At 70.6% G+C, this 57671-nt stretch carries 47 protein-coding genes and 2 pseudogenes (1 of these 49 running past the window's edge); 24 read left to right on the forward strand and 25 right to left on the reverse strand.

The window, feature by feature from the left end; all coding sequences use genetic code 11:
• The 4 genes and pseudogenes from DY245_RS02655 to DY245_RS02670 form a co-directional block, all read right to left on the reverse strand.
• Nucleotides 1-606: pseudogene (locus DY245_RS02655) on the reverse strand (FUSC family protein); the annotation flags it as partial.
• A 308-nt stretch (nt 607-914) separates the two neighbouring features.
• Nucleotides 915-2603, reverse strand: coding sequence for a BCCT family transporter (locus DY245_RS02660; RefSeq protein ID WP_128503035.1), 1689 nt, complete (start codon nt 2601-2603; stop codon nt 915-917).
• Nucleotides 2604-2681: 78 nt separating this feature from the next.
• Complete coding sequence (locus tag DY245_RS02665) at nt 2682-4064, reverse strand: M14 family metallopeptidase (RefSeq protein ID WP_128503037.1); 1383 nt, start codon at nt 4062-4064, stop codon at nt 2682-2684.
• Between the two features lie 88 nt (nt 4065-4152).
• On the reverse strand, nt 4153-6117 hold the full coding sequence (locus DY245_RS02670; protein ID WP_244942793.1) for a Xaa-Pro dipeptidyl-peptidase: 1965 nt from the start codon (nt 6115-6117) through the stop codon (nt 4153-4155).
• Between the two features lie 217 nt (nt 6118-6334).
• Here DY245_RS02670 and DY245_RS02675 point away from each other — a divergent pair, with 217 nt between their 5' ends.
• Entirely contained in the window at nt 6335-7822 is a 1488-nt protein-coding gene (locus DY245_RS02675; RefSeq protein WP_128503039.1) for a M1 family metallopeptidase, read from the forward strand.
• A 156-nt stretch (nt 7823-7978) separates the two neighbouring features.
• Here DY245_RS02675 and DY245_RS02680 read toward each other — a convergent pair whose 3' ends face one another.
• Nucleotides 7979-8842 (reverse strand): oxygenase MpaB family protein, encoded by an 864-nt coding sequence (locus DY245_RS02680; protein WP_425329337.1) that lies wholly within the window; start codon nt 8840-8842, stop codon nt 7979-7981.
• A 604-nt stretch (nt 8843-9446) separates the two neighbouring features.
• Here DY245_RS02680 and sph point away from each other — a divergent pair.
• Nucleotides 9447-10382: a sphingomyelin phosphodiesterase gene (sph, locus tag DY245_RS02690; RefSeq protein ID WP_128503149.1), complete on the forward strand. Its 936-nt coding sequence runs from the start codon at nt 9447-9449 to the stop codon at nt 10380-10382.
• A gap of 23 nt (nt 10383-10405) precedes the next feature.
• On the opposite strand, the gene DY245_RS02695 is transcribed toward sph, so the two are convergent.
• From DY245_RS02695 to DY245_RS02705, 3 genes are all read right to left on the reverse strand, one after another.
• Nucleotides 10406-10888 carry a macro domain-containing protein gene (locus tag DY245_RS02695; protein WP_128503043.1) on the reverse strand — a complete coding sequence of 161 codons (483 nt, stop codon included), beginning with the start codon at nt 10886-10888 and terminating at the stop codon, nt 10406-10408.
• A 207-nt stretch (nt 10889-11095) separates the two neighbouring features.
• A complete protein-coding gene (locus tag DY245_RS02700; protein ID WP_128503046.1) occupies nt 11096-12556 on the reverse strand; it encodes an amino acid permease in 1461 nt (486 codons plus the stop codon).
• A gap of 114 nt (nt 12557-12670) precedes the next feature.
• Nucleotides 12671-14500, reverse strand: a complete 1830-nt coding sequence (locus tag DY245_RS02705) for an AMP-dependent synthetase/ligase (RefSeq protein WP_128503048.1) — start codon at nt 14498-14500, stop codon at nt 12671-12673.
• 128 nt (nt 14501-14628) lie between these two features.
• Here DY245_RS02705 and DY245_RS02710 point away from each other — a divergent pair, with 128 nt between their 5' ends.
• Nucleotides 14629-15378 (forward strand): MerR family transcriptional regulator, encoded by a 750-nt coding sequence (locus tag DY245_RS02710; RefSeq protein WP_128503050.1) that lies wholly within the window; start codon nt 14629-14631, stop codon nt 15376-15378.
• A gap of 36 nt (nt 15379-15414) precedes the next feature.
• Here DY245_RS02710 and DY245_RS02715 read toward each other — a convergent pair whose 3' ends face one another.
• The 8 genes from DY245_RS02715 to DY245_RS02755 all read right to left on the reverse strand — a co-directional run bounded on the left by DY245_RS02715 (nt 15415) and on the right by DY245_RS02755 (nt 25657).
• On the reverse strand, nt 15415-17595 hold the full coding sequence (locus DY245_RS02715) for a 3-hydroxyacyl-CoA dehydrogenase NAD-binding domain-containing protein (RefSeq protein WP_128503052.1): 2181 nt from the start codon (nt 17593-17595) through the stop codon (nt 15415-15417).
• 34 nt (nt 17596-17629) lie between these two features.
• The gene (locus tag DY245_RS02720) at nt 17630-18844 is read right to left on the reverse strand and encodes an acetyl-CoA C-acetyltransferase (protein WP_128503055.1); all 1215 of its coding nucleotides are present in this window, start codon (nt 18842-18844) and stop codon (nt 17630-17632) included.
• Nucleotides 18845-18909: 65 nt separating this feature from the next.
• The gene (locus DY245_RS02725) at nt 18910-20052 is read right to left on the reverse strand and encodes an acyl-CoA dehydrogenase family protein (RefSeq protein ID WP_128503152.1); all 1143 of its coding nucleotides are present in this window, start codon (nt 20050-20052) and stop codon (nt 18910-18912) included.
• A 27-nt stretch (nt 20053-20079) separates the two neighbouring features.
• Nucleotides 20080-21105, reverse strand: coding sequence for an LLM class F420-dependent oxidoreductase (locus DY245_RS02730; RefSeq protein ID WP_128503057.1), 1026 nt, complete (start codon nt 21103-21105; stop codon nt 20080-20082).
• A complete protein-coding gene (locus tag DY245_RS02735; protein ID WP_181923486.1) occupies nt 21105-22298 on the reverse strand; it encodes a CaiB/BaiF CoA transferase family protein in 1194 nt (397 codons plus the stop codon). Before DY245_RS02735 ends, DY245_RS02730 begins: the two co-directional genes overlap by 1 nt.
• 178 nt (nt 22299-22476) lie before the next feature.
• The gene (locus DY245_RS02740; RefSeq protein WP_128503059.1) at nt 22477-22857 is read right to left on the reverse strand and encodes an MmcQ/YjbR family DNA-binding protein; all 381 of its coding nucleotides are present in this window, start codon (nt 22855-22857) and stop codon (nt 22477-22479) included.
• Nucleotides 22858-23432: 575 nt separating this feature from the next.
• On the reverse strand, nt 23433-24956 hold the full coding sequence (locus DY245_RS02750; RefSeq protein ID WP_128503061.1) for a sialate:H+ symport family MFS transporter: 1524 nt from the start codon (nt 24954-24956) through the stop codon (nt 23433-23435).
• On the reverse strand, nt 24953-25657 hold the full coding sequence (locus DY245_RS02755; RefSeq protein WP_128503063.1) for a dihydrodipicolinate synthase family protein: 705 nt from the start codon (nt 25655-25657) through the stop codon (nt 24953-24955). Before DY245_RS02755 ends, DY245_RS02750 begins: the two co-directional genes overlap by 4 nt.
• Nucleotides 25658-25929: 272 nt before the next feature.
• Between DY245_RS02755 and DY245_RS02760 the strand changes: the two genes are divergently transcribed.
• Nucleotides 25930-27120 (forward strand): saccharopine dehydrogenase family protein, encoded by a 1191-nt coding sequence (locus DY245_RS02760; RefSeq protein ID WP_128503065.1) that lies wholly within the window; start codon nt 25930-25932, stop codon nt 27118-27120.
• Nucleotides 27121-27144: 24 nt separating this feature from the next.
• On the opposite strand, the gene DY245_RS02765 is transcribed toward DY245_RS02760, so the two are convergent.
• Nucleotides 27145-27849: an endonuclease V gene (locus DY245_RS02765; protein WP_181923487.1), complete on the reverse strand. Its 705-nt coding sequence runs from the start codon at nt 27847-27849 to the stop codon at nt 27145-27147.
• Between the two features lie 463 nt (nt 27850-28312).
• Here DY245_RS02765 and DY245_RS02770 point away from each other — a divergent pair, with 463 nt between their 5' ends.
• Together DY245_RS02770 and DY245_RS02775 are read left to right on the forward strand one after the other, a co-directional pair.
• Nucleotides 28313-29734: an amidase gene (locus DY245_RS02770; RefSeq protein WP_128503067.1), complete on the forward strand. Its 1422-nt coding sequence runs from the start codon at nt 28313-28315 to the stop codon at nt 29732-29734.
• Nucleotides 29735-29944: 210 nt separating this feature from the next.
• On the forward strand, nt 29945-30244 hold the full coding sequence (locus DY245_RS02775; protein WP_128503069.1) for a YciI family protein: 300 nt from the start codon (nt 29945-29947) through the stop codon (nt 30242-30244).
• Nucleotides 30245-30319: 75 nt separating this feature from the next.
• Here DY245_RS02775 and DY245_RS45725 read toward each other — a convergent pair.
• Nucleotides 30320-30571, reverse strand: a pseudogene (locus tag DY245_RS45725) (nucleotidyltransferase domain-containing protein); the annotation flags it as partial.
• A gap of 186 nt (nt 30572-30757) precedes the next feature.
• Entirely contained in the window at nt 30758-32224 is a 1467-nt protein-coding gene (locus DY245_RS02785) for a sugar porter family MFS transporter (protein ID WP_128503071.1), read from the reverse strand.
• 356 nt (nt 32225-32580) lie between these two features.
• Here DY245_RS02785 and DY245_RS02790 point away from each other — a divergent pair, with 356 nt between their 5' ends.
• From DY245_RS02790 to DY245_RS02800, 3 genes are all read left to right on the forward strand, one after another.
• Complete coding sequence (locus DY245_RS02790) at nt 32581-33486, forward strand: SIS domain-containing protein (RefSeq protein ID WP_128503073.1); 906 nt, start codon at nt 32581-32583, stop codon at nt 33484-33486.
• A gap of 58 nt (nt 33487-33544) precedes the next feature.
• Nucleotides 33545-34426, forward strand: a complete 882-nt coding sequence (locus DY245_RS02795) for a class II fructose-bisphosphate aldolase (RefSeq protein WP_128503075.1) — start codon at nt 33545-33547, stop codon at nt 34424-34426.
• Nucleotides 34427-35073: 647 nt separating this feature from the next.
• Complete coding sequence (locus tag DY245_RS02800) at nt 35074-35877, forward strand: DeoR/GlpR family DNA-binding transcription regulator (RefSeq protein ID WP_128503077.1); 804 nt, start codon at nt 35074-35076, stop codon at nt 35875-35877.
• A 462-nt stretch (nt 35878-36339) separates the two neighbouring features.
• On the opposite strand, the gene DY245_RS02810 is transcribed toward DY245_RS02800, so the two are convergent.
• A complete protein-coding gene (locus DY245_RS02810; RefSeq protein ID WP_128503079.1) occupies nt 36340-37122 on the reverse strand; it encodes an SDR family oxidoreductase in 783 nt (260 codons plus the stop codon).
• 451 nt (nt 37123-37573) lie between these two features.
• Between DY245_RS02810 and DY245_RS02815 the strand changes: the two genes are divergently transcribed.
• Both DY245_RS02815 and DY245_RS02820 read left to right on the forward strand, forming a co-directional pair.
• The gene (locus DY245_RS02815) at nt 37574-38176 is read left to right on the forward strand and encodes a TetR/AcrR family transcriptional regulator (protein ID WP_128503081.1); all 603 of its coding nucleotides are present in this window, start codon (nt 37574-37576) and stop codon (nt 38174-38176) included.
• A 384-nt stretch (nt 38177-38560) separates the two neighbouring features.
• Entirely contained in the window at nt 38561-38872 is a 312-nt protein-coding gene (locus DY245_RS02820; protein WP_128503083.1) for a hypothetical protein, read from the forward strand.
• Nucleotides 38873-39019: 147 nt separating this feature from the next.
• On the opposite strand, the gene DY245_RS02825 is transcribed toward DY245_RS02820, so the two are convergent.
• Nucleotides 39020-39637 carry a TetR/AcrR family transcriptional regulator gene (locus DY245_RS02825; protein WP_128503085.1) on the reverse strand — a complete coding sequence of 206 codons (618 nt, stop codon included), beginning with the start codon at nt 39635-39637 and terminating at the stop codon, nt 39020-39022.
• 291 nt (nt 39638-39928) lie between these two features.
• On the opposite strand from DY245_RS02825, the gene DY245_RS02830 reads away from it, so the two are divergent.
• Nucleotides 39929-41833, forward strand: a complete 1905-nt coding sequence (locus DY245_RS02830) for an FUSC family protein (protein WP_244942794.1) — start codon at nt 39929-39931, stop codon at nt 41831-41833.
• An 86-nt stretch (nt 41834-41919) separates the two neighbouring features.
• Complete coding sequence (locus DY245_RS02835) at nt 41920-42426, forward strand: MarR family winged helix-turn-helix transcriptional regulator (protein ID WP_128503089.1); 507 nt, start codon at nt 41920-41922, stop codon at nt 42424-42426.
• 188 nt (nt 42427-42614) lie between these two features.
• Here DY245_RS02835 and DY245_RS02840 read toward each other — a convergent pair whose 3' ends face one another.
• Nucleotides 42615-43673 carry a beta propeller repeat protein gene (locus DY245_RS02840; RefSeq protein WP_128503091.1) on the reverse strand — a complete coding sequence of 353 codons (1059 nt, stop codon included), beginning with the start codon at nt 43671-43673 and terminating at the stop codon, nt 42615-42617.
• 504 nt (nt 43674-44177) lie between these two features.
• Between DY245_RS02840 and ssgD (DY245_RS02850) the strand changes: the two genes are divergently transcribed.
• Both ssgD (DY245_RS02850) and DY245_RS02855 read left to right on the forward strand, forming a co-directional pair.
• Nucleotides 44178-44591 carry a spore wall synthesis regulator SsgD gene (gene ssgD, locus DY245_RS02850; RefSeq protein ID WP_128503095.1) on the forward strand — a complete coding sequence of 138 codons (414 nt, stop codon included), beginning with the start codon at nt 44178-44180 and terminating at the stop codon, nt 44589-44591.
• Between the two features lie 47 nt (nt 44592-44638).
• Nucleotides 44639-45082, forward strand: a complete 444-nt coding sequence (locus tag DY245_RS02855) for a response regulator (RefSeq protein ID WP_244942798.1) — start codon at nt 44639-44641, stop codon at nt 45080-45082.
• Here the strand turns inward: DY245_RS02855 and DY245_RS02860 are convergent.
• On the reverse strand, nt 45009-45839 hold the full coding sequence (locus DY245_RS02860; RefSeq protein ID WP_244942795.1) for a TetR/AcrR family transcriptional regulator: 831 nt from the start codon (nt 45837-45839) through the stop codon (nt 45009-45011). The two genes, DY245_RS02855 and DY245_RS02860, sit on opposite strands and share 74 nt — an antisense overlap.
• Nucleotides 45840-45973: 134 nt before the next feature.
• On the opposite strand from DY245_RS02860, the gene DY245_RS02865 reads away from it, so the two are divergent.
• From DY245_RS02865 to ssgD (DY245_RS02875), 3 genes are all read left to right on the forward strand, one after another.
• Nucleotides 45974-46492, forward strand: coding sequence for a PH domain-containing protein (locus tag DY245_RS02865; protein ID WP_128503097.1), 519 nt, complete (start codon nt 45974-45976; stop codon nt 46490-46492).
• Nucleotides 46489-48132 carry a PH domain-containing protein gene (locus tag DY245_RS02870; protein ID WP_128503099.1) on the forward strand — a complete coding sequence of 548 codons (1644 nt, stop codon included), beginning with the start codon at nt 46489-46491 and terminating at the stop codon, nt 48130-48132. The genes DY245_RS02865 and DY245_RS02870 overlap by 4 nt, the downstream gene beginning before the upstream one ends.
• A gap of 141 nt (nt 48133-48273) precedes the next feature.
• On the forward strand, nt 48274-48687 hold the full coding sequence (ssgD, locus tag DY245_RS02875; protein ID WP_128503101.1) for a spore wall synthesis regulator SsgD: 414 nt from the start codon (nt 48274-48276) through the stop codon (nt 48685-48687).
• A 196-nt stretch (nt 48688-48883) separates the two neighbouring features.
• Here ssgD (DY245_RS02875) and DY245_RS02880 read toward each other — a convergent pair whose 3' ends face one another.
• On the reverse strand, nt 48884-49663 hold the full coding sequence (locus tag DY245_RS02880) for a polysaccharide deacetylase family protein (RefSeq protein WP_128503103.1): 780 nt from the start codon (nt 49661-49663) through the stop codon (nt 48884-48886).
• Nucleotides 49664-49813: 150 nt separating this feature from the next.
• Between DY245_RS02880 and DY245_RS02885 the strand changes: the two genes are divergently transcribed.
• From DY245_RS02885 to DY245_RS02900, 4 genes are all read left to right on the forward strand, one after another.
• Nucleotides 49814-50521 carry a response regulator transcription factor gene (locus DY245_RS02885; RefSeq protein ID WP_128503105.1) on the forward strand — a complete coding sequence of 236 codons (708 nt, stop codon included), beginning with the start codon at nt 49814-49816 and terminating at the stop codon, nt 50519-50521.
• Entirely contained in the window at nt 50518-52050 is a 1533-nt protein-coding gene (locus tag DY245_RS02890; protein WP_128503107.1) for an ATP-binding protein, read from the forward strand. The genes DY245_RS02885 and DY245_RS02890 overlap by 4 nt, the downstream gene beginning before the upstream one ends.
• Nucleotides 52047-52694, forward strand: a complete 648-nt coding sequence (locus DY245_RS02895; protein ID WP_128503109.1) for a GerMN domain-containing protein — start codon at nt 52047-52049, stop codon at nt 52692-52694. The genes DY245_RS02890 and DY245_RS02895 overlap by 4 nt, the downstream gene beginning before the upstream one ends.
• Before the next feature lie 129 nt (nt 52695-52823).
• Nucleotides 52824-53225 carry a DnaJ family domain-containing protein gene (locus tag DY245_RS02900; RefSeq protein WP_128503111.1) on the forward strand — a complete coding sequence of 134 codons (402 nt, stop codon included), beginning with the start codon at nt 52824-52826 and terminating at the stop codon, nt 53223-53225.
• Between the two features lie 9 nt (nt 53226-53234).
• Here the strand turns inward: DY245_RS02900 and DY245_RS02905 are convergent, their stop codons facing one another.
• Nucleotides 53235-54512, reverse strand: a complete 1278-nt coding sequence (locus tag DY245_RS02905; RefSeq protein ID WP_128503113.1) for a DUF4185 domain-containing protein — start codon at nt 54510-54512, stop codon at nt 53235-53237.
• A 268-nt stretch (nt 54513-54780) separates the two neighbouring features.
• Between DY245_RS02905 and mutA the strand changes: the two genes are divergently transcribed.
• Nucleotides 54781-56664, forward strand: coding sequence for a methylmalonyl-CoA mutase small subunit (gene mutA / locus DY245_RS02910; protein WP_128503115.1), 1884 nt, complete (start codon nt 54781-54783; stop codon nt 56662-56664).
• Nucleotides 56664-57671 carry the beginning of a methylmalonyl-CoA mutase gene (gene scpA, locus DY245_RS02915; RefSeq protein ID WP_128503117.1) on the forward strand. 1248 nt of this gene lie beyond the right edge of the window, so only the first 1008 of its 2256 coding nucleotides appear in the window; the start codon lies at nt 56664-56666; its stop codon lies beyond the right edge, outside the window. The genes mutA and scpA overlap by 1 nt, the downstream gene beginning before the upstream one ends.

The following is a 57671-nucleotide window of genomic DNA, read 5'->3' on the forward strand; positions in this document are numbered from 1 at the left end:
CGCGCCGCCGGCCGCGCCCAGGGCGTCGGCGAGCGCGTCGAAGACCGTGGCGACCGCCGCCCGCTCGCCGCTGAGCGCGCCGCCCGCGGGACGGGGCGAGCGCAGTACGAGGCGCAGCAGAAGCAGCCACAGGCAGCCGGCGAGGACGTACAGCGCCTTCGCCCAGGGCGCCCCGGGCAGCGGCATCCCGGCGCCCAGGATGGTGGTGGCCAGCATCTGCATCCCGGCGTTGGAGCGCACCGGCCCGGCCACGCTGCCCGCGCCGGAGACGAAGCCGACGGCGAAAAGCGCCGGCACCAGCCACCAGCCCGCGCCGGCCGCCTGCAACGAGGCACCGATCAGCATGCCGAGCGCCGAGGCGAGGGCGGGCAGGCCGATGTGCACGATGCCGGTGCGGCGGGTGCCCGGGCGGTCGTTGACGCCGGCCAGCATCGAGCCGAGACCGGCCAGCACTCCGGGCGCCGGGTGGCCGGTCGCGATGCCCGCGCCGAGCAGCGGCCCCGCGCACAGCGCACCGCGGGCGACGGCGGCCCAGGGCACGGGCAGCCGCTGCCAGCGGAAGGGGTGCGCCAGCCAGGCGGGCACGGCGCGCTGCGCGCGGAGCATGGGTCTCCTCAGACGACGGCGTACGGACGGCGGCAAGCGAATCCGAGGGGCGACATCGGCCGACGGTGCTGGTACCAGCCTAAGGTCCGGGTTTGTCCGCACCACTGCCGGAGGGTTACCGCAAGATCTCGAACGGGCGGCGGGGAGCACTGCCGTCACCCCCGTCCCCGCGGTCAGCGGCCGGGCATGACGAACAACACAGGTGACGTATTGCGTGGTCGGCGGTGGCGTGATCGGTCCGACGTCGGCGATCGCGCTGACGAAGCCCCGTGGAGGGCCGCTGACTTCGGCCCTCCACGGAGGTCCCGCTAGCTGTCGCCCTCGCCACCGGCAGTGCCGCTGCCGCCGCCGTTGCCGTTACCGACGGGCCCGATCCGGAACTCGAAATCACCGTCGTACTGCTCATGACCGGCGATCACCGCCAGCTCGACGGCTTGCTCGCCCTTCTGGCCGCGCACGATCAGCGGATCGCTGCGCAGATCCCGCATCAGCGCCCAGCACATGGCGATCATCACGAGCAGGAAGGGCACCGCGACCAGGATCGTCAGATTCTGCAGTCCGGTCAGGGCATCGCCCGAGCCGCCGCCGATCAGCAGCATGATCGCGGCGACCGCGCCGGTCACCACGCCCCAGAAGATCACCACGAGCCGGCTCGGCTCGAAGGTGCCCTTCTGCGACAGGGTGCCCATGACGATGGACGCGGCATCGGCTCCGGAGACGAAGAAGATGCCGACCAGGATCATGACGAGGATGCTCATGACCGTGGCGAGCGGATACTGGTGCAGTACGTCGAAGAGCTGGCCCTCGGGGGTACTCGACCCGCTGAGCTGCTTGGAGTCCTGCAGCTTCATCGCCGAGCCGCCGAACACGGCGAACCACAGCAGGCTGACCACGCTCGGCACGAGAATGACGCCGCCGATGAACTGCCGGATCGTCCGCCCGCGGCTGATCCGGGCGATGAACATCCCCACGAAGGGCGTCCAGGAGATCCACCACGCCCAGTAGAAGACCGTCCAGCTGCGCAGCCAACTGTCCACATCGGCGCCGCTGCTGGCCTCCGTACGGCCGGCCAGCTGCGGCAGTTCGCCGATGAACGAGCCGAGGGAGGTCGGCAGCAGGTTGAGGATGAGGATGGTCGGGCCGACCACGAACACAAAGACCGCCAGGATCAGCGCCAGCACCATATTGATGTTGGACAGCATCTGGACGCCCTTGGCGATCCCGGAGACCGCGGACAGGATGAACGCGACGGTCAGCACGGTGATGATGACGACCAGCAGGCTGGTGCTGACGCTGTCCATCCAGCCGAGCACCTTGATGCCGCTGCCGATCTGCAGCGCGCCGAGCCCCAGCGAGGCCGCGGAGCCGAAGAGGGTGGCGAAGATGGCCAGGATGTCGATGACCTGACCGCCCCAGCCGTTCGCCCGCCGGGTGCCGATCAGTGGGGTGAACACCGCGCTAATCGTCTGCCGCCTCCCCCGCCGGAAGCAGCTGTACGCGATGGCCAGGCCCACGACGGCGTAGATGGCCCATGGGTGCAGCGTCCAGTGGAACAGCGTGGTGGCCATCGCCGTGTCCATCGCCTGGGCGGCGTCCTTGGGATCGGTGCCCGGCGGCGGGTTGGTGAAGTGTCCCAGTGGCTCGCTGACGCCGTAGAACATCAGGCCGATGCCCATGCCCGCGCTGAACATCATCGCGATCCAGGACACGGTGCGGAATTCGGGCTCCTCGCCCTCCTTGCCGAGCGTGATCCGGCCGTACTTGCTGATGGCCAGCCAGATCGCGAAGATCACAAATCCGGAGGCGGAGAGCACAAAGGCCCAACCGCCGTTGTCGATCACCCAGTTCAGCATCGAGGTCGATACGTTCTTGAGCGATTCGGTGGAGGTGGCTCCCCAGGCGATGAAGGCGAGGGTGAGCAGCGCGGTCACTCCGAAGACCACGCGGTCGGTCTGTGGTGGTCCGGTCCGCTGCGGGTCATCGGGGAGATCCGTCATGGATGACGTGCCACCCCCGTCTCCGGCCGCTTTGACTGTGTCCGGCACGCGTCAACCTTTCGATGGGCCATATTTTCCCTACCCGTTACCCCCTACCACGCGAGGGCAGACGTCCATGGGCGTCGCGACCGTAAGGTGATATCCGGCCCGTTGGTCCAGCAGCAGCGGGACGAGCCGGCGCAGCGGCTGGCGCAGCGGTACGACCGCGCCGCCCTCCGCCCGCTTCCAGCGCACGCCGTGCAGCGCCAGTTGGTCCTTGACCTCGGCGAACTGCGCCGCGTCCAGGCGGTAGGCGCAGGGCGGGTCGGACAGGATCTGTGCGTCGGTGGGAGGTTCGTTGTCCGCGCCGCCGAGGTAGACCGGGCCGTGGTCGGCGTATCCGGCGAGCCGGGCGGCTGTGGTGGCCGCCTCGATGCGCGGGCGGTGCCGGTCGAAGAAGGTGAACGCACCCTTCAGCGCGGCCAGTTGGGAGTCCACCCGGCGCCGGTTGTTGAGCGCGGGATCCGCCTTCTCTGCATCGGCGAGCGCAGCGAGATGGGGGTCCCCCCAGCCGGAGGCTGGGGGAGCGTCGACCCGGGTCTCGACGAGCAGTCCGACCGAACCCTTCACACCCGCCGTGTTGCGCAGAATCCGCTCCTGGCCGTCGCCCGCCACCTGCTTGACGGGCGCACCGGTGTCCGGGTCGGTCCAGATGCCGTAGACGCCGGTGGTGAATCCGGCCTGGTGGACGGCGGGTTCGACGAAGTCCTCGGAGAGCGCACCGGCTTCACGGTGCACCGCGTGCGAGGTGTTGAGGTTGCGGGGCCACAGCGACAGCAGGTCCTTCATGTAGTACGGGACCGTGGGGCCGTATTCGTGCAGGTCGTAGATGGTGTCGGGGCGGTAGTCGCGGATGACCGCGGCCATCGCGCGGGCCTCGGCGGTCTTGAGGGCGATGTGGTCCCGGTTGATGTCGGCGCCGTCGGAGTTGCCGCGGGTGTCCGCGGCCCGGCCGTCGGGGTTGGCGGTCGGTACGACCAGGACGCTGGTGCGCTCCAGGAAGCGCCGGGTCGCCCGGTCCCTGGCGTAGGCGAGATCGCGGACCGTGGTCAGACACGCCTCGCGCCCGGAGGGCTCGTCGCCGTGCTGTGAGCAGATCAGCAGGACGGAGTTGCCGCGGCGTACGTCCGCGGGGCGCTCGGGGGCCGGGGCGCCGATGCGTACGAGCTGCACCGGGCGGTCCTGCCGGGTGGTGCCGATCCGGTCGATCCGTACGCGCGGCGAGGCGTGATCGACGGCGGCGAGGAACTCCTGCTCCTCGGACTGGCTGGTCCAGCGGGCACCGTTGCTGGTCTCGAACCCCGTACGGGGTGTGCGGGCTCCGGTGGCGCGGGCGGGCGAGGCCGGCAGGGTCGCACCGAGTGTGGCCGTCAGGCCGAGGGCCAGCGCACCCAGGACGAGGCGGCGGGAGCGGAGTATCACGAGGAGGTGCCTCCCTTGGTCGAGCGGTGGGGGTAGGGATGACGTGGGGGTCGGGCGGGGCCGCCCATGGTGGGGCGGCCCCGGGCGGTCAACTCGCGTCCGGCATCCGGCTGATCGAACGCGGCGGGACGATCCCGTCGAGCGGCGCCGCACCGTCCGCATACCGCGGCGCACCGGCGGTCGCGCGTGCGAAGGCCGGTGCGCCACCGGTCAGCGGCAGCTCGGCGGAGGTGCGGGACAGATCGAGAGTGAGCTTCGGCCGGGAAGCGGGCGGGTCGATCAGGCCGGCGTCGGTCCCGGCCACGATGAGCGCGAGACGGTGTCCGGCGGGCACGATGTGATCGCTCGCGGCCAGGTCGAGGGTGAGGGTGTAGGGCTTGCCGGGGGTGAGCGGACGGCCCTTGTGGGGATCGGCGTAGTTGCCGAGGTCGGCCCAGCCGCGGCTGAAGACCGTGTGCGCCACCTTCTGGGTGTCGGCGGCGGTCTCCTTGAAGCAGCCGGTGTCGCCCTTGGTGCCGGCGCCCCAGCAGGTGCGCCGGTCGAGTGTGGTGATGCCCTCGCCGTCGGCCGCGTAGTTGCGGATGGTGTCGGGGCCGAGGTCCACCAGGACGGCGGAGAGGTGGGCGGTGGAGGTGCTCGGGGTCACGGTCACGGTCACCTTGCCGGAGCCGGACAGCCGCAGCGGCGCGCGCAGCGGCCCGGTGCTGAACCCGGCCTTGGCGGGTGTCGATTCATCGATATGGGACGCCCAGTCGGCCTCGCTCAGCCGCGGGTCGTCGGTGAAGGTCTCGGTGGCGCCCTGCGGCGCCTTCGCGGTGCCGAGGACGCCGACGCCGGGCGCGGTGCCGGCGCGCGGCCGCAGGGTGGTGGCCGCGGTGCCGGGCGCGGGCCACTGCGGGTCGGTGGACCAGGTGCCGGGGGCGCGCTCGATATCGGCCATCGGCGCGCGCTCGATGCCGTTGTCGTAGCCCATCAAATAGTGGTCGAACCAGTGGTGCAGGGTCTTGACCCAGTCTGCGCGGCGGTAGTCGAAGGGGTCGACATGCCCGGTCTGGGAGAGCCAGATCTTGCGCTCGACGCCGTGCCGGGCGAGCGCGTCCCACCACTGACCGGCGTGCCGGGTGCGGACGTTGAGGTCCTGCATGCCGTGCACGAGAAGGACGCTGGCCCGGACCTTGCCCGCGTTGCGGACGTAGTCCCGTTCGGTCCACAGATCGGTCCAGTCGCCACTGCGCGGCGCACCGTCGGCGAGCTTCTGCTGGACGGCGGCGCAACGTTTTTGCGCGTCGGGGCTGTCGACCATGTCCGCGAGGGAGTCGGGGCCGGAGCCGTAGAGCGGGGCGCCCTTGGCGAAGTAGTAGTCGTACCAGGAGGAGATGCCGGCGATCGGGACGATGGTCTTCAGCCCCTTGACGCCGGTGGCGGCGACGCCGTTGGCGATGGTGGCGTCCCAGCTCTTGCCGATCATGCCGGTGCTGCCGTTGGACCAGCCGGCCGCGACGGGTTTGCCTCCGGTACGCGCCGTATAGGCGCGGCCTCTGCCGCCCAGCCAGTCGACGACGGCCTTGGCCGACCGGATGTCGGAGCGGCCGCCGACGTCCACACAGCCGTCCGAGCGGTTGGTACCCGCCAGGTCGACGAGGACCGTCGCATAGCCGCGCGGCACGAAGTAGTTGTCGTAGAAGAGCGGGAACTGGACCGGCCGGCCGTGGTCGTCGTAGGTCTTCTTCTGACTCTCGTTGCCGCGTCCGCAGCAGGAGTAGTACGGACTGGCGTCCATGATCACAGGTATCCGGCGACCCTGCTGGGCGGGTTCGGAGGGCCGCACAATGTCGACGGCGACGCGGTCGGTCTTTCCGTCCGCGTCGCCGTCGAGCCGTGTGTCCACCCAGACCGATTCGCGTATCGCGCGGTCGTAGGAGTAGACGGGTCTGCTCTCACCGGGCGCCGCCTGCGCGGCGGCCGGCCCGATCAGGGCGGACAGCAGGGCGACGACGGCCGCCAGCGCGAGCGCTGTGAAGGGGATGCGGGGGATCCGCGCAGGATTGGTCACGGGCGGACGGTAGCGCGGCTCAACTGCCGTGCGTAAGGGTGCGGGTGACGGCGGGAGTGCGCGCGGTGGCGTAAGGGAGGGACGGTGACCGGACAGCCACTGGGGCAGATGGTGGTTCATGTCGGTCATGTGTCAGATCAGGCCATGTACATGACGCTGGCCCGGCGAAGTACATAGGGTCTGAACAGAGCCATCCCCCCTACGAGTTGGAGGACTCGTGCGTCACAGACTCCTCGTCCCGGGCGCGGCCGCGCTCAGTCTGCTGCTGGCGATCCCGGCTTCCGCGGCCGACTTCACACCCGGCGCTCCGGGCGTGGGCGACACCTACTACCCCGAGAGCGGAAACGGCGGATACGACGTTTCCCACTACGACCTGCGACTCAAGTACCAGCCGAAGACGGACCTGTTGGAGGGCACGGCGACCCTGCTGGCCAAGACCACCCAGGACCTCTCCCGCTTCAACCTGGACTTCGGCCTCAAGGTCAGCGAGATCCGGATCAACGGCAAGAAGGCCACCTTCGCCACGTCCGGCAAGCATGAGCTGGAGGTCACCCCGGCCACCCCGCTGGAGAAGGGCAAGCAGATCAGCGTCGTCGTGCGCTATGCGGGCAAGCCCTCCGAGCTGAAGATCGACGGCTACAGCGCCTGGGCCCGTACGCCCGACGGCGGCGTGGTGGCGCAGGAGCCGGACTCCGCCGTGTGGTGGTTCCCGAGCAATGACCACCCCACCGACAAGGCGACGTACGACATTTCGGTGGCGGTCCCGGACGGCACCCAGGCGCTCAGCAACGGCGTACTGGCCTCGCAGTCCTCCAAGCTCGGCTGGACGCGCTACAACTGGCGCTCGGACAAGCCGCAGGCGACGTATTTGACGACGCTGGCCGTCGGCAAGTTCGACATCACCACCGACACCACCGCGAACGGCCTGCCGGTGATCAACGCCGTCAGCCCGGACCTCGGCGCGAACGAGGGATCGGCGCGGGCGAGCATCGAGCGCACCACCGAGGTCACCGAGTGGCTGGAGAGCGTCTTCGGCCCCTACCCGTTCAACGCGGTCGGCGGCTATGTCCCCAACGTGCCGGCCCGCTACGCGCTGGAGACCCAGACCCGCCCGTTCTACGGCAAGAAGGCCTTCGACCGCGGTACGAACGTCTCGGTCGTGGTGCACGAGCTGGCGCACCAGTGGTACGGCGACAGCGTCTCACTCAAGGACTGGAAGGACATCTGGGTCAACGAGGGCTTCGCCGCCTACAGCCAGTGGCTGTGGTCGGAGAAGGAGGGCGAGGGCACCGCTCAGGAGCTGGCGGACTATGTCTACGCCCAGCACCCGGCCGATGACCCGTTCTGGACGGTCAAGCCGGGCAACCCGGGCGCGGAGAACCAGTTCGACGGCGCGGTCTACGACCGTGGCGCGCTGGCCCTCCAGGCGCTCCGCAACAAGGTCGGCGACAAGGTCTTCTTCGGCCTCCTCAAGTCCTGGCCGACGGAGAACAAGTACGGCAATGCCTCGGTGGCCGACTTCGTGAAGTTCGCCGAGAAGAAGTCCGGCAAGCCGCTGGCCGACTTCTTCGACACCTGGCTGTTCCAGCCGTCCAAGCCGGCGGCGGGCGCGGTCAAGCGGACGCTCGGCGCACCGCACGCGCCGGTCGCACAGCCCAAGTCGTGGAAGCAGATCGCGGCGACGCACGACGTGCACGGGCACTGATCCGCTGCACGGGCGCTGATGTGGACCGATCTGGTGCTCAGCCACTGATCTGGACTGATCTGGTGCACAGTCGCTGATCCGCTGCACGGGCGCTGGTCCGGCCGGAGTCGGGGTGATCCCCCGGCTCCGGCCGGATCCGTCTCCGCCCCGCCCCGATTACCCGCGCGCCGCCCGTCGGGCCCGGCGCGCGATCGGCATGAAGCGCAGCCGTTCCGGAAGTACTGGCACCACGGCGCGTACGACCTTCCCGAACCTGCGCAGCCGGCGCTCCTGTGCGTCCGTCCACTCCAGGCCGATAGCCTGCCGGGCGTCCGGCGGCATCAGCCCGATGGTGAGGAAGCGCCGGAAACGGACGAACCGCGGGCCCAGCCAGGGCCAGGTAAGCCGGAGGAGCAAACGCAGCCAGCGCGGCCCGCGGTCCGGGACCGGCACCGGCCGGTCCGTCGCGATCAACTCCCGTACCACCACGGTCGCTTCGAGCTCATTGTCGAGGACCTTGTGGTAGTACGGCCAGAACTCCTCGATGGTCTGTGGCATATCGCGGTCACGGATGCCGAGGATCCGGCCGACCTGGAGCCACTCCGCGTACAGCGCTCGCTCCTGCGCCTCGGTGAAGGGGCGGCCCAGGTACTGCTGCGCGTACCGGAAGACGGGGTAGCCGGTCGCGTGCACCCAGGCGTAATAGGCGGGGGTGAGCGCGTGGTACTTGCGGCCGTGGGCGTCGGTGCCCTGGATGGTCTTGTGCAGCCGCCGCAGCCGGCGCCCCTCCTCGGCCGCGCCTTCGCCCCCGTACACCCACAGCTGTAGCGAGACCAGCGACCGCTCGCCGCGCCCCCAGGGGTCCGTACGGAACACGGAGTGGTCGTCCACGCCGGCGCCCACCGCCGGGTGCGCGACCTGCATGGTCAGCGCGGGCGGCAGGGTGAGCAGCATCCGGATGTCCCCGACCATCGACCAGAGGACACCTCCGACGGGTGGGGGCTTTGGGTCATTATTCACCGTAATCATGTCATTAATCATGATACGGCGGCTCCCAGCGGCCGGCGGAAGCGGGGGTCCATGCCGGGCCGGCGCGTGTTCCGGTACGCCATGAACATCGCAGGGCGATCCGCAGCGGCGGCAGCACCAGAGCCACCAGACAGCGCGCCGACCGGGCGAACGGCCACCAGCCCCTCGGACACCCACCTCGGGAAGCCACCACACCGGTGGTCTCTGCGGGCGCCTCGGCTCGCCCAGCACATCCCGTACGGACCGGTTCAACTCCAGCCGGTCCTGGACCACGGCATCGTAGTAGACGCAGAACAAAGCCCGGTTGGGCGGCAGATGATGGGCGGCACGGCTACGGCTACGGCTACGCGACCGAGTACGGCAGGGAGCGCCAACTCCGCACGGCCGCGCTCTCCACCGTCCACGGCGGCACCGGCGGCGCCGGCGGCACCCCACACGACATCATCGGCAAGGCCTTCGCTCTCTGAATCCGATGTGACCCGTACATCTCCTGCCTCCCGGGAGGTTACCTAGAAGTAACCCCAGCTGGTTGGATAAGCGCCGCCGGACCAAGTCCCCACCCCCACAGGGAGATTCAGTGTCGCTCTCCACGCTGCGCACAGCCCGTGCCGCCGCGATGGCCACGGCCCTCGCCGCTGTCACCGTGGCCGCCGCTTCCCCCACCGCGTCGGCCGCCACCACCCCCCATCTGAAGGTGCTCAGCTACAACGTCTTCCTCATGAGCAAGAACCTGTATCCCAACTGGGGCCAGGACCACCGTGCGCAGGCGATCGCGGCCGCGGACTTCTTCCAGGGCAATGACGTCGTCGTGCTCCAGGAAGCGTTCGACAACTCCTCCTCCGACGCGCTGAAGTCGCAGGCCGCCGCGCAGTACCCGCACCAGACTCCGGTGATGGGCCGCAGCAAGAGCGGCTGGGACGCCACCGGCGGCGCCTACTCGGCCGTCACCCCGGAGGACGGCGGGGTGACACTGCTGAGCAAGTGGCCGGTCCTGCGCAAGGAGCAGTACATCTACAAGGACGCCTGCGGTGCGGACTCCCTCTCCAACAAGGGCTTCGTCTATGCGGTGTTGGACGTCAACGGCACCAAGGTGCATGTGGTCGGCACCCACACCCAGTCCACCGACTCGGGCTGCAAGGCGGGCGAGGCGGCCGCGGACCGCGCCAAGCAGCTCAAGGAGATGGACGCCTTCCTGGACGCCAAGAACATCCCGGCGGACGAGGAGGTCATGGTCGCCGGCGACCTGAACGTCGACTCACACAGCGCCGAGTACAACGCACTGCTCAGCAACGGCGACCTGGCCCCCGCCGACAGCCGCACGGGGCACCCGTACTCCTTCGACACCCAGGACAACTCCATCGCGAAGTACCGCTACCCGGACGACCCCCGCGAGGACCTGGACTATGTCCTGCATCGCAACGGCCATGCCCGGCCCGCCGGCTGGCAGAACGAGGTGATCAAGGAGGAGTCGGCGCCCTGGACGGTCTCCAGCTGGGGCAAGGACTACACCTACACCAACCTCTCCGATCACTATCCGCTGATCGGCGGCTGAACCGCGGCCGGCGGGCGCAGACCTCACCGGTCGTAGACCGTCACCGGTATGCCGTGCCGGGTGAGCCGCTCGGTTATCAGCGGCTCCACCCGGGACCACTTGCCGCCCGCCAGCCCACAGCCGATGCGTGGCATATGGACCGACGCCCCGAGCTCCGCAGCCCTGGCCGCCACCCGGCCGAGCCCGGCATCGATGGCCTCGTACCGCACCGGGACGCCCTTGCTGCCCGTACCCATCCCCCGCTGCCCGACGACATTGGCCACCCAGAGCCGCTCGCCGACCTGGACGAACTGGGCCGCGCCCAGCCCGAAGTCGTTCCGCGCCCGCTCGCGGTGCCACCGGCGATAGGCGGCCTCCGGCTCCGGCCAGCGGCGGGAGAGCGCAAGCACAAAGCCCTTGCCCCAGCCGCCCAGGTCGTTGCAGATGTGCGCGATCACCTTGACGCCCTTGCCCTGCGGCGCGGTGGCGTCCCCCTTGACGTAGGAGATCCCCGTGTTCTCGGTCATGAATCCACGGTAAGGGCGACCACTGACAATCGGCCGGGCCGGCGGATCCGGACCGGCGGCGGATCCGGACCGGCGGGCCGCCGGGACAGTCAGGACCCCCAGGACCGCCGGACCGCCAGGACTGCCGCACACGCGAAAGGGCGGCCGCGGAAGCCTTCCGGCCTCCGCGACCGCCCCTGATTCGTCAGGCGCCCGCTACGTGCGTGGCTACTTCGACAGCTCGCGTTCCTTGGCGATCCGGGCCACCCGGCCGCGGACCGCGAACCAGCCGCCGACCAGCGCAACGGCGATGACCGGGATGATCATCACGGTCTGCCGTCCGACACCGTCGTCGAACCACATCAGGACGATGACGCCGAGCAGGAAGGCGATGGTGGCGATATCGGTGATCGGCGTGCCGGGGAGCCGGAAGCGCGGACGCTCCACCAGGCCCTCCTTGGACCGACGCACAAACACCATGTGGCAGACCATGATCGTGCACCAGGTGCTGATGATGCCCAGCGCCGCGATGTTCAGCACGATCTCGAACGCCTCGCCCGGCATGACGTAGTTGAGGCCGACACCCAGCACACACACCGCCGAGGTGAGCATGATGCCGCCGTACGGCACCTGGTTGCGGTTCATCAGGCCGGCGAACTTGGGCGCGGAGCCCGCCATCGACATGGAGCGCAGGATGCGGCCGGTGGAGTAGAGGCCGGAGTTCAGGCTGGACATCGCCGCGGTCAGCACGACGAGGTTCATCACATCGCCCGCCGCCGGCACACCGACGTTGGACAGCACCGTCACGAAGGGGCTCTCGCCGCCGACGTACTTGTTCCACGGCAGCAGCATCGCGAGCAGGATCACCGAGCCGACGTAGAAGACGCCCACCCGCCACATGATGGAGTTGACGGCCTTCGGCACGACCTTCTCCGGCTCGTCGGTCTCGCCGGCGGTCACACCGACCAGCTCCACCGCGGAGTAGGCGAAGACCACGCCTTGGAGCACGATCACCACAGGCAGCAGGCCGGTCGGGAAGAGACCGCCATGGTCGGTGAGCAGATTCAGCCCTGGTGTGTGCCCGGCGACCGGGTGCTGGGTGGCCAGCAGGAAGATGCCGATGAACATGAAGACGACCAGCGCGGCGACCTTGATGATCGCGAACCAGAACTCCAGCTCACCGAAGATCTTCACCGAGATCAGGTTCACCGTCAGCACGACCGCCAGGGCGATCAGCGCCATCACCCACTGCGGGATGTCGGTGAACAGGCTCCAGTAGTGGGTGTAGAGGGCGATCGCGGTGATGTCGGCGATACCGGTCGTCGACCAGTTGACGACGTACATCCAGCCGGCGACGTAGGCGCCCTTCTCCCCCAGGAACTCACGGGCGTAGGAGACGAACGAACCGGACGACGGGCGGTGCAGCACCAGCTCGCCGAGGGCCCGGACGACGAAGAAGGCAAAGAGGCCGCAGACCGCGTAGGCGATGGCCAGCGCGGGTCCGGCGGAGTGCAGTCGGCCGCCGGCGCCCAGGAAAAGGCCGGTTCCGATCGCTCCACCGATGGCGATCATGTTGACGTGCCGGCCCTTGAGGCCCTTGCTGTAGCCCGCGTCGCCCGCATCCTGCTGCGCGCCGCTCCCCCCGTCAGGTGACTTGTGGGCTGTCTCGGTGACGGTTTCTGTGCTCACTGCTGGTGTATCTCGCTTTCGGGCAGGCGCTTAGCGATGGCCGGATTCCGCGGATCGCGCGGACGACCGACGGCACACCTTCCCCGAAGAGTGCTCCCCCGTCTGTGGGCAAGATCACAGCGTGTATAGGCCATCCAAGATTTGTCCGTATTTGTCATGAATTACCCGGCGCCGCATTTTCAAGGACGGCGTCAGTTCGCCCGATTCCGGACCCCATTCCTCGCCCAGAACCGAAAACTTCTTGACCTGTTCAGTCCGATTGAGGCGCAGATTGGCCGCCGCGACGGCCCGCTCGATCTCCGCCCGTACCTCCGGCTGCCCGGCCAGCTCCGGCAGAGTGCCCTCGATGCCGTGCCGCGCCGCCCAGGCCGGGGCCAGCTCCGCGTCCAGGACCAGCAGCGCGACGAGATACGACCGGCCGTCGCCGTGCACCAGCGCCTGCCCGATGAGCGGATGCCCCTTGAGCGTGTTCTCGACCAGCGCCGGCGAGACGTTCTTGCCGGTCGAGGTCACGATCATTTCCTTCTTGCGGTCGGTCAGCCAGAGGAAGCCGTCCTCGTCGACGCGGCCGAGGTCACCCGTCGCGAACCAGCCGTCGGCGTCGGTCGCCGGCTCCACCGACCCGTCGGCCCGCAGATACCCCTCGCACACGGTCCGGCCCCGGACCTCGATCTCCCCGTCCGCGGCCGTCCGCACCTCCACACTGCCGATCGGGCGGCCGACCGAGCCCAGCCGGAAGGCACCGGGACCGTTCGTCGTGGTCACCCCCACCGTCTCGGTCAGCCCCCAGGCATCCATGATCACGATGCCCAGACCGGCCCAGAACCGCACCACATCGGGCGGCATCGGCGCAGCGGCGCTCGCCGCCCACACCAGCCGGTCGAATCCGGCCGGCGCCAGCAGCGGATCGAGCACCTCGGCCTTGGCCCCGGCGTACGCGTCCGCCAGTTCCTCGGACGGGCGCTCCCCGCGCTCCTGGCACGCGACATACGCGCGGGCGCACTCACCCGCCGCCTCGACGGCCGTCCGCCGCTCCTCGGGGAGCAGCGCCAGCGCGGCCCGTACCGACGCCGCCAGCTTCTCCCAGACCCGCGGTACGCCGAAGAACTCCGCCGGATGCAGCTCGCGCGCGCTCTCCGCGACAGCAGCGGGATCCGCGCAGAGATAGACGTGCGAGGCGCGGAAGACCGGCAGATAGATGCCCAGCATCCGCTCGGCGATATGCGCGAAGGGGAGGTAGCAGAGGTGCTCGACATGGTCGGGCAGCTCCACCACGGCATCCAGTGCCAGCGCGTTGAGCAGCACATTGCGATGGCTGACCACGACGCCCTTGGGGTCGCCGGTGGTGCCGGAGGTGTACACGACGGTCAGCGTGTCGGCCGCGTCCGCCTGCCGCCAGGTCTCCTCGAAGGCCTCGGGGTCGTACAGCTCGGCGCCCCGCCCGGCCAGTGCCGCATACGTCTCCTGTGTGCCCGTCTCACCGGCGTCATCCGCCTCGACGATCACCAGCTTCTCCAGCCGGGCCGCGGCATCGTCGAGCAGCGGCGCCCAGCGCCCGAGCTCGCGTACGCCCTCCACTACGGCGAAGCGGGCCCTGCTGTGCCGGACGATATGGGCGATCTGTTCGGGCGCGGCGGTCCCGTACACGGTCACCGGGACCGCGCCGAGGTGTACCAGGGCGAGGTCGCTGAGCCAGTGCTCGGGGCGATTGCCCATCATGAGGAGAACGATCTCGCCGCGCCGTACGCCGAGCGAGCGGTATCCGGCGGCCAGTTCCGCGACCCGGCGGCGGGCCTCGGCCCAGGTGAGCGTGCACCAGCCGGATGTCTCGGGGGCGCGCCAGGAGAGCGCGGGCAGCTCTCCGTGGTCCTCGGCGTTGCGTAACAACAGGGCGGGGAGGGTGAGTTCGTCCGGTGCTCCGGGCAGACGCAGGATCGTGGTCAACGCGGCCTCCTGGTGATGTGGGCCGCCGGCTGCGGACCGGACGGGGGGGGAGTCCCTGCGCGGTTCTGCACGATCGCGCAGGATTCAGAAGGTTTCACAAGAGTGGTGAGACAGCAATACTGTTGAACATGATGGAGTCCGCCACCGATCTGACCGTCGACGAACTGGCCGCCCGCGCCGGCGTCACGGTCCGCACGATCCGCTTCTACAGCACCCGCGGCCTGCTGCCGCCGCCGGAGATCGGTCCGCGCCGGGTCGGCCGCTATGGACCGGACCATCTCTCGCGGCTCGCGCTCATCGAGGAGCTCCAGCACCAGGGCCTGACGCTGTCCGCGATCGAACGCTATCTGGCGCAGCTGCCGCCCGATCTGAGCGCCCAGGATCTGGCCATCCACCGTGCGCTGGTGGCGAGTTGGATCCCGGACAAGGCGGAGGACGCGACCCGGGAGCAGCTGGAGCGCCGGGTCGGCCGGGAGCTGACCGAGGAGGACCTGGACCGGCTGGCGGCCATGAGCGTGCTCGTACGGACCGATGACCCGAGGGTCTTCCGGGTCGACCCGGGGCTGCTGCATCTGGGTGCCCGGCTGCTGGACGTCCCGATCGCGCTGGAGACCATCCTGGCGGCGCGCACCGTCGTCATCGAGCACACCCGCTCGGCGGCCCGCGAGCTGAGCCGGCTCTTCAAGGACGAGGTATGGGAGCCGTACCGGGAAGGCGGGCCGGACGAGGAGGAGATGGCGCGGATGAAGTCGCTCTCGGCCCATATGCAGCCGATGGTGGTGCAGGCACTGGTCACCGCCTTCCAGCGGTCGATGAAGCAGGAGCTGCGGGAGTCGTTCGGCAAGGAAGAGCGGAAAGAAGCCGGGAGCGAGGGGTGACGGGGGCGGGCCGCGGCGGCCCGCCCCCGTGCCCGGTCAGTCGCTGAACTTCTCGCCCTTCTCGGCCTTTTCGACCAGCAGCGCGGACGGCGCGAACCGGTCGCCGTAGGCCGCCTGCAGCTCGCGGGCGCGGGCCACGAATCCGGGCAGGCCCCCTTCATAGCCGTTGATGTACTGGATCACGCCGCCGGTCCAGCCCGGGAAGCCGATGCCGAAGATGGAGCCGATGTTGGCGTCGGCGACGGAGGTGAGCACGCCCTCCTCGAAACAGCGGACGGTGTCCAGCGCCTCGGAGAAGAGCATCCGCTCCTGCATGTCGAGGAACGGGATGCCGGCTCCTTCCTTGCCGAAGTGCTCGCGCAGCCCCGGCCACAGACCGGCGCGCTTGCCGTCCTCGCCGTACGCGTAGAAGCCGGCGCCGCCGCTGCGGCCGGGGCGGCCGAACTCGTCGACCATCCGGTCGATGACCGTGTCCGCGGGGTGCGGCTGCCAGGTGCCGCCGGCCTCCTCGACCGCCCGCCTGCTCTCCTCGCGGATCTTGCGCGGCAGGGTGAGGGTCAGCTCGTCCATCAGGGACAGCACCTTGGCCGGGTAGCCGGCCTGGGCCGCGGCCTGCTCGACGGAGGCGGGGTCGAGGCCCTCGCCGATCATCGCCACACCTTCGTTGATGAAGTGGCCGATGACGCGGGAGGTGAAGAAGCCGCGCGAGTCATTGACGACGATCGGGGTCTTCTTGATCTGACGGACCAGGTCGAAGGCGCGGGCCAGCGCCTCGTCGCCGGTCCGGCCGCCCTTGATGATCTCCACCAGCGGCATCTTGTCGACCGGCGAGAAGAAGTGCAGTCCGATGAAGTCCTGGTCGCGCTCGACGCCCTCGGCCAGCAGGGTGATGGGCAGGGTGGAGGTGTTGGAGCACAGCAGCGCGTCCGGCGCGACGATGTGCTGGATCTCCTTGAACACCTTGTGCTTGAGGGCGACGTCCTCGAAGACCGCCTCGATGACGGCGTCACAGCCCGCGAGGTCGGCCGGCTCGGCGGTGGGTGTGATGCGGGCCAGCAGCTCATCGCGCTGCTGCTCGGTCGTACGGCCCCGGGAGAGCGCCTTGGCGAGCAGCCCCTCGGAATACGCCTTGCCCTTCTGCGCCGCGTCCAGGGTGACGTCCTTGAGGACGACCTGCATCCCGGCCTTGGCGCAGGAGTAGGCGATGCCCGCGCCCATCATGCCGGCGCCGAGGACCGCGACCTTCTCGACCTTGCGGGGCTGGATGCCCTTGGGGCGGTTGGCGCCGGAGTTGACGGCCTGCAGGTCGAAGAAGAACGCCTGGATCATGTTCTTGGAGATCTGGCCGGTCACCAGCTCGACGAAGTAGCGCGCCTCGATGGTCTGCGCGGTCTCGAAGTCGACCTGGGAGCCCTCGACGGCCGCGGCGAGGATGTTGCGCGGCGCCGGGTACGGGGCGCCGTTCAGCTGCTTCTTGAGGTTGGCGGGGAACGCCGGGAGGTTGGCCGCGAACTTCGGCTGGGCGGGGGTGCCGCCGGGGATGCGGTAGCCCTTGACGTCCCAGGGCTGCTGGGACTCGGGGTGCTCGTCGACGAAGGCACGGGCCTTGGCGAGCAGCTCCTCGGGGGTGGCCGCGACCTCGTGGATCAGCCCGGCGTCCTTGGCCCGGCCGGCGTTGTACTGGGTGCCCTGGAGCAGCACCTTCAGCAGTGCGTCGGCGATGCCGAGCAGCCGGACCGTACGGGTGACGCCGCCGCCGGCCGGGAGCAGACCGAGGGTGACCTCGGGCAGGCCGATCTTGGTTCCGGGGGTGTCGAGGGCGATGCGGTGGTGGCAGGCCAGCGCGATCTCGTATCCACCGCCCAGCGCCGCGCCGTTGATCGCGGCGACGACCGGCTTGCCGAGCGTCTCGATACGGCGCAGATCGCGCTTGATGCCGTTGCCCGCCTCGAAGGCCTGCTGGGCCTGGGCGGGGGTGACGGCGATCAGGTCGCGCAGGTCGCCGCCGGCGAAGAAGGTCTTCTTGGCGGAGGTGAAGATGATGCCGCGGATGCTGTCCTTCTCGGCCTCCAGGCGGTCGGCGACCGCGGTCAGGGAGGCCTTGAAGGCGTTGTTCATGGTGTTGGCGGACTGGTCGGGGTCGTCCAGGACCAGGGTGACGATGCCGGTCTCGTCCTGTTCCCAGCGGATGGTCGACGACGCAGGGGACTCGCTCACTGTGGCTTCTCCGTAAGGGGGATGGGACGGGCGGTCAGAGACGCTCGATGACGGTGGCGATGCCCATACCGCCGCCGACGCAGAGGGTGGCCAGGCCGTAGCGCTTGTCCTGCCGCTCCAGCTCGTCGATGAGCGTGCCGAGGATCATTGCGCCGGTGGCGCCGAGGGGGTGGCCCAGGGCGATGGCGCCGCCGTTGACGTTGACCTTGTCCAGGCTGAGCCCCATGTCCTTGACGAAGCGCAGGACGACGGCGGCGAAGGCCTCGTTGATCTCGACGAGGTCGATGTCGTCGATGGTCAGTCCGGCCTTGGCCAGGGCCTTGCGGCTGGCCGGCGCGGGGCCGGTGAGCATGATCGTCGGCTCGGAGCCGGAGACCGCTGCGGAGAGGATGCGGGCCCGCGGGGTGAGGCCGTAGCGCTCGCCGACCTCCTTGGAGCCGATGGCGACGAGCGCCGCGCCGTCCACGATTCCGGAGGAGTTGCCGGCGTGGTGGACATGGTCGATCTTCTCGACCCAGTGGTACTTCTGCAGGGCGACCGCGTCGAAGCCGCCGGCGTCACCGATGGTGGCGAAGGAGGGCTTGAGGCCGGCCAGGGAGTCGGCGGTGGTGCCGGGGCGCATGTGTTCGTCGTGGTCGAGGACGACCAGTCCGTTGCGGTCGCGCACCGGGACGACCGAGCGCTCGAAGCGGCCGTCCTTCCAGGCCTCGGCGGCGCGCTCCTGGGAGAGCGCGGCGAATTCGTCGACATCACGGCGGGTGTAACCCTCGATGGTGGCGATGAGGTCGGCGCCGATGCCCTGGGGGACGAAGCCGGTGTCGAAGTTGGTCATCGGGTCGGCGAACCAGGCGCCGCCGTCGGAGGCCATCGGGACCCGCGACATGGATTCGACGCCGCCCGCCAGGACCAGGTCCTCCCAGCCCGAGCGCACCTTGGCGGCGGCCATGTTGACGGCTTCGAGACCGGAGGCACAGAAGCGGTTCTCCTGTACGCCGGCGACGGTGTCGGGCAGCCCGGCGGCGATCGCCGCGATCCGGGCGATGTCGGAGCCCTGGTCGCCGACCGGTCCGACGACGCCGAGCACGATGTCGTCGATGGCGGCCGGGTCGAGGCCGGGGAAGCGGCGGCGTACTTCGTGGATCAGGCCGACGACCAGGTCGATCGGCTTGGTGCCGTGCAGTGCGCCATTGGCCTTGCCGCGGCCGCGCGGGGTGCGGATCGCGTCGTATACGTACGCTTCGGTACTCAAGTCAACAAGCCTTTCGCATGAGGGTGGAGGCAGGGCAGCGGGTGGGGACCGGGGCCGGTCCGGGGTCAGCCGAGCAGGGAGCGTCCGATGATCTCCTTCATGATCTCGGTGGTCCCTCCGTAGATCGTCTGGATACGGCCGTCGGTGAAGGCCTTTGCCACGCGGTATTCCGTCATATAGCCGTAGCCGCCGTGGAGTTGCAGACAGCGGTCGGCGACCCGCTTTTGCAGTTCGGTGGCCCACCACTTGGCCATCGAGGCGTGCACCGCGTCCAGCTCTCCGGCGGAGTGGTCGGCGATACACCGGTCGAGAAAGGCGCGGGTCACGGCGCATTCGGTGGCCATCTCGGCTATCTCGAAGCGGACGTGCTGGAGCTTGGCCAGCGGCCGCCCGAACGCCTCGCGCTCCTTGACGTACTGGCTGGTGATCTCCAGCAGATGTTCGGCGGCGGCGATCCCGGACATGGCGATGCTCATCCGCTCCTGCGCGAGATGGGTCATCAGATGGATGAACGCGCCGTTCAGCTCGCCGAGCAGATTCTCCTTGGGGACGCGTACGTCGTGGAAGAACAGCTCGGCGGTGTCCTGGGACTTCTGGCCGATCTTGTCGAGGTTGCGCCCGCGCTCGAAGCCCGCCATACCGCGCTCGACCACCAGCAGGCTCAGCCCGTGTGCCCCGCCCTCCGGCGTCGTCTTGGCCACGACGATGACCAGGTCCGCGAGGATGCCGTTGGAGATGAACGTCTTGGAACCGTTGAGGATCCAGTGGTCCCCGGCGTCCTCGGCGCTGGTGCGGATGCCCTGCAGATCGGAGCCGGCACCGGGCTCGGTCATGGCGATGGCGGTGATGATCTCGCCGCTGCAGAAGCCGGGCAGCCAGCGCCGCTTTTGCTCATCGGTGCCGAGGGTCGTCAGATACGGGCCGATGATGTCGTTGTGCAGGCCGACGGCGAGCCCGGCGGCGCCGGCCCGGGTGAACTCCTCGGCCAGCACGGCGCTGTAACGGAAATCGCTCTGCCCGCCCCCGCCGTACTCCTCGGGCACGGCCGGCCCCAGCAGCCCCTGTCTGCCGGCCGCCCGCCAGGCGTCCCGGCTGACGATGCCGTCCTTCTCCCACTGCTCGTAGTGCGGCGTCACCTCCTTGGCGAGGAAGGTGCGTACGGTCTCCCGGAAGGCGTCGTGGTCCTCGGTGAAGATCTGGCGCTGCATCTGCGCGGTCATCGCTGCGGGCCCTCCTCAGAGCCAGTTCTTGACGGTCTCGATCAACTTGGCGGGCTCCGGCCCTACGGGGTGGACGTTGAGCATCGTGACGCCCGCCTCCCGGAACGCCGCGATCCGCTCGCGGACGTACCCCTCGGGTCCGCACAGCGACATCAGCTCGCAGAATTCGTCCGGCACGGCCGCTTCGGCCTCCCGCTTCTTCCCGGCGAGGTAGAGCTCCTGGATCCTGTCGGCGGCCTGTTCGTAGCCGTAGGCGACGGCGAGGTCGTGGTAGAAGTTCTTGCCCTTGGCGCCCATCCCGCCCACGTACAGCGCGATGGCCGGGCGGGCGAGGTCCCGCGCGGCGGCGGCGTCCTCACCGATGGCCAGCAGGCCGCCGGCGACGGTCTGCAGCGGGCCGAGCGCCGGATCGCGCCGGGCGGTGCCCTCGGCGAGCGGGGTGCCCCACACCTCGCCGGCCTTTTCCGGGATGAAGAGGGTGGGCAGCCAGCCGTCGGCGACCTCGGCGGTCAGCCGGACGTTGGCCGGCCCGAGCGCCGCGACATACACCGGGATCTCGGGGCGCACCGGCCGGGTGAGGATCTTGAGAGGTTTGCCGAGCCGGCCGCCCTTCTCCGGGGGCAGCGGCATGTCGGTGATGCCGTGGTGGTCGATGACCTCGCGCCGCCAGATCCGGCGGCACAGCTCGATGGTCTCGCGGGTGCGGCCCAGGGGCTTGTCGTACGGCTTGCCGTGCCAGCCCTCGATGACCTGCGGGCCGGAGGCGCCCAGGCCGAGCAGCGCCCGGCCGCCGGAGAGGGCGTCGAGTCCGGCGGCGGTCTGGGCGATCAGGGCGGGGGTGCGGGAGTAGACGTTCAGGATCGCCGAGCCGATCTTGGCCCGGTCGGTGCGGGCGGCCAGGAACCCCATGACGGTGGGTGAGTCGAAGCCGTAGGCCTCGGCGACCCAGACGGCGTCCAGTCCGGCCGCTTCCAGCGCGGCGACCTCTTCGGCGGCCTGGCGCGGATCGGCCGCGTACTGGAGCGTGGTGGCGAGTTCCATCAGCTGGCGGTGTCCTTCTGCTGGATGCGGCTCGGGCCGGCGGGCGGTGCCCCGGCGGGGTCGGCCGGCGGCGGGGCGAGCAGGCTGGGGGCCTGCCAGTCGCGGGCGATCTCTTCGGTGTCCGCGCCGGGCTGCGCGGGCGGTCTGCGTACCGCGCCCGGGGTGTGCGAGAAGCGGGGCGCGGGCGCGGGCTGGGTGATTCCGGCGTGCTCGACGAAGGTGCCGCGGGCGGCGAGGTGCGGGTGCCGCGGCGCCTCGCGCAACGACAGGACGGGCGCCACGCAGGCGTCGGACTCTTGGAACACCGCGGTCCACTCCCCGCGGGTACGGGTCTTGAAGCGGGCGGCGATGGCCGTGCGCAGCTCGCCCCAGGCGGCGAAGTCGTCGCGGCTGGGTGCCTCCTGCTCGATGCCCAGGAGGCGGATGAACTCGCCGTAGAACCGCTTCTCCAGCGCGCCGACCGCCATATAGCCGCCGTCCGCGGTCTCGTAGGCGCCGTAGAACGGTGTCCCGCCGTCCAGCAGATTCGCGCCGCGCCGGTCCTGCCAGCCGCCGGCCGCCAGCATGCCGTGGATCATCGCCGTCAGATGGGCCGTGCCGTCGACGATCGCGGCGTCCACGACCTGGCCTCTTCCGCCTTCGGAGCGGGCGTGCTGGAGGGCGGCGAGGACGCCGATGACGAGGTAGAGCGAGCCGCCGGCATAGTCGCCGACGAGGTTGGCGGGGATGGCGGGCGGGCCGTCGGGCGGGCCGATCATGCCGAGGGCGCCCGTGATGGCGATATAGCCGATGTCGTGTCCCGCGGTGTCGGCGAGCGGGCCCTGCTGCCCCCAGCCGGTCATCCGGCCGTAGACCAGCCGGGGGTTGCGCGCCAGGCACTCCTCGGGCCCCACGCCGAGCCGCTCGGCCACACCGGGGCGGTACCCCTCCAGCAGCACATCGGCGCGCTCGGCCAGCTCCAGCACCTGCGCCACCCCTTCGGGCGCCTTCAGGTCCACCAGCACCGAGCGTTTATTGCGGTTGGTGATGTCGTACGCCGGATCGATGCGCAGCCCGGCGCCTCCGGGCCGGTCGACGCGGACGACATCGGCGCCGAGGTCGGCGAGCAGCATGGCGGCGAACGGGCCGGGGCCGATGCCCGCGAGTTCGACCACCCGCACGCCGCTCAGCGGGCCGTTCCCTGACTCTGCCATCGCGCCCCATGCCTTTCCGCACTGTGACACTTCTGATGTAACACTCGTGATGTTAAGAACGTGTTCCACTTTCCACAAGACCCCCTTGCCAAGTGGCAACCGCGGAAAAGGCCCGCGCCGACGATGCTCAACTGCCATCGCCGCCACGGGCCTTTGCGCGCCTGCTGCCGCTGCGCCGCTATCCCCCGTCGAGCTCGGCGATGAGCTTCTTGGGGGCTATCGCGCGATAGGACTCCTCGGCCCAGTCGCAGAGCAGGTCGGCCGGCGGAGCGTCCTTCTCCCCCAGCGGGACCTGCACCCATCCGGACCTGCCCAGGCCGTAGCCGGCCGGCTTGGCGCCGGGCGAGGTCAGCGCATGGGCATGCGCCTCCGGCTCCTTGAGCTTGAGCGTGACCCCCAGCGGATGGCTGCCGTCACCGACGCCGAGGAAGACGAAGACCTTCTTGTTGACCTTGATGACGCTCTCGCCCCAGGGGAACTCCTCCACGGCCCCGGGCAGCCCGAGCGCGAACGCCCGCACCCGCTCCCGCACCGCCGCCGGACCCGCCACCTTCGCCATGCGCTCCTCCACGTCCCTTCCCCCGTACGGCACCGCCTGCGATGCCGCCCGGCGCCACGCCCGTACCGCGGACGCCGGCCCACGCATTCCACGCTAACGGCGACCACTGACAACGGCCCGCGGAGCGCCGGATGACGGGCCGACAGAGGGACAAGGAGCGCTGTGTCCGACTCGCAACTCGCCGCCGCGCTGTTCGACTTCCACAGCGGCCAGGGGCTGCGTCAGTTCACCGAGCCGGCGATGGCGCGCCTGCTGCCCTCGCTGATCAGCCTCTGACGGGAGGCGCGGCAGAAAAGCGCCTCGGCGGCGGTCCGATCTTCGTCAGGAGGGAAGCGGTCCGCGGGCGGACGACGGCCGCCACCATCTGGCCGACCTGCGCATCACCTACCGCTCGCAACACGGACCGCTGGTACGGATGTTGGAGAGGTGCACCGGTGCCGGCTTCCGGGTGACCGACGTACAGGTGGAGAACGGTGCGGACGAGGCACAGGTATCGGCCGAGGTGCTGCTCCGTCTGGAGGGACCGCCCCCGCGCATCCACTGGCCCGTACGGGCCGGCATCCGCCGAAGCGCCGCTACGCCGAGCCGGGCGTCGGCTCCCCGGGAGCGGAGCCGGGCGAGGCCCCCGAGGCAACCGTCCCCGCTCCCCCGGCCTGCGGAACGAGATGGTCGTCGAGCGCCTGACGGTCCACGAGCCGGCCCAGCCGCTGAGGAACGTTGCCACCCACCAGGACGATGACGACAAGTGTCAGCCCGAAGGTGAGCACGGCGAGCGCCCGCCCCAGGGGCATGCCTTCGGCCAGATGGGCTCCCAGGACGGGCGCCACCGCCCCGCCCAGGGCCCCGACGTTGTAGACAAAGCCCAGCGAGGCGGCGCGGGTCGCGGTCGGGAAGTGGCCGGCGATGTACTTCGGCAGGATGCCGGAGATGCCCTGGCTGAGCGCCAGCAGTCCGAAGAGCAGCACGCCGAGCAGCGGCAGGCTGTCCCGCACCGCGAAGACGGGGAAGACGAAGGCGAGGGAGGCCAGCAAGGTGCACGCGTAGGCGCGCCGCGTACCAAGACGGTCGCCGACGAAGCCCGCCAGCCAGCAGCCCGCCATGGTGCCGAAGCCCGCGTAGAACATCACGTCGCCGACCTGCCCGGGGGCGTACCCGAGATCGGTCTTGAGGTAGGTGGGCAGCAGGGCCTGGATGGGCCAGCTGTAGAGGAAGGCACTGAACACGGTCACCATCAGGGCCACGTACAGCAGCCATCCCCGGCGGCCGCCGAGCTGCACGGCGAAGGCGATCAGGCACAGCGCCGCGGCGACCGCCAGCCAGGGGACATACCCCGCGCCGACGGGCGTGAAGACGCAGAACAGCGCGACCGCGGCGGCCGCCGCCAGGACCGCGTTGGTCCAGGAGCGGACAGCTCCGGTGAACAACGGCCGGAAGGGGTTCGGGCGTTCCGCTTCCGAGCGGGTGGCGGCGCCGATCTCGTTCTGCCAGTCCCCGGCTTCCGGCAGCGATCTGCGCACCCACAGGGCGACGAGGACGGGCAGTACGCCGATCCAGAACATCCAGCGCCAGCCCCAGTTGGGGACCACCCACTTGTACAGCTCGGCCGCGAGGACGGTGCCGCCCGCGTAACCGGAGATCAGGAATCCGGAGGCACGGTTGCGCCATCGGGTGGGCCAGCTCTCCAGCACATACGTCACACTGGCGCTGTACTCCCCCGCCATCCCCAGCCCGATGACCAGCCGGGCGACGAACAGACTGGTGTAGCCCCAGGCGAACCCGCAGGCGAAGGTGCCGAGCGAGTAGAGCAGGATGCTGGCGATCATGGCGGCCTTGCGGCCGTAGCGGTCGCCCATCGCGCCCAGGACCGCGCCGCCCAGCCACCGGGTGATGAAGGCACCGGAGATGAGCGAGGCGGCGGTGGCGGTGCTCAGACGGAATTCGCCGGCGATCTCGGTCAGCACCAGCGTGATCAGGACGAAGTCGAAGCCGTCGAGGAGATAGCCGATCCAGGCGGCGAACATCGCCTTCCACTGGCGCGGGGTGACCTCCTGGTACCGGCGCCGTCTGCGGTCAGGGGCGTCCACGGGGCGCGTCGTCACAACAATCCGGCCTCCTCCAGCAGTCGGCGGACGGTTCGGTGCGCGGCGGCGTCGAGGGGCAGCTGCGGGGCGGCGGTCGCCGGGCAGTCGATGATGCCGAGCAGATGCAGTGCGGCCTTGAAGGCGCCGAGCGCGGAGGAGCTGCGGCCCATCGCCGTCTCGTCGCCGACGTCGGTGAGCGGGAACAGGGCGGCGAGCCGGTCCTGTCCGGCGGCGGCCGCCTGCCACCGGCCGGCCCGGGCGTGCGCGTACAGCCGCACATATCCGGCCGGGTCGATGTTCCCCAGCCCCGGTACGACGCCGTCCGCGCCCGCCAACAGGGCGCCGTCCACGGACAGTTCCGACCCGGTGAGCACGGAGAAGTCCCGGCCGGCAGCGGGTAACCGGACGAGCAGCCGCCGCAGCGCCCCCTCGTCCCCGCTGCGGGCGGTCGCCATGTCGATGGCGCCGGCCAGCACGGGCAGTCGCCCGCTCGCGGCGTCGACCACCGTCTCGATGACGGTGCGTCGTTGGATGTCCGACAGGCAGGCGGCCTCCCCGGTGGAGCCGAGCACGAACAGGCCGTCCACCCCGGCGTCGACGAGGTGCTCCACGAGCGCGGCCGGCGACCGCACATCGACCTGGCCGCTCTCGGTGAGCGGGGTGCACAACGGACGCACAACTCCGGTGAGGGGCGCGGGAAAGGGCGAGGCAAACGGCATGGCGTCCGGCTTTCTGCCGTACGGTCCTGTCCGGAAGAGCACCGAGAAGAGCAACGCCCGGCAAGCTGGACATTGGACGTCCTACCTCGTCGGTGCTATCGGTGAATCTGGCCCGACCGCGACGCCCTGTCAAGACCGCATACCGCCCCCCATGTCGCCCACTGACGGCCAATAGGAAGGCCAAGAGGACGGCCAAGATCCCCGTTGACGGGACGACGGCGACTGCCTAGGGTCCGGAATCCAGGTCAAGAGGGCAGTCGAGAGGGCGGACGATGCGACGGCAGGACACCTCCGGACGGGCTCATGACCTCGTCCTCTACGGCGCCACCGGTTTCGCCGGCTCTCTCACCGCCGAATATCTCGCCGCGCACGCCCCCAAGGGCTGCCGCTGGGCGCTGGCCGGGCGCAACACCGCCAAACTGGAGCGCCTGCGCGACCGGCTGGCGAAGATCGACCCGGCCTGCGCCGATCTGCCCCTGCTGCGGGCCGACAGCGGCGACCCGGACGCACTGCGCGCCCTCGCCGCCGGCACCCGGGTGCTGGCGACGACCGTCGGCCCGTATCTGGTCCACGGTGAACCCTTGGTCGCCGCCTGCGCCGCGGCCGGCACCGACTACGTCGACCTGACCGGCGAGCCGGAATTCATCGACCGTATGTATCTGCGGCACGATGCGACGGCCCGCACCTCTGGCGCGCGCCTGGTACACGCCGGAGGGTTCGACTCCGTCCCGCACGACCTGGGTGTCCTCTACACCGTGGGGCTCCTCCCCGAGGGCGTCCCGCTGCGCATAGACGGCTTCGTACGCACCAACGCCACATTCTCCGGCGGCACTCTGGCCTCCGCGCTCACCGTCGCCTCGCGTCCGGTGGCCATGGCGCGGGCCGCCCGCGAACGGCAGCGGGCCGAGCCGCGACCCAAGGGGCGCACGGTGCGGGCGCCGTTGGGCCCGCCGATCAGGAGCAGCGAGACACGCACCTGGGGCGTACCGCTGCCGACCCTCGACCCGCAGATCATCGCCCGCTCGGCCGCCGCTCTGGACCGCTACGGCCCCGACTTCCGCTACCGCCACTACGCAGGGGTCCGGCGGCTGCCGATCGCCGTCGGCGGGGCGCTGGGCGCGGGGGCGCTGTGCGCGCTCGCCCAGGTGCCGCCCGCGCGGCGCTGGCTGTCGGGCCGTCTGGAGCCGGGCGACGGTCCGAGCCCCGAGCGCCGCGCACGCAGTTGGTTCACGGTGCGCTTCGTCGCCTCCGGCGGCGGCAAACGCCTGATCACCGAGGTCTCGGGCGGCGACCCCGGCTATGAGGAGACGGCGAAGATGCTCGCCGAGTCGGCGCTCAGCCTGGCCTTCGACGACCTGCCGGAGACCGCGGGCCAGGTGACGACCGCGGTCGCCATGGGGGACGCGCTGACGGCCCGCCTCCAAAAGGCGGGGATCACCTTCCGCGTCGTCCGGGAGCAGTAGCCGGAACCCGCACCGGCCCCGCCGTCACGTGCTCGCGAGCGCCCTGCGGCACAGCGAGTCGGCGGCCCGGGTCGTCTCCGGAAGGCGGTATGCGGCCGCCAGATGGAGCGTATGCGCGCAGGCCCGGTCGAGGCCGACGCGGTGCCCCACGGAGACAAAGACCGGTTTGACGCCCTTTTGGGTACGCAACGCACGTCCCACCTCCTCGGCTCCGTCCAGGAGCGGAGAGGTGGCCCCGCGGTCCGGCCCCGGTGGCTCGTACCGGAAGGTGAAGGGGTTCTTGGCGACGCCGATGGTGGGCAGCCCGGTCAGCACCCCGAGATGGCTGGCCAGCCCGAAGCGGCGCGGGTGGGCCAGCCCGTACCCGTCGCAGACCACGAGGTCAGGGGTGCGGGTGAGGCCGGCGAGGGCGTCGAGCACGGTGGGAATCTCACGAAAGGCGAGCAGGCCGGGAACATAGGGGAAGGAGACCTGCCCCACGGCCGTGGCCTCGTCGACGACGGCCAACGTACGGGCATCCAGCGCGACGGCGGCCGCGGCGACGACATCGCGCGCGTCGTCGTAGGCGACATCCACCCCGACCACCGTGCCCTCGAAGCCCGGTTCCGGACCGGGCTCATCGAGCCGTACGTGGCGGCGCAACCGGTCCTGGACCGCGCGCGCCTGGGATTCGTCGGCCGGCCAGTGCCGTAGTTCGTCGTCGCGGGAGATCATTCCGGGAGTGTCCATGGTGGCCGCAACGCTACCGAACCGGTGATCGAGCCCCTGATGGAGACCGTGATCGGCCGGATCGGCTGCTCCGGGCCGCTGTCGGCGGATCGGCTGCCCCCGGCCCGCTGTCAGTGGCCCTCGGTACCGTGGTGAGCGTGACCCCAGCCGCTGTTGACGTGGACGCTATGGATGCTGTGGACGCTCTCGACTGCCGGATCATCGCTGCCCCGCCGGTCGACGGGCGTGCTTCGTGGCGGCGGATCGCGTCGGTGCTCGACAGCGGGAGCGGGAGCGTACGGTCGCCCGCCGGAGCGGCTGGCCCAGCTGATGCTGGCGGAGCTGCCCGCGCTGCCCGAGGTGGTCTCGCAGCATGTGCCGCCGGTGTGCGGTATTTCCGTACGGTGCACGAGTGGCACCCGCACATCCTGGACTCGGAGATTCGCCCCTCGCCCCACGCCCCCTGACATCACCAGAGGTCTCCATGCCCAACGCTCTCCACCAGCTCGACGCCACCGACCTCGCCGCCCGGTTGCGCCGCCGCGACATCTCCGCCCGGGAGGTCGTACAGGCCCATCTGGACCGCATCGAACAGGTCAATCCGGCCGTCAATGCCATCGTCACCCTCGACCCCGAGGGCGCACTCGCCGCCGCCGCACAGGCCGACGAACGCCTCGCCCGAGGTGCCGCCGTCCCGCCCCTGCACGGCCTGCCGATCGCCTTCAAGGACACCCACCTCACCCGCGGTATGCGCACCACGTACGGCTCACCGCTCTTCGCCAACCACATCCCCGACGAGGACGACCTGCTGGTCGACCGGCTGCAACGGGCCGGCGCCATCCGCCTCGGCAAGACCAACGTCCCCGAATTCGCCGCCGGTTCACACACCTTCAACCCGGTCTTCGGCACCACCCGCAATCCGTACGACACCACGCGTTCGGCGGGCGGCAGCAGCGGAGGCGCCGCCGCGGCGCTCGCGGCCGGGATGCAGCCCCTCGCCGACGGCAGCGACATGGGCGGCTCACTGCGCAATCCCGCGTCCTTCTGCAATGTGGTCGGGCTGCGGCCGACGCCGGGACGCGTCCCCCCGCACCCCGGCGCCAACCTGTGGGACACCCTCTCGGTCCCCGGCCCCATGGGGCGGACCGTCGCCGACACCGCGCTGCTGCTGTCGGCCATGGCCGGCCCGGATCCGCGCTGCCCCATCAGCCTGGAGACCCCCGGTGACGCGTTCCGGGCGCCGCTCGACCGCGAACTACGCGGGCTGCGGGTCGCCTGGGCACCCGACCTGGGGGGATTCGCGCCGGCCGACCCGGACGTTCTCGCCGTTCTGGAGCCCCAGTTGAGGGTCCTGGAAGAACTCGGCTGCCATGTCGAGGCCGCCTGCCCGGACCTCACCGGCGCCGACGAGACCTTCCGTACGCTGCGGGCGCACAGCTTCGACCTTGCGTTCGGCGAGCTGCTCGACTCCGGCCGGCAGGCGCTCAAACCCAGCCTCGTCCGGAACATCGAGCAGGGCCGCCGACTGACCACCGCCGACCTCACCACCGCCACCGCGACCCGCAGCCAACTGCACCTGCGCACGCTGGACTTCTTCTCCCGGTACGACCTCCTCCTCGCCCCGGTCAGCCAAGTCACGCCGTTCGACGCCGAGCTGGAGTATCCGCGGGAGGTCGCCGGCCAACCCACGCACACGTATCTGGACTGGATGCGTTCGGCCTACCTGATCTCTGTCCTCGGGGTACCCGCCCTTTCGGTACCCGCCGGGTTCACCCCGGGCAGCCTGCCCGTGGGGCTGCAGTTCATCGGGGCGCCGCGCGCCGATCTCGCCGTCCTCCAGGCCGGCCATGCGTACGAGAGCGCAACACAGCACGGACGGCGCCGCCCGGACCTGCCTACGACCTGATCCCGACGGCCACCCCTCGACCGGAACCCCTGCGCACCCCGAACCCCACACGCGCCCACGGAAAACGCCACCTTGGCTGCCCGGGCCGCCCATGCCGCCTTGACGATGCTGCGCCGACGAGGACGCGATCGCGCAGAGCCGCCCTGGCCTGCGCCTTCCCTCTCGGGAGGGCGCAACGGCACCGCCCGACGGCTCCTCTATATTGCAGCTATGTTCGTATTGGAACTCACCTACACCGCGCCCATCGAACGCGTCGACGCCGCCCTTCAGGAGCACGTGGAGTGGCTGCAGAAGGAGTACGCCGCCGGGCACTTCATCGCCGCCGGACGCAAGGTCCCGCGCGACGGTGGCGTGATCCTCGCCGCCGGGATGGACCGGGCAACCGTGGAGCGGATCGTGGCCGAGGACCCGTTCACCCTCGCCGGGGTGTGCGAGTACCGGATCACCGAGTTCGTGGCGACGACGACCGCGCCGGCTCTGGAGGGATACCGGGAGCAGCTGCCGTCCTGAGGACCCGCTCCGGTTCCACTCGGGCGACAGGTGCCGCCGACCGGTGGCCGCCGCCTCCACCACCACCAGTTCCCGGCTCCACAACCAGCGCTGCCACGCCGCGGTCCGTACGTCCTCGTGACGGGCGACTGCCGTAGTGGCGACGTAACGCTCCCGATCAGCGACCGGAAGATCGTCTTCCAAGGCCCGGCTGGGCGTGAACCAGTGCGTGGTGGACCCGCGCAGCACACGACAGAGCTGCAGTTGTTGCGGAGCGACGACTACGGCGGTCGATACGACGGTCCGTACGGCGATCGCCGGGGCGATCAATGGGGCGGTCGCCACCACGCCAAGCGCGCCGGCCGGGAGCAGGATCCGGACTGGAGGAGAAGGAGTCAGGGAACGACATGGGCGAGGAAGGCTCCTGAGCTGAGTGGCGCACCGACGACACCCGGCGGCTCTCTCTGCCTCTACCGCCGGGCGGAGTACTTTTGACCGCTGCCCGCCAGCTCAGGAAACGCCCATGCGGCGCTTCTACGGAGACGTGGTCGGAGGCGCCGCCGAGTTACCGAGCGGGCCCGCACTGACGGACCCGGGCGTGGGTGTCGCGGGCCAGTGCCCCCCGTTGCGCCAATAATCCTGGATCTCCTCCAACTGGCGCCCCTTGGTCTCGGGTGCGGTGGCGGAGGCGAAGACCAGCGCGGCGAGCGCAAGGACGCCGAGGCCCGCGAACGTCCGCGCCGCGCCGGCCCAGGCCATCAAGGAAGGGAAGAACTGGGCGATCAGGAGATTGGCCACCAGGTCGGCCGTGAGCATCACCGACGCCCCGGTGGAGCGCAGCTGAGCGGGGAACGCCTCGCTCGCATAGACCCAGATCAGCGATCCGAAGCCGAAGTTGAAGGCCGCGGTGAACAGAAGGATGGCGCCGAAGCCCACCCAGGTAGTGGCACCGTGCAGATCCCCCATGCCGAAGACCGCGGTCAGGACGGCGAGCATCACGACCATCGTGCCGATGCCGCAGAGCAGCACCACCCGGCGGCCGAGCCGGTCGATGATGAGGATGGCGAGAACCGTCGCGGCAAGGGAAGCGAGCTGGACGAAAGACGGCAGCAGGAAGTTCTGGCCGTTGCCGGTGAAGCCCATCTCCTCGAAGATCTGCGGGCTGTAGTACGTCACGGCGTTGATGCCGGTGATCTGGCAGAAGAAGCCGAGGCCGACGACGAAGAACGTGGCGCGGGCGTACGGCTTGCGCAGCAGGGCGCGCGCCGAGCCACCGCGCTCCTCCGTGAGCGCTGCGCCCACGGCAGCCACCTCGGCATGCGGATCGACATCGGGGTCGGTCATGGCCATGACCTCAACGGCTCGCTCCGTACGCCCCTTGAGGACGTACCAACGCGGAGTGTCCGGCAACCGGAGCAACGGGATCACGACGAGCGCCGCCGGGATCGCGGAGAGGCCGAGCATCCAGCGCCAGTGCCCGCCGCCGGACAGACCCCAGTTGACGAAGTACGTGATGACGATGCCCGCGACCGTGGCCACTTGATAGGCAGCGACGGACGCACCGCGGATACGCGCCGGCGTCGATTCGGCGACGTAGAGCGGGGCGGCGACGATCGAGATGCCGATGGCGATGCCGAGCAGGAACCGGACGATGTCCAGCACGACGACGTTGGGCGCGAGGGCGGAAAGCGCGACGAAGACGGCGTACGAGCCGGCGACGATCAGCATCGCGGCCTTGCGGCCCAGGGCGTCGGCAAGCTTGCCGCCGATCAGCGCGCCCACGATGGAGCCGAACACCAGGATGCTGTTGACCAGGCCTTTCTCGGCCTCGGTGAGGTGGAAGTCCTTGCTCAGGAACACCAGGGCACCGGAGATGCTGCCGGTGTCATAGCCGTAGATGACGCCGACGACGGCGCCGGTGAGTGCGAACAGCCTGCCGGTGCGGCGTGTGGTCTTGGGTGACGGCTGCGGGGGCGTCTCGGAGAGCGTGGCAATGGACATAGGAAGTCCTTTGTGCGGCGGAGCGGCCTTGCTGCATGACTGATCTTGCGAGTATTCGGCGACTTTCACGCAACTGTCAACAGATCATTTCCAGCCCCGCCCCACCCTCTCCATCCATCCCCCTCCCTGCATTCGCCGCGCTCAGACACCCAACCAGACCATCACCTCATCGCTCCCCTCTGCTGCATCCACTCGTACGAGGGATGGAGCGCGGACGCAATCATGCGTACAGTCGATTGCAACAAAGCTAAATCTTGCAGCTTCACTCACACGAAGCCGCAGGACATGCAGACAGACATACGTGCAGACGTACGCAAAACAGTCGGACCGTTTCACGCATCACGGGAGGGTGGGTCATGAGCGAGACCTCGTACATGGAGCAGGAGCTGCACAGCCAGCCGGAGACCTGGCGGGAGGCCGCGCGGATCGGGGCGGCGGACGGCCCGCTGCCCAAGGCCGGACAGCGGGTAGCCGTCGTCGGCTGCGGCACCTCATGGTTCATGGCGCAGTCGTATGCGGCACTGCGCGAGAGCGCCGGGCTGGGTGTGACGGATCCGTTCGCCGCCTCCGAGGCATTCCTCGGCAGCGACCGCGGCTATGACGCGGTGGTGGCGATCACCCGCTCCGGCACCACGACCGAGGTGCTGCGCGTACTCGACGCCGTCAAGGGACGCATCCCCACGGTGACGATCATCGGCGACACCGAGACGCCGGCGGTCGCGATCTCCGACGAGACGGTCGCGCTCCCGTTCGCCGACGAGAAGTCGGTCGTGCAGACCCGTTTCGCGACGACGGCGCTGACGCTGCTGCGCGCGCATCTGGGCGAGGACATCTCCCGGGCGGTGACCGACGCGCAGGAGGCGCTGGCGGCACCGATGGAGCAAGCCTGGGTGGACGCGGAGCAGTTCTCGTTCCTCGGCACGGGCTGGACCTTCGGCCTGGCCAACGAGGCTGCCCTCAAGATGCGGGAGGCATCGCAGAGTTGGACGGAGTCCTACCCCGCGATGGAGTACCGCCACGGCCCGATCGCGATAGCTGCGCCGGGCCGGGTGACCTGGCTGTTCGGCCAGGCGCCGGATGGGCTCGAAGCGGATGTGGTGCGGACCGGTGCGCACTTCGTGCGCCATGCGCGCGATCCGCTGGCCGATCTGGTGCTGGTCCAGCGGGTGGCTCTGGAGCGGGCCCGCGCTCGCGGCCTGGACCCGGACAACCCGCGCAGTCTGACCCGTTCGGTGATGCTCGACGCCCCTGCCGCCTCGTAGCGATCCGCCTCCCCCTCACCACGTCGATCCTCCCCACCCGCAAGGGAGTCCGATTCCCATGCCCCTCGTTCCGACCTCATCGATCGTCGACACCGCGCGTGAGGCGCGGGTCGGTGCCGCAGCCTTCAATGTCATCCATCTGGAAACCGCCGAGGCCCTTGTCACCGCCGCCGAGCGCACGGATATCCCCCTGATCCTGCAGATCAGCGAGAACTGCGTCCGCTACCACGGCAGCCTGCTGCCCATCACCCGCGCCACCCTCGCCCTCGCCGAGGCTTCCGCCGCCCCGATCGCGGTGCACCTCGATCACATCACCGATGCGGAACTGGTCCACCAGGGCATCACCGCCGGGGTGGGTTCGGTCATGGTGGATGCCTCCGCGCTCCCCTACGAAGAGAACGTCGCCACCACTGCCGAACTCACCGCTTGGTGCCACGACCGCGGCGCCTATGTCGAGGCGGAGCTCGGCGAGGTCGGCGGCAAGGACGGGGTGCACGCACCAGGAGTGCGCACGGACCCGGACGAGGCGCTGGCCTTTGTCCGCGCGACAGGCGTGGACGCCCTCGCTGTGGCCGTCGGCTCGTCACATGCGATGCACGAGCGCACGGCCGTACTCGACAAGGACCTCATCACCGCGCTGCACACCGCCCTGCCGGTGCCACTGGTACTGCACGGCTCCTCCGGAGTACCGGACGACGAACTCCGCCGCGCCATCGCCGCCGGAATGACGAAGATCAACATCTCCACCCATCTGGTCTCCGTCTTCACTCACTCGATACGACAGACGCTGGGCGCGGATCCGTCCCTCGTCGACTCCCGGAAGTACGTCAAGCCGGCCCGGGAGGCAGTGGCCGAGGAGGCCGCAAGACTGCTGGACGTACTGGGCACTCCGGCAACGGTCCCAGGCCAATACGCGACCCAGGCGCCGGCTCGGGGGTGATCCGGCAGAGTCGATGCCCGTCCCGGCAACGAGCCCAGCACGACGGACTACTCCCTCAGCCACTCGGACTGGACTCATAACGCGATTCTGGCCGTCGACGACCAGGACCACATCGACCCCGGCCCGTGCTGGCCTGAGCTGGCCACACTCCTCGACGCCCCACCCCCGGGCAGCCGGCGTCCCCAATCCGCACGACCGTCTTCCCCCACCACTCCCCGCTTCACCTACTACTCCCCGCACTCGTACTACTCCCGCACTCGGCGACTCCAACATCCCAACGAAGCCATCAACAAGGTGACGGCGGCACTCGCCCGTCACGGCCACAACGCCTACCGGACTGCGAGCCACCGACTCGACGACTCCTTCAAGGGCATCCGATGTGAGGTGCCGAGTCGTAGTGGTTCGACGCGGACGGCCGCAGCTGGGTCTGCGACGGCGAGCACAGTCCTCGCCGGTCACCCCTCAGCGACCATCCGCCGGACGCACAATGCGCGGCCTTGACCACCGCCTCACCCCGACAAACGCACGACCACCACATCGAACAATTCGGACAGCACCGACGACGGCAGGAAGGAGAACAAGGTGGAGTACGAGGGCGCCTACCGGGCGTCACCGTGGCCGACTGAAACGAATTAGGCTCGCACGCTATGAAGCGCCATGAACGGATGAACGCACTGCTCGAGCTGCTCGGGGACCGGGGCCGGGTGGATGTCGAGGAGGCGGCGACCGCACTGGAGGTCTCGGCCGCCACGATGCGGCGCGACATGGACGCCCTCGCCGAGCAGCAGTTGCTGACCCGCACCCGGGGCGGGGCAGTGCTGAGCTCGGTGGCGTACGACCTGCCGATCCGCTACAAGCACGCTCACCGGTCGGAGGAGAAGGAGGCGGTGGCAAAGGCCGCGGCGAAGCTGGTCGAGCGCGGGGATGTGGTCGGGCTGAGCGGTGGCACGACAACCACGGCGATCGCCCGGGTGCTTGCCACCCGTCCGGACTTTGCCGAGGCGGGCCCGCAACCGCATCTGACGATCGTCACCAATTCCCTCAACATCGCCAATGAGCTGGCCGTGCGGCCACAGATCAAGATTGTGCTGACCGGCGGGGTGGCGCACTCGCGGTCGTTCGAACTGGTCGGCCCGTTCAGTGAATTGGTGCTGCAGCAGATCTCCATCGACATCGCGTTCATCGGGGCCAACGGCATGGACCCGATGATGGGAGCCACGGTGCATGACGAGGCGGAGGCGCGCGTCAATCGCCTCATGGCCGAGCGCGCCCGGCGTGCCGTGGTCGTTGCGGACTCGTCGAAGATCGGTGAGCGCTGCTTCGCCCGGGTCGGCGACGCGGATGTCTTTGACACGTTCATCACGGACAGCGGCGCAAAGGAGGCAACCCGTCGTGAGTTTTCGGACCGGGGGCTGAGGGTGGTCACAGCACGCCCGTCCACCACCGATTGACGCCACCGGGCGACGAAAGCTGGGCGATCTCCAGGCGGCAACGGCCGAGGGACGACAACCAGCAAATGGCAATGAGCGGTTGGCGGTTGGCGGTTGGCGGTTGGCGGTTGGCGGTTGGCGGTTGGCGGTTGGCGGTTGGCGAATGGCGAATGGTCGGCAATCGGTGGCGGGCAGTGGGGTCGGTGAGAGCCGTCGACGGTTGTGAGCGCTGGTGAGTGGCTGGCGTCGCTGAGGGGGTGGGGTGGGTGGGGGGAGCCCCCCGGGGGCGAGGGTAAGGGGAGGGGGCCTCCTCCCCCGGGCCCCGCACCGCCCCACACCGCCCCGACCCCGCACCGCCCCGACCTCGCTTCGGGCCCAACCTCGCTTCAGGCCCGACTTCCCGGCGTCGTGTGGCCTCGTTAGTCGTGTGGCCTCGTTAGGGGATGGCTGTTGCCTGGGCTCGCATTGAGGGGCTGATGGCTGCTACCAGGTGTTGTCGCTACGGAGGGCGGCATCGGCGCCGCCGTCGAGGTAGATGACCTGGCCGGTGACGTGCGTGTTCTCGGGCGAGGTCAGCCAGGCAAGCAGGGGCGCGACCTGCTCCGGGTGGGCGTGGCCGTGCAGCGGCATGGGGACGCTTGCGTCGACGACCTTGCGTATCTCGGGGTTGGCGAGCATGGGCTCGGTCATGGGGGTGACGACCGTGCCGGGGGCGACGGCGTTGAGGGGGATGCCGGCGGCGGCCCAGTCGTCGGAGATGGCCGTACGGCGGACCCAGCGGGCGATGGCTTGCTTGGAGGAGCCGTAGATGGCGTATCCCTCGCCCCTGTCCATGGCGGCCTGAGCAGCAGAAACGGTTGCGTCCTCGTCTCCGGCGAGTGCCGCGTCGACGATGGCCTGGTCGGTTGGATGGACGGCGGCGACGGACGAGATCAGTACGGCACGCGGGTCGGTACCGGCGGTGAGCAGGGGGCACAGGCCTTCGAGGGTGGCGATGACGCCGAAGTAGTTGACCTGGACCGTGAGCGGGATGAAGTGGGCGAGGCCGGCGCAGGCGATCACGGCGTCGAGGCATCCGCCGGTCAACTCGCGGGCGCGGTCGACCAGTTCAGTACGGCCGTCGGGCGTGGCGAGGTCCGCGGAGATGTCGGTGCCTTTGAGGTCGGCGCCGATCACGGTGTGGCCCTGTTCGCGGAGATGGGCCGCGGTGGCCCTGCCTATGCCGGAGGCGGCGCCGGTGACGAGGTATGTACGGGATCGGGACATAGGACGGTCGGCTCCTTTGTTGAGGCGTGGTGGTGGGTGGCGTGTGTTGAAGGGGGCGCGTTTGCTCAGGGGTGGCACGTGCTGATTGGTGGTGCGGCCTGGGTGATCGGGGGCGCGATCTGATCGGTGGTGCGTTGTCGCCGGCCCGCTTGTGGCTGGTGGCTGGTGGCTGGTGGCGCGATCCATGGGCACGCCCGGTGGTGTGGTGAGTGCTGGTCGTGCGCGACGCTCGACGCCGGTGTTGGTGTCGATGTTGATGTTGGTGCTCGTGTTGGTGTCGTCGGGCTGTGGGGGCATGGGGGCGGCGCCGTCGACGGGCGGTCGGGGCGTCGGGCGGGTTGGTCCGGGCGTTGCCAACATACGCATTTTTGGCATGACGTGCCAATAAGCTTGTCTGTGACAAAATTGAGGTCCTGATAGACGGAACGACCCACGCGACCAGGACAGGCGGATGACGGCAGCGCGAGGCAGACCATCGTTGACCGAGCGGCGGCGGCAGGAGACCCGGCTGGAGATCGCCGAGACCGCGGCGGCCCTGTTTTCCGACCAGGGGTACGACGCGACGACGGTCGAGGACATCGCGTCGGCGGCAGGCATCTCGTTGCGCACCTTCTACCGCTACTGCGCGGCGAAGGAGGACGCGCTGACGCCCGTACTGACCTCCGGCGTCGGTCTGCTCGTCGATGAACTGGCCACGCGGCCTGTCGATGAGCCGCTGACCAGCGCGGTACAGGCAGCGTTCGACTCGTCGGCCTCGGCCCGGCGCCTGGCAGATCCCGAGCAGGCCCGCCGGCTGGTTCGCATCATGGGCACTGTGCCGGCCATTCGGATGCGGTGGCTTGCCGCCGGGCGGGACATGCAGGACCAGCTGGTGCCGGTGCTTGCGGCGCGCAAGGGCGCGCCGGAGGACAGCATGGAGGTACGGCTGCTGGCGTGCGCATTGATCGATGCGCTCAGCGTCGCCATGGAGCACTGGGCGTGGCAGGACGAACCGGAGGACGTGGTCGAGCTGACCCGTCGAGCGTTGAACTATCTGCGTATTGATGAGCTGTAGGCGGCCTGGACGAGGCCGGGCCCCGTTTCCGTGAGCCTGTTGGGCCTGTGCGTCCGTTGGACCCGTGAGTGCATTGGGCTCGCTGGTCCGTCGCGAGCTTTGAGTCCGCGAGTGCGTTGGGCCCCGTGAGTGGGTCGCGAGCCTTGAGTCCCTGAGTCCAGGTGGCCGTGAGTCCGTACGGCCGTGAGTTCGCCGGGAAGGCTACGTTGCGTGAGGTGGGTGCCTGGATCCGGTAAGGGGAGCGGGGTTCTTGTGTCGCAGTTGTGTCCCCGTGTGGCACCCGGGGCTGATTTTCCTCGGGGGCGTATGGACAATGGGGAATGAACGTGCGAAGCCCGTACTGGTTTCGCAGGGGAGTCTGAGTTTTCCATCGGGGGAGATCACGTGCGGAAGATCATGGCCATAGCGCTGGCGGCGGTCGCGTGCAGCGCCTCACTGACACTGACCACCGCAACGGACGCCGCGGCCGCCGGCCGGTCGCCGCAATGCGTGAAGGTGCGGAAGTACTTCAACAACGGCCAGCAGCGGTACGTCCGCCTGGCGAATCTGTGCACCCAGCGCACATCGTGCTTCACCATCGTCATCCCGCACCACCGCGATCCCCACGGCAGTCTCCCCAAGGGCGCGACAAAGGACGTCCGCTACGGCACGACATCGTGGCCGCGGGCCCTGTACGTGAAGAACACTGCCTGCTGAGCAGACGGTGATCGGCGCCGATTGCTGAGCACCGATTCCTGAGCGCCGGCTCTCGGCCCCGGGTTCTCGGGCTCCGGCTCTCGGGCTCCGGCTCTCGGGCGCCCGAGAGCGCTGCCCCAAGCAAGGGGCACCCCGTTCAGGGGTGGGTCATTCGCGTACGGCGATGCCGTCCAGGACCATCGAGAGGTACTGGCGGGCGATCTCCTCGGGGCTGTGCTGTCCGCCCGGCCGGTACCAGCTCGCCGCGACCCAGACGGTGTCCCGGACGAAGCGATAGGTGAGCCGGATGTCGAGGTCGGCGCGGAAGACTCCGTCGGCCACACCCCGTTCCAGCGTGCCCAGCCAGGCCTTTTCGAACTTCTGCCGGGAGTCGGTGAGATAGCCGAAGCGGGGCTGATCGGCGAGGTGCTTGGACTCCTTCTGGTAGATGGCGACGGCGGCGCGGTGCCGGTCGATCTCCCGGAAGGACTCGGTGACCAGGGCTTCGATGGTCTCCCTCGGGCCGAGGCCGGCGGCGAGTACGGCGTCATATCCGTCCCACAGCTCGGTCAGGAAGGTGGACAGGATCTCGTCCAGCATCGATTCCTTGGAATCGAAGTGGTAGTAGAGGCTGCCCGCCAGCATCCCGGCCTCGTCCGCGATGCGGCGGACGGTGGTGGCGTTGTAGCCCTGTGCGGCGAAGACCTCCGCCGCGATGTCGAGCAGTTCGCGGCGACGCTCCGGGGACGCGTTCGCGGTCGTCGTCTTCTTTTTGGCGGCTGGCACCTGGCCATTGTCGCTCTCCCGTGGGCGGGGCCTGGCCCAGGGCGTGGCCATGGGCCGAGCCAGGGTGCGTGCAGAAAGCTGCCGCAGGGCGTGGGTAGAGAGCAGATCCCGGGTGCTTGTGTGGGGCTGGCCCGGGCGCGATGCCGGCATATTCTTTACGAGTAAAACACCTGCTAATCTTCTCGTATGGGGAAGCACGCCAAACCTGTCGAGAAGCGAGGGAAAGCCGCGCCGGGAAGCGCGGTGCGCGCCCGACCGGTGCGCACCCGACCGTTGCCGATCAAGAGCACCGTGCGACTGCGCCGACCCGTCGACATCTGGCACAAGCCCGCGCTCAGCGCGGTCGCGGCCCTGGCGATCCCCGACCTCACACTGTTCGCGCTGGGCCGGCTGGATCTGATCCTCTACACCTCGGCCGGGGCGATGTGCGCCCTGTATGCGCACGGACTGCCGTACGCGGCCCGAGCCCGCACCCTGCCGTGGGTGGTGCTCGGCATGGTCGCGAGCCTGGGCATCGCGCTGACCGCCGCATCGCTGACCACCTCGACCGCGTTGCTCGTCGTCCTCGCCTCGCTGATCGCCGCGGTCCACAAAATGCTCTGCGATGCGACACGTATCGGCCCGCCGGGGAACCTCATCCTGACCTTCATCACCGCGTCGGCGTTCTTCGTGCCACAACGCCTGGGAGAGGTGCCCCAGCACGTGGCGCTGGCGCTCGGCACGGGGGTCCTCGCCTGGCTGGTGTGCATGGCGCCGTCGCTGGTCCGGCCGCAGGGGCCGGAGCGGATCGCCACCGCCCGCGCGCTAGAGGCCGCCGCCGGGCTGCTGCGTACGGAATCGGGCGCCGGCGGCGTGGAATCGACCGGGGTGGCGCACGCCCGGCATGCCACCGCGGCCGCCGTGAACGCGGCCTGGCACACGCTGTTCCTGGTCCCGGCGCGCACCCCTGCGAAGGCCACGGCGCGGGCCCGGCTCGAACGTCTGCTGATACGGGCCGAGTCGGCGCTGGGGAGCGGGGGGAACGGGGAGAGCACGGGGCTGCATGGCAACCAGGCCACCGCTGACGGATATGACGACCGTTACGGCAGAAGCTCCGCCAACGCCAACGCCATCGCCATCGCCACCGCCATCGCCACCGCCACCGCCACCGCCACCGCCTACGCCAACCCCACCCCCACGGCCACCCCCACGGCCACCGCCACCGCCACCACCACCACCGAAGCCGCCCGGCTCGCTGCCTGGGCTCGTGACGTACGTAGCGGGCGCCCGCTGCCCGAGGCCGGTCTCTCGGCGGCGCAGGCCGAGGAGTTGTTGGGCATCGAAGCCACCGAGGTGCTGGGCATCGGCGCCGATGAGCGGGTGGGCGTGGACGCCGAGGCGCCCGGGCTGCGGCGGCCCGCGCCCGGGCGACCGCATGGGATACGGGCGGTGCTCGCCCGGCTCGCGCCCGGGTCGGCGCTGCTGCCCATCGGCGCACGGGTCGCTGTCGGGTGTCTGCTGGCGGGCTGGGCGTCGATGGCCGTCGGCGTCGGGCATCCGTACTGGGCCGTGGTCACCGCGGCCTCGATCTACCAGGCCAACACCACCCTCTCCTGGCAGCGCGCGCTACAGCGCACCATCGGCAATCTGCTCGGACTGCTGCTGTTCACCGCGTTGCTGCCGCTGATCCACACCGGGCAGCTCGCGATGATCGCGCTGACGCTGGCCTTCCAGCTCGGCGCGGAGGCCTGCATCACCCGCAACTACTGGCTCGGCTCGGTGTGGGTCACGCCGATGGCGCTGCTGCTGACGGAATTCGGCGGTCATCGGCCCGCGGAGACGCTGATCGCGGACCGCTGGATCGACACCGTTGTGGGCGCCACGGTGGGCCTGGCCTGCTGCGTATTGGTCACCAACCGGCGGGCCACCGGCCGTATCGAAACCGCCCTGGCACGGGTCGCGGAGGCCGAGGCCACCGCGCTCCGGCTGCTCGCGGCGCAGCCGGTGCCCGGGGCGGACGACGCCCTGGAGACCGGCTGGGCCCGCGACCGGCTGGCCGGCAGTCTGATCGAGCTCCGCGAGGCCGTGGAGGTGGCGGCCGGTGAGTGGTGGCAGCGCGCCCTCCCGGAGGAGCGGATCGCACGCGCCGAGCAGCAGGGCCATCGCGCGCTGGCCGGCCTCGTCCGCCGGCTCTCGGCACCGGCGCTGGCCGCCTGACCCGCGCGCCCGCCCGACGCGGCGGCCGGCACACCCTATGGCAGGCACAATTGGGGGCGTACGGCATGGTCGAGAGGAGAGTGCGGGTGACCGAGGACATCGTCGCAGGGGTGCTGCGCCAGTGGCAGCAGGTACACCCCGGGCTGGACACCGGCCCGATGGCGGTGATCGGGCGGCTCAACCGCTGTTCCGCGCTGCTCCAGCAGGCGGCCGATGCGCCGCTGCGGCGGGCCGGGCTCACCCGTCCCGAGTTCGACATCCTCGGCACCTTGCGCCGGATGGACCGTGAGCTGACCCCCGGACGGGTGGCCCGCGAGACCTTCGCCTCGGGTGCCGCGGTGACCAAACGCGTGCGGCAGTTGGAGGAGCGCGGGCTGATCGCCCGCCGGCCCGACGACCGCGACCGCCGCGTCGCGCATCTCTCGCTCACCGACGAGGGGCGCGAGACCATCGACCGGCTGCTGCCCGAACAGCTGCGGTACGAGGCGTCGCTGCTCGACGGCATCGGCGACCAGCGGCAGGAGGAACTGTCCGAGGGGTTGAGCGAGTTGCTGGTCGTACTGGAGGGGCGGCTCGGCAGCTTGATGGACTGAGCGGAGGCGGAGGGGTGGGCCCGTCACTCCTCCGTCCCTGAGTCCTTCCGGTCCTTCCGTCCTTGAGTCCTTCCGGTCCTTCCGTCCTTGAGCGAGCCGTTGAGTCCATCAGCGGGCGATCCGTGGGCGGGGTGCGTGGAAGTGCATGCCGTGCCCGGCCCGCCTTCGCCGAGCTGCCGGCGCCGGCCTCACGGTTCGAGTCGTGCGATCCGGCCCCGCTCACCAGCGGCCCAGCAGCCCAGGTCCGGGGCGCAGTCGACGGTGTCGTACGAGCCGGTGTCGAAGGTGCGCCAGGTGCGGCCGCCGTCGAGCGTGAGATCGCTTCCGGAGGGGCCGACGGCCAGGGCGAGCCGCCGGGAGTGCGGGAGCCAGGTGACGCCGGAGCGGTATGCCTTCGGGGGCTCGGCGGCCGCCGCCCAGGTGGCGCCGGCGTCGTCACTGACCGCGGCGGCGCGGGGCGAGGACTGGTCGGGGCGGTAGTCGCCGCCGACCGCCAGGCCGTGGGTGCGGTCGCGGAAGGCGAGCGCGAAGACACCGCGCGCCGGGTCGCCCGCCGGTACGGGGGCGTCGGTGACCGACCAGGTACGGCCGCGGTCGGCGGTGTGCAGTACGCGGGCGGTGGCCGCGCCGCCGGTCGCGATCCAGGCGTCACGGCTGCCGGAGGAGACCAGGCACTGGCCGCTGGCGGCGAACGCGGCTTCGCCGTTCTGGGCCGGCGGCATGCCGTCCGAGGGCAGTACCCGCCAACTGCGGCCGCCGTCCCCGGTGGACAGGATGCGGTACTTGCCGTCGACGGGGTCGCTGAGGGCGATGCCGTGCCGCCGGTCGAAGAAGGTCAGGCAGTCGTAGAAGGCTCGTGGGTCGGTGTTGCGGAAGCTTTCGGTCCAGGTGGCGCCGGCGTCGTCGGTGCGGAAGACGCGTGAGGCCTCGCCCTCGCCGATCGCGAGGACGACCGCGTGACGCGCATCGAACGCCTCGATGTCGCGGAACTCCAGCGCTCCGGCACCGGGCGGGGAGATATCGCTCCAGTGCTTGCCGCCGTCGTGGGTGCGCAGCACGGTGCCCGCCGTACCGGCGACCCAGGCGGTGGTACGGCTGACGGCCGCCAGGCCACGGAAGCGGGCGGTGCTGCCGCTGTCCTTGAGGTGCCAGCCGGCGGCGTGTGGGGTGGTGGTGGCGGCGGTTGCCGGGGCGGCGGCCATCGTGGTGAGCGCCGTCGCCATGGCAGCCATGGCAGCCATGGCCATCCAGCGCGTGGCCCTGCGCCTGGGCACGGTCCAGCTCGTATCCCTGGTTGTGTCCGTGACCCTGCTCGTGCCCCTGCCCGAGAACAAGGACATGCCCAACTGGCGTCCCGTGCGCCGCATTCGCCCCACCCCGCTCGTGTTGTGCGGTGGAANCCTGCCCGAGAACAAGGACATGCCCAACTGGCGTCCCGTGCGCCGCATTCGCCCCACCCCGCTCGTGTTGTGCGGTGGAAGCTAGCCCAGCCCGGCCGGCACGTCCAGGCCGCCGCCCCCGCCTCTGACGGCCTGTCAGGTGAAGCCCCTGCAGGCCGATCCCTCACACTGCTCGGACTGACCGCGCACAGCAAAGAGGGCATATGCATACATTCAATGGCCCGTGACGCAGGTCACGTGGGAATCCAATGCACCTGGCGCAATGACCTGCACGTCCTAGTGGTCGTAGACCCAAGAATCCGCACCGAATGTCCGCACCGGATATCCGCACCGAATGCAAGGGAGCCGGCGATGTCCAGCGTCATCGACCAAGCCGTTCAGGCCCGTCTCATCGCGATCACTCCCCGGTCGCGGGTGATTCCGGCGAGTCTGCATTACGACCGTGCCGACCCGTTCGCGGTGACGTTGGTCTTTCCGCCCGTCGCCTCCCTGGACGGGGTGGAGGTGGCGTGGACGTTCGGGCGCGACCTGCTGGCGGAGGGGCTGCGCGAGCCGGCCGGGGCGGGCGATGTACAGATCTGGCCGAGCGGCTCCGAAGCGGTCGTGGTGGAGTTCCATACCGCGGTAGGGATGGCGGTGGTGCAGTTCGACGGGCAGGATCTGCGGAGCTTCCTGGACCGGTCGTACGGGATCGTCGCGGAGGGCGACGAGGCGCGGCATCTGGATGTCGAGGCCGATCTCGCCGCCCTGTTGCGCGAGGCGTAGGTCTCCAGATCCCCTTGCGCGGAGGCTGGGGCTCAACGTCGGTCAGCCTGTTGGAGCGGTTCGGGCACACGGTCCTGGCGGCGGTCGGCGATGCGCGGTCGCTGATCGCCGCGGTCGAGGAGCACCGGCCGGAGGTGGCGGTTGTGGACGTACGGATGCCGCCGGGGTTCTCGGACGAGGGCCTGCGTGTCACGCGTGAACTCCGGTCCCGGCAGCCGTCGTTGGCGGTACTGATCCTGAGTCGTTACGTCGAGCAGACCTTCACCGAGGAGCTGGGACGGCTGACGGCCCGGGAGCGGGAGGTGCCGGCGCCGATGGCGGAGGGGCTGATGCCGGAGGGGCCCTCGAACGCGGCGAATTCGCGTGCGCCGGTCGTCACGGATGCCGCGGTCGCCAAGCGCATGGCGAGCGTTCTGCTCAAGCTCGATCCGCCGCCGGCTCCGGACGGTCACCGGCGGGTGAAGGCGGTGCCGGCATTTCTTCGGGGGTGAGCCGTGGGGTGAGCCCTGGGGCGAGCCGTGAGTTGACCACCGGGGTGCCCCCAAAGCCGGCCGACTCCCCCGGCTCCTCTGCCTCCCCTGTCTCCCCCGCCTCCCCCCTCTTCTCCGTCTCCCCCACTTCCTCCTTCTCTCCCACTCCCTCCGTCTCCCCCGTCCCGAACAGATTCGCCAGATGCAGATCCAGCAGCCGTAGCGCGGTCTCCGGCGCGTGCACATCCAGCAGGACGTAGCCGGCGAGCCCGTCGGCCACGCTGATCAGCAGCATCGCCTCGTCCTCGGTGGCGCGTTCCGGGGGGAGTTCGCCGCGTTCCGCGGCCAGTCGCAGCTGGTCGGCGAAGAAGGCGCGGAGCTGGGGGATGCCGTCCCGGGCTTCGGCGCGCAGGGTTTCGTCGTGTACGGCGCGGGAGTAGTAGGCGGCGCCGACCAGCAGGCCGGTGCGGCTCTTGTCGTCCAGCGGCAGCATGCCCGACAGGCAGGCGCGCAGCACCTCGCGCGGGGTCGGTTGCTCGGTGAGCGCCTCGATGCGCTCGCGGATCCGGCGGGCGGCCAGCTGATTGATGTGCCGGAGGGCGAAGAGGAGCATCTCGTCCCTGGTGCGGAAGTAGTGCTGCAGCCGGCCGAGCGAGATATCGGCCTCCGCGGCGACATCGCGCAGGCTCGCGCCGTCCAGCCCGCGGGTGCTCGCGATCCGCCACAACGCCTCGGAGATCTCCTGGCGCCTGGCTTCGTGGTCCACCTTCTTGGGCACGGACGACCTCCTTCATCAGTACGCGGCCCCTTGCGCATGGCTCCGGTTTCGGGGCCTGCCCGCTTTTACAAGTCGCTTGTACCGTTATAACGTACCGCTACTCAATACGCTTGACTTGGAAACCGGTGACCCTGATGCCCGAGCACGCCGCCCCGCTCCTGCGCCCACCCCGCCACCGCGTCGATCCCCGGGCCCGCCGCTGGTGGACGGTCCAGGCGCTGCTGACCCTCAGCGGTCCGATGCTGCTCACGGCGCTCGCCATGGCGGTCCTGTCCATACTTTTCTTCCCCGGTGCGCTGCCGTGGCTGGGGCCGTTGCTGCTGGTCGTGCTCGTACTGCCGGCCGTCGGCTATCTCGTGGCCATGCCGCGGTGGCGGTATGCGGTGCACGCATGGGAGCTGGGCGAGCGCGCGGTCTACGCGGCGGGCGGCTGGTTCTGGCAGAAGCGGCGGATCGCGCCGCTGTCCCGGGTGCAGACGGTGGACACCCTGCGCGGGCCGCTCCAGCGGCGGTACGGGCTGGCGACGGTGACCGTGACCACCGCCTCGACCGCGGGCGACATCAAGATCGCCGGACTGTCCGACGCGGACGCCGAGGAGCTGTCCCGGATGATCGGCGAGGCCGCGCAGGACGTACCGGGTGACGCCGCATGAGCACGCCACTGCCTCCCGAGATGCCCGGCACAAACCCCGGCGCGCCCGGCGTTCCGCACGCCACCGCCGCACCCGCCGCCCCGTCCGACACGGCGCAGTGGCGCCGGCTGGATCCGCGCACGCTGCTGGTGCACTGCGGCTGGATGGCAGCGCCGCTCGGTTCGCTAGCGCTGACAGCGCTGGCCACCGGGGGCCGGATCACGGCCGGAGCCTGGATCACGCTCGCCGCCATCGCCGCTTCCTTCGCCGTCGTCACCACGATCGGCCTGATCCGCTGGGCGCGTACGGAGTTCCGCGTCACCGTCCCCCACCGCCCCGGCGGCGCGGGAGGCGCCCCCGCCACCCTGGACGTACGGAGCGGGCTGCTCAACCGCCGGCTGCGCAGTGTGCCGCTGCACCGCATCCGCACCGTCGATCTGACGGCGACACCGCTGCACCGGCTGCTGGGCGTCACCGTGCTGCGCGCCGGTACGGCGGGCTCCGGCGACGGCGGCAGTGAGCTGTCGCTGGAGGCGCTCACGGTTCCCGAAGCGGAGCGGCTGCGCGCGGAGTTGCTCGCGTACGCCGACACCGACGCGGTCGCGAACGACCCCGTGGTGGCCCGCATCAACTGGCGCTGGCTGCGCTACGCACCGCTCACCTTCTGGGTCATCGGCGGGGTGTTCGTGGCGGCCGGATCGGTCTACCGGGTGCTGGACGGCATCGGCATCGAGGCATGGAAACTCGGCTTCGTCCAGCGGGCGTTCGCGGAATTCGGCGCGAGCGCGCTCTGGCTGACGATCCCGGCGGCGCTGCTCGTCATCCTCGCCCTGGGCTCGGCCGGCGCCACCGTCCTCTATGTCGAGAACTGGTGGAACTACTGCCTGGAGTGGACCGACGCGCGCACGCTGCGGGTGCGCCGCGGGCTGTTCACCACCCGCTCGGTCACCATCGAAAGCGCCCGGCTGTCCGGCGTGTTGCTGCGCGAGCCGCTGCTGCTGCGGGCCGGTGGCGGCGCCGTCGTACGCGCGGTGGCCGGCGGCCTGGGCAACCGCGAGGAGAACCGCAAGCGCAGCGGACTGCTGCCGCCGGCGCCCCGGCCGGAGGCACTGCGGGTGGCGGACGGCGCGCTGCGCGCACCCTTCCCCGGAAGCCGGTCACCCCTGTCGCTGGCGCCGCACCCGCGTACCGCCCTGCGCCGCCGCCGGGTCCGCGGTCTGCTGTTCGCCGTGCTGCCGGGCACCGCCGTCCTGGCCGGCCTCGGGGCGGCGTTCACGCCCGTACTGCTGCACTGTGCCTGGATCTACGCGGTGGTCACCACCCCGCTCGTGCTGTGGCTGGCCCGGGACGCGTACCGCAGTCTGGGGCACGGCGTGCACGGCCGGTATCTGGTCACCCGCTCGGGGACCTTCAGCCGGGACACCCTCGCCCTTCGGCGTGAGGCCGTCGCCGCCTGGACGTTCTCCACCTCGCCGTTCACCCGCCGGTCCGGCCTGGTGACGCTCACCGCGGCGGTCGCGGCGGGTGAGGGCGGCTATCGCATTCCGGACCTCGCGGCCACCGAGGCTCCCGCCTTCGCCGCGGCGGCGGCTCCGGGAATCGTGGAGGAGTTTCTGATGCACCCCGGGGAGTCGGTGCAGATGCCGGCGCAACTCCCGTAGCGGCGCCTCGCCATGGGCGCCGGCCGGTCGCCGTCAATATGAGATACATCACATACATGTCGCGTGCACGGCGAGAGCGGGCACACCGTCCTACTGGACGAGCCATTGCCCATGACCCGGCAGCCGTGAGGGAGCAGCGCGATGAACACCGCCATCGACCAAGCCGTCCAGGTCCGCCTCATCGCCACCACCCATGGCCCGCACGCGGTCCCCGCGGTGCTGCACTATCAGCCCGCCGATCCGCTGGCGGTGCGGATGTCCTTCCCGCCGGAGATCTCGCTGGACGGCTCCGCGGTGGACTGGGCGTTCGCCCGCGATCTGCTGGACGAGGGGCTGCGGATGCCGGCCGGGCGGGGCGATGTACGGGTGCGGCCGTCCGGCCCGGACCGCACGGTGATGGAGTTCCACGCGGACGAGGGCATCGCCATGGTCCAGTTGAAGACCGCGGATGTGCGGCAGTTCCTCGCCCGCTCCTACGAGGCGGTGCCGGCGGGTGGCGAGCCGGCGCATCTCGGCATGGAGCGCGGTCTCGCGGAGCTGTTCGGCGCGGCGTGAGGACAGCCGACGCCGGGAAAGCGGCATAAGGAGAGCGGCCCGAGGAGTGCGGCGCGCGGCGACGGTCGTGCGCGGACGGCGGTGCCGTGCTGCTGCGGCCGTCGCTCCCGGGGAGCCGGGATGCGACGGCCGCAGCACTTCCAGACGGATGCCCCGGGGCGTGTCCTTAGCTGATCCGCCGGGCAGCCGCTAAGCCTCAGCGCTGCGGGAACCCGAACCCGTACCCCTGCTGCTGCATCCACGGCAGCAGCCGGTCCAGCGACTCGACGGTGCGGGAGCGGTTGCCGCCGCCGTCGTGGAAGAGGACCGTCGGGCCGTTGGAGAGTTCACCGCGTACGGTCGCCTCGATCATCTCGACGCTGCCGCCCTCGAAGTCCTTGCTGTCGACGTTCCAGCCCAGCGGGCGCATGCCGTGGTCCGCGGCCAGCTGCCGGCTGTAGGGCGTGAAGGCGCCGCCCGGGGCGCGGTAGTACTCGACCGTGGCGCCGCCCGCCGCGTCCTCGATCATCTTCTGTGCGTCGAGGATCTGCTGCGACTGGTAGCTCTGCGACTGGTGGTCCATGCCGGTGTTGTGGCTGGTGGTGTGGTCGCAGAGCTTGTGCCCGGCGGCGACCACCTGCTTGACCAGGTCCGGGTGGGCCTTGGCCTGCGGGCCGATCATGCAGAAGACCGCCTTGACGTTGTGCTTCTTCAGCACTTCGAGCACCTTCGGGGTCCAGACCGGGTCCGGTCCGTCGTCGATGGTGATGTTCAGGCTGCGGCCGGGGCGGTCCGAGGCGTGCACGATGGAGGGGTCGACCGGTGCGATACGGGGTGCCCGCTCGGGCCGCTGCCGGGCGGAGTCGACGGTGTCCGCCTCGGCCTTGGGAGTGCCTCCGGGCTGGGCGAAGGCGAGCGCCCCCGCCACCGCGAGCGACACCACTGCCGCCGCGGCCACTCCGATGATGCCGCCCTCGATGCCGAAGCGCCGTGCCATCCCGACCCCGTCCCTCATACCGTGCTCGTGTGCGTACCGACAGGCGGCGGGTGCTTTGCACGCGCCGCCCTGCACCACGACAGATGCGCCAGGGATCGGGCAGGCTGCTCCTGTTACGGATCCATCATGAAACTTATTGATACTGGACCCATGCCACGTGTACTTCTGATCGAGGACGACGCCGCCGTACGGGACGGAGTGACCCTCGCGCTGCGGCGGCGCGGCCACGAAGTGGCGGCCGCGGCGAGCGGTGAGGAGGGCCTGGAGACGCTGCCGGCCTTCCGGCCCGACATCGTGCTGCTGGACCTGATGCTCCCCGGCAAGGACGGCTTCGAGGTCTGCCGGCTGATCCGCGCCGAGCGGCAGCTGCCGATCATCATGCTCACCGCCCGTGGCGACGATCTCGATGTGGTGCTCGGCCTGGAGGCCGGGGCCGACGACTACATCGTCAAGCCGGCCCGTGGCGAGGTCCTCGAAGCACGCATCCGTGCGGTGCTGCGCCGTACCGCGCTGCCCGCCGACGGTGCGCCGGCCGCCGCGGAGCCGGGTCCCGCCCCGGTCGAGACGTACGGCGAACTGGCCATCGACCGGGCCGGGCTGGTCGTCGCCAAGGGCGGCCAGGATCTGGCGCTGGCTCCCTCGGAGATGAAGCTGCTGCTGTTCCTGTCCGCGACTCCGGGGCAGGTCTTCAGCCGCCAGCAGCTGCTGGAGCATGTGTGGGAGCACAGCTACCACGGCGACGCGCGGCTGGTCGACGCCTGTGTGATGCGGCTGCGGACGAAGATAGAGGACACCCCGCGCAGCCCCCGTTACGTCCAGACCGTGCGTGGCTTCGGCTACCGCTTCGGACCCCTGTGAACCGCCTCGGCCGCCGGGTGCCGACCCGCACCGTGCTGCGCGGCCTGCGGGCCCGGCTCGTCGTGGGGTTCCTGGTGGTGGCGACCATCAGCGCGCTGACCACCGCGCTGCTGACCTACCGCGAGGCCCGTAACGCCATTCTCCAGCGCTCCCAGGACATCGCGGTCAACGATCTGCGGGCGCAGGTCAATTCGCTGGCGCCGGAGCTCACCGTGCCGCCGACCCAGGCGGACCTGGATTTCTTCCGGGTCCAGCTGGAGCGCTCGGGCAAGTCTCGCGAATGGGATATTTCCGTACATTACAGCGGCGTCCCGGACAGTGACGAGGGTGGGCTGCAGCGCAGTGTGGTGATACCGGCCGACCTCAAGGAGTCGGTGGAGAAGCGCCATGTGCCGGCCTTCCAGCGCATCGACCGGGGCGGCGACCCCTGGCTGCTGATCGGGATGCCGGTCCGGCAGTCCGACGGCGAGGCCTCCGCGCTGTCGATCTACGCCCAGCTCCCGCTGAGCGCCGAGGAAGCCAATGTCGAGGCGCTGGTGAGCGCGGCTCAGCGGGGCGCGCTGCCGGTGCTGATCCTCGCCGTGATCCCGGCGCTGCTCGCCGCGCGCGGGGTGCTGCGGCCCGTACGAAAACTGCGACAGGCCGCCGGGCGGATCGCCGAGGGCAAGCTGGACACCCGGCTGGAGGTCAAGGGCGCCGACGAACTCGCCGATCTGTCACGGACGTTCAACGACATGGCGGCCAGGCTGGAGGAGAGCATGGCCGAGCTGCGCCGCCTGGAGGCCAACTCCCGGCGGTTCGCGGCCGATGTCTCGCACGAGCTGCGGACGCCGCTGGCGGCGATGACCGCGGTCACCGATGTGCTCGACGAGGACGCCGACTCCCTCGACCCCGACACCGCCTCCGCGGTCCGGCTGATCAGCCAGGAGACCGGCAAGCTGGCGCGGATGGTGGAGGACCTGATGGAGGTCTCGCGGTTCGACGCGGGGGCCGCGGCGCTCCATCTGGACGAGGTGGACGTCGCCGAGACCATCCGTAAGACGCTGCAGGCCAGGGCCTGGCAGAAGCGGGTGGCGGCGGAACTGCCGGCGGACGTACGGGCCAGGCTCGACCCGCGGCGGCTCGATGTGGTGGTCGCCAACCTGGTCGGCAACGCCCTGCACCACGGCGGCGAGCCGGTCCGGGTGCTGCTGCACGCCCCGGAGCCGGGCGCCGACCGGCTGCTGATCGAGATCTCCGACAGCGGCCCCGGCATCGACCCCGAGGTCCTGCCGCATGTCTTCGAGCGCTTCTACAAGGCGGACTCCGCCCGTGCGCGGTCGGAGGGCAGCGGCCTGGGTCTGGCCATCGCGCAGGAGAACATCCGGCTGCACGGCGGCACCCTGCGCGCCGCCAACTCCCCTGAGGGCGGTGCGGTGTTCACCGTGGAACTGCCGCTGCGCCACGACGAGCGGGCGGCCGGGGACCAGCCCGCGGAAGACGGCCGGGACGGCGCCCGTCCCGATGCCGGGAAAGAGAACCACGCATGAGCGCCACGAACGCCCAGAACGCCCTGCGCGCGGTGCGGGCCCGGCGGCGCGTGCTGGGCGGCGTGCTGACCGGTGCGCTCGCCGGTGCGCTGGCCGGCTGCGGTATCGCGCCCACCGATGTGATCGACGCCGGTGAGCCCGCCAGCGGTGTGAAGTCGCCGGGCCAGCCCGCCGCCGATGTCCAGCTGTTCTTCTACGGCCCGTCCGGGCTGCGCTCCGCGACCCGGCCGGCGAAGGCCCCGGTCGATCCGGAGCAGGCCATCTCGCTGCTGATGGAGGGCCCGAACCACGCCGAGCGGATGCGTGGGCTCTCCAGCGTGCTGCCGAAATTCCCCGGCCGGCTGACCGCCGACACGGGCGAGGGCACCGTCGTGATCACCCTGCCGATGAATGCGAAGCTGCTGGACTCCGCCTCGCTCAACCAGCTGGTGTGCACCGCGGCCAACGCCCGGGTGCCCGGGAACATGCCTCCGGGGAAGGTCACGGTGACCCTGGTGGGCGCGGGTATCCGCGTCGGCCCGATGGTGTGCGGCGGCAACAACGCCTTCCCGGTGGTCCAGCCCAGCCCGACGGGCACGGGCCAGGGCTCCGCCAGCCGGACCGGCACCGCTCCGGCGGAGTCGGGTCCCGGCGCGGTGGGCTGAGCGGACGCGGGCCACCGCCCGCCCGTCCGCCCCGGGCCCGCGCTACCGTGAAGACAGGCACCCGTGCGCCGCGGACGCCGACCCGAAGAGGGCCGGCCGACGGCCCCTGAACCTCGGGAGACTCACACGATGACCGAGCGCAAACCACCCGGTGTCGACTTCGAGACCTGGGTCGACAGGCAGATCCGTGAGGCGACGGAGCGCGGCGAGTTCGCCAATCTCCCCGGTATCGGCAAGCCCCTCGCCCACCTCGACCAGCCGTATGACGAGCTGTGGTGGGTCAAGGACAAGATGAGCCGGGAGCACCTCTCCTATCTGCCGCCGAGCCTGGCCCTCCGCAAGGAGGCCGAGGACGCCCTGGAGAAGGCGGCCGACGCCCCCTCGGAAGCGGCGCTGCGCCGCATTCTGACGGCGGTCAACGATCGGATCCGCGCGGCGCTCCGTACGCCGCTCGAAGGTCCGCCGCTCAATCTCGTACCGTTCGACATCGACGAGATCGCCCGTAAGTGGCGGGAGCAGCACGCGAGTTGAGATACCCCGTCAGCTCCCCGTGGGCGCCGTCCGTACGCGCACGAAGCGCGGCCGGTAGAGGTCCACATCCCCGTTGAGCCGGGGGTCGGCCGGGACACCGGGCGGGCCGAGCCAATTGATGTCGTAGCTGAGCAGCAGTTCCCCGTCCGCGGTGAATTCCGGGTGCGCCTGGGGGTTGTAGGCGGCGACGTACTGCGGGTCGGCGGCGGGCGGGCGGGGCGGTGCGATGCGGCCGTTCGGGCCGTGCCAGGGGCCTTGGGGTGAACAGGCCCAGTAGCTGGTGATCGTCCGCATCCCGGCCGTGCCGCCTCCCCCGGTGTCCATGGTGAACAGCATCCAGGTGGGGCCCTCCCGTACGACGGTGAAGGTGCTGCCGACGCCGCGCCGGCCGCCGGCCCGCAGTACCGGCCGGGCCCGGTCGGGGCGGGGCTGCCAGTGGGCGCCGTCCCAGAAGCGCCAGCTGCCGCGGTCGGCGAGCCGTCCGGCCGGGACCCGTGCCACAAAGGCGCTGGACGCCGGCGCCGACGGCGGGTCGTCACCGCCGAAGACATAGCTCCAGCCGCCGTCGCGGACCGCCGCCGCCCCGTACAGCACACGCCGGCCCGGGTCCGCGACGGCGGCCCGGCCCACGGTCTCCTGGATGCCCTCCAGGTGCAGGCCGGGCAGCGAGAGCGTGGCGACCTCGGTGCTGTGCGGCACCCCGAAGATCCACGGCCCGGTTCCCGGGGTGCGGTTCCACAGCAGTACGCGGACGACCTTCTCCTGCGCGCCGGGCGTACGGGGCTCCACGCTCGCGCGGACCGGCCAGCGCCAGCCGCCGCCCGGCGGGTCGGGGAAGAACGGGCCGCGGGCGGCCGCGGTGCCCCCGGTCAGGGTGCGCTCCACACGGCCCGAACGGGACATCACCACCACGGAGTTGTGCCGCAGGTAGGGGGTGCCGCCGCTGTCGGCGGTGCGCCAACGGTGCTGCTCCCCCTGCGGGTTGGGCGGTGGCTGGATCCGGTCGAGGAAGGTGTCGGAGAAGAGCCAGAGCGTACGGCCGTCGGGGAGGCGCACCGAGTGGGTGCCGTCGCCGCCGGTCCAGTCGTCCACCCGGGTGTTGTCGTTGCCGTAGCGGGCGAATTCCGCGGTATGCCGGGAATCGGCCGACCAGGAGGCGATCCGGCGCCCGGTGCAGTGCGCCGCACGGTCCGGGGCGGCGGCCCGCGGCAGCGCCCACACGAGTGCGGCGGCGGCCAGGAGCAGGGCGGCGACGGTGGTGGTGCGGATGCTCGGCGCCTTGGACATCGCGCTCCTCTGGGGGTCCCCCCTGCTCCTTAAGAGCTTGGGGGAGGGTGCCGAGCCCACCGTACAGATCCGGCCGGACCGCCCGGGGCAGCCGCGTCCCGCACGTAAGGAGACGTCTCCGCGCGATCCGGGCAACCCGCCCCACCTGCATCTCTGTCCCCTGTCCCCCCACACCGCACGGATCGGAACATCCATGAGAGGTCAACGAGTGCAACGTCACAGCTGGAGCCCCTGCTCCAGCTAACGGTCGTTCGCCTAGCCTGCTGCCATGACCGCCGAGTCCCCCGAACTCCCCCTGGCCGCCGCATTCCCGGACGCTGACCGAGAGCAGTGGCAGCGCCTCGTCGAAGGCGTGCTGCGCAAATCGGGCGTCACGCAGGCGACGGGTGCCGCCGCCGAGGATGCGCTCGCCACCGATCTCCAGGACGGGATCCGCATCCGCCCGCTGTACACCGCCGAGGACGGTCCCGCTGCCCTGGGCCACCCAGGGTTCCCGCCCTTCGTACGGGCCGGCCGGCCCGAGGGCACGGCCGTCGCCGGCTGGGACGTACGCCAGCGCCATGTCCACTCCGATCCTCGGCGCGCCAATGAAGCGGTCCTGGCCGATCTGGAGAACGGCGTCACCTCGGTCTGGCTGACCGTCGGGGACGGCGGGGTACCGGTCGCCGGTCTCGAAGCGACGCTCCAGGGCGTCTATCTGGACCTGGCCGCGGTGGTCCTCGACGCGGGCGCCGATTTCACCCCGGCCGCCGAGGAGTTGCTGCGGCTGTACACCGCGTCCGGCGCGCCGCTGAGCGAGGCCGTCGGCAGCCTGGGCGCCGACCCGCTCGGTCTGCTGGCCCGCACGGGCGACGATGCCAAGCTGCGCATCCAGTTGGAGGCGGCCGCCCGGCTGGCCGGGCGCTGCACCGCCGAGGCCCCCGGGATGCGGGCGCTGGCGGTCGACGCACTGCCGTACCACGAGGCGGGCGGCTCGGCCGCCGAGGAGCTGGGTACCTCACTCGCCACCGGCGTCGCCTATCTGCGGCAGCTGACCGGGGCGGGCCTGTCCGTCGACGACGCCTGCCGGCAGCTGGAGTTCCGCTATGCCGCCACCGCGGACCAGTTCCTGACCATCGCCAAGCTGCGCGCGGCGCGCCGGCTGTGGGCGCGGGTCGCGGAGGTGTGCGGCGCCTCGCCGGCCGCGTCCGCGCAGCGCCAGCACGCGGTCACCTCCACGGTGATGATGACCCGTCGGGACCCGTGGGTGAACATGCTGCGCACCACGGTGGCCGGGCTGTCCGCGGGCGTGGGCGGCGCGGACGCGGTGACGGTGCTGCCGTTCGACGCGGCGCTCGGCCTGTCCGATGCGTTCGCCCGCCGGATCGCCCGTAACACCCAGTCCGTGCTGCTGGAGGAGTCGCACCTGTCCAAGGTGATCGACCCGGCGGGCGGCTCCTGGTACGTGGAGAGCCTCACCGACGAACTGGCCCGCGCGGCCTGGGCGTTCTTCCAGGAGATCGAGGGCGCGGGCGGCCAGGCCGCGGCGCTGCGCTCCGGAATGCTCGGCGAGCGCCTGGCACACACCTGGGCGCGCCGGACCGAGGATCTGGCGCACCGCCGTGAACCGATCACCGGCGTCAGTGAGTTCCCGCATCTCGCCGAGCCGCCGGTGCACCGCGAGCCGGCCCCGGCGCCGGTCGGCGGAGGGCTGCCGCGGGTGCGCAGGGACGATGCGTACGAACAGCTGCGGTCGCGCTCCGATGCGCATCTGGCGGCAACAGGGGACCGTCCGAAGGTTTTTCTGGCCACGCTGGGCCCGGTCGCCGCGTACACCGCGCGGCTGGCGTTCGCGGCCAATCTGTTCCAGGCGGGCGGCGTCGAGACGGTTCAGGAACCCGCGTCGGTGGATGCGGAGTCGGTGGCCGAGGCGTTCGCCCGCAGCGGCGCCCGGATCGTCTGTCTGTGTTCGAGCGATGCGGTGTACGGCGAGCAGGCGGCGGCCGTGGCGGCCGCGCTGAAGTCGGCGGGCGCGCTGCGGGTGCTGCTGGCCGGCAAGCCGGGCGAGCACCGCGAGGAATTCGTGGCGGCCGGTGTGGACAGCTTCGTCCACGCGGGCTGCGATGCGGTCGAGGCGCTGTCCTCGGCCCTGGATGTCATGGAGGTGGCGTGATGGAGGAGACGACGGAACAGGCGGGCGCCCTCGGCGGGCCGCCGTCGGGCGCCATCCCGGACTTCAGCAGGATCGAGCTGGGGGACGCGGTCACGGCGGATGCCGCGAGTGCCGGCGGGGAGTGGGCCGCCGCCGTGCAGCAGGCGACCGGCAAGGGCGTTGCCGATCTGACGTGGGAGACGCCGGAAGGCATCGACGTCAAGCCGCTGTACACCGAGGAGGACCTGAAGGGTCTGGACTTCCTGGGGACGTACCCGGGTATCACGCCGTATCTGCGCGGCCCGTACCCGACGATGTACGTCAACCAGCCCTGGACGATCCGGCAGTACGCCGGCTTCTCCACCGCCGAGGAGTCCAACGCCTTCTACCGGCGCAATCTCGCCGCCGGCCAGAAGGGCCTGTCGGTCGCCTTCGACCTGCCCACACACCGCGGCTACGACAGCGATCACCCGCGCGTCACCGGCGATGTCGGCATGGCGGGCGTGGCCATCGACTCGATCTATGACATGCGGCAGCTCTTCGAGGGTATCCCGCTGGACAAGATGACCGTGTCGATGACGATGAACGGCGCGGTGCTTCCGGTGCTGGCGCTGTACATCGTGGCCGCCGAGGAGCAGGGCGTACCGCCCGAGAAGCTGGCCGGGACCATTCAGAACGACATCCTCAAGGAGTTCATGGTCCGCAACACCTACATCTATCCGCCGCAGCCCTCGATGCGGATCATCTCCGACATCTTCGCGTACACCTCGCAGAAGATGCCGCGCTACAACTCCATCTCGATCTCCGGCTATCACATCCAGGAGGCGGGCGCGACGGCCGATCTGGAGCTGGCGTACACCCTTGCCGACGGGGTGGAGTATCTGCGCGCGGGCATGGCGGCCGGTATGGACGTCGACTCCTTCGCCCCTCGCCTCTCCTTCTTCTGGGCGATCGGCATGAACTTCTTCATGGAGATCGCCAAGCTGCGGGCGGCCCGGCTGCTGTGGGCGCGGCTGGTGCAGCGCTTC

It is taken from the genome of Streptomyces inhibens, from assembly GCF_003389455.1.
Classification (GTDB): Bacteria; Actinomycetota; Actinomycetes; order Streptomycetales; family Streptomycetaceae; genus Streptomyces; species Streptomyces inhibens.

Coding starts and splice junctions, on each gene's coding strand:
- ssgD (WP_128503101.1), top strand. CDS start 48,274: ATGAACACCGCCATCGACCAAGCCGTCCAGGTCCGCCTCATCGCCACC.
- DY245_RS02905 (WP_128503113.1), bottom strand. CDS start 54,512: ATGTCCAAGGCGCCGAGCATCCGCACCACCACCGTCGCCGCCCTGCTC.
- DY245_RS02815 (WP_128503081.1), top strand. CDS start 37,574: ATGACGGCAGCGCGAGGCAGACCATCGTTGACCGAGCGGCGGCGGCAG.
- DY245_RS02865 (WP_128503097.1), top strand. CDS start 45,974: ATGCCCGAGCACGCCGCCCCGCTCCTGCGCCCACCCCGCCACCGCGTC.
- DY245_RS02760 (WP_128503065.1), top strand. CDS start 25,930: ATGCGACGGCAGGACACCTCCGGACGGGCTCATGACCTCGTCCTCTAC.
- DY245_RS02735 (WP_181923486.1), bottom strand. CDS start 22,298: ATGGCAGAGTCAGGGAACGGCCCGCTGAGCGGCGTGCGGGTGGTCGAA.
- sph (WP_128503149.1), top strand. CDS start 9,447: ATGGCCACGGCCCTCGCCGCTGTCACCGTGGCCGCCGCTTCCCCCACC.
- DY245_RS02765 (WP_181923487.1), bottom strand. CDS start 27,849: ATGGACACTCCCGGAATGATCTCCCGCGACGACGAACTACGGCACTGG.
- DY245_RS02895 (WP_128503109.1), top strand. CDS start 52,047: ATGAGCGCCACGAACGCCCAGAACGCCCTGCGCGCGGTGCGGGCCCGG.
- DY245_RS02840 (WP_128503091.1), bottom strand. CDS start 43,673: ATGGCCATGGCTGCCATGGCTGCCATGGCGACGGCGCTCACCACGATG.
- DY245_RS02770 (WP_128503067.1), top strand. CDS start 28,313: ATGCCCAACGCTCTCCACCAGCTCGACGCCACCGACCTCGCCGCCCGG.
- DY245_RS02800 (WP_128503077.1), top strand. CDS start 35,074: ATGAAGCGCCATGAACGGATGAACGCACTGCTCGAGCTGCTCGGGGAC.
- DY245_RS02900 (WP_128503111.1), top strand. CDS start 52,824: ATGACCGAGCGCAAACCACCCGGTGTCGACTTCGAGACCTGGGTCGAC.
- DY245_RS02870 (WP_128503099.1), top strand. CDS start 46,489: ATGAGCACGCCACTGCCTCCCGAGATGCCCGGCACAAACCCCGGCGCG.
- DY245_RS02785 (WP_128503071.1), bottom strand. CDS start 32,224: ATGTCCATTGCCACGCTCTCCGAGACGCCCCCGCAGCCGTCACCCAAG.
- DY245_RS02775 (WP_128503069.1), top strand. CDS start 29,945: ATGTTCGTATTGGAACTCACCTACACCGCGCCCATCGAACGCGTCGAC.
- ssgD (WP_128503095.1), top strand. CDS start 44,178: ATGTCCAGCGTCATCGACCAAGCCGTTCAGGCCCGTCTCATCGCGATC.
- DY245_RS02730 (WP_128503057.1), bottom strand. CDS start 21,105: ATGGAACTCGCCACCACGCTCCAGTACGCGGCCGATCCGCGCCAGGCC.
- mutA (WP_128503115.1), top strand. CDS start 54,781: ATGACCGCCGAGTCCCCCGAACTCCCCCTGGCCGCCGCATTCCCGGAC.
- DY245_RS02710 (WP_128503050.1), top strand. CDS start 14,629: ATGATGGAGTCCGCCACCGATCTGACCGTCGACGAACTGGCCGCCCGC.
- DY245_RS02755 (WP_128503063.1), bottom strand. CDS start 25,657: ATGCCGTTTGCCTCGCCCTTTCCCGCGCCCCTCACCGGAGTTGTGCGT.
- DY245_RS02725 (WP_128503152.1), bottom strand. CDS start 20,052: ATGCAGCGCCAGATCTTCACCGAGGACCACGACGCCTTCCGGGAGACC.
- DY245_RS02660 (WP_128503035.1), bottom strand. CDS start 2,603: ATGACGGATCTCCCCGATGACCCGCAGCGGACCGGACCACCACAGACC.
- DY245_RS02790 (WP_128503073.1), top strand. CDS start 32,581: ATGAGCGAGACCTCGTACATGGAGCAGGAGCTGCACAGCCAGCCGGAG.
- DY245_RS02695 (WP_128503043.1), bottom strand. CDS start 10,888: ATGACCGAGAACACGGGGATCTCCTACGTCAAGGGGGACGCCACCGCG.
- DY245_RS02740 (WP_128503059.1), bottom strand. CDS start 22,857: ATGGCGAAGGTGGCGGGTCCGGCGGCGGTGCGGGAGCGGGTGCGGGCG.
- DY245_RS02680 (WP_425329337.1), bottom strand. CDS start 8,842: ATGATTAATGACATGATTACGGTGAATAATGACCCAAAGCCCCCACCC.
- DY245_RS02795 (WP_128503075.1), top strand. CDS start 33,545: ATGCCCCTCGTTCCGACCTCATCGATCGTCGACACCGCGCGTGAGGCG.
- DY245_RS02880 (WP_128503103.1), bottom strand. CDS start 49,663: ATGGCACGGCGCTTCGGCATCGAGGGCGGCATCATCGGAGTGGCCGCG.
- DY245_RS02810 (WP_128503079.1), bottom strand. CDS start 37,122: ATGTCCCGATCCCGTACATACCTCGTCACCGGCGCCGCCTCCGGCATA.
- DY245_RS02885 (WP_128503105.1), top strand. CDS start 49,814: ATGCCACGTGTACTTCTGATCGAGGACGACGCCGCCGTACGGGACGGA.